50 protein-coding genes and 1 pseudogene (1 of these 51 running past the window's edge) are annotated in these 57,671 nt (G+C 63.5%); 20 read left to right on the top strand and 31 right to left on the bottom strand.

Features of this window, described 5'->3' with window-relative positions; all coding sequences use genetic code 11:
- A protein-coding gene (locus GO615_RS12275; RefSeq protein ID WP_169128368.1) for a DUF6600 domain-containing protein crosses the window boundary here: on the bottom strand, positions 1-1,365 show its 5' portion. 915 nt of this gene lie to the left of the window's left edge; 1,365 of the gene's 2,280 nt are visible here — the first part of the coding sequence; it begins with the start codon at positions 1,363-1,365; its stop codon lies beyond the left edge, outside the window.
- A gap of 735 nt (positions 1,366-2,100) precedes the next feature.
- Between GO615_RS12275 and GO615_RS12270 the strand changes: the two are divergent.
- The 6 genes and pseudogenes from GO615_RS12270 to GO615_RS12245 form a co-directional block, all read left to right on the top strand.
- Positions 2,101-2,280: pseudogene (locus GO615_RS12270) on the top strand (glycine zipper 2TM domain-containing protein); the annotation flags it as partial.
- Positions 2,281-2,407: 127 nt separating this feature from the next.
- Complete coding sequence (locus GO615_RS12265; protein ID WP_169128364.1) at positions 2,408-2,605, top strand: hypothetical protein; 198 nt, start codon at positions 2,408-2,410, stop codon at positions 2,603-2,605.
- Between the two features lie 199 nt (positions 2,606-2,804).
- A complete protein-coding gene (locus tag GO615_RS12260; protein WP_169128362.1) occupies positions 2,805-2,981 on the top strand; it encodes a CsbD family protein in 177 nt (58 codons plus the stop codon).
- A 101-nt stretch (positions 2,982-3,082) separates the two neighbouring features.
- Positions 3,083-3,484 carry a PRC-barrel domain-containing protein gene (locus tag GO615_RS12255; RefSeq protein WP_169128428.1) on the top strand — a complete coding sequence of 134 codons (402 nt, stop codon included), beginning with the start codon at positions 3,083-3,085 and terminating at the stop codon, positions 3,482-3,484.
- Between the two features lie 290 nt (positions 3,485-3,774).
- On the top strand, positions 3,775-4,587 hold the full coding sequence (locus tag GO615_RS12250; protein ID WP_169128360.1) for a transglutaminase-like domain-containing protein: 813 nt from the start codon (positions 3,775-3,777) through the stop codon (positions 4,585-4,587).
- Between the two features lie 98 nt (positions 4,588-4,685).
- Positions 4,686-5,006, top strand: coding sequence for a DUF1840 domain-containing protein (locus GO615_RS12245; protein ID WP_169128358.1), 321 nt, complete (start codon positions 4,686-4,688; stop codon positions 5,004-5,006).
- 51 nt (positions 5,007-5,057) lie between these two features.
- Here GO615_RS12245 and GO615_RS12240 read toward each other — a convergent pair whose 3' ends face one another.
- On the bottom strand, positions 5,058-6,257 hold the full coding sequence (locus tag GO615_RS12240) for a DesA family fatty acid desaturase (RefSeq protein WP_169128356.1): 1,200 nt from the start codon (positions 6,255-6,257) through the stop codon (positions 5,058-5,060).
- Between the two features lie 367 nt (positions 6,258-6,624).
- Between GO615_RS12240 and GO615_RS12235 the strand changes: the two genes are divergently transcribed.
- The 5 genes from GO615_RS12235 to GO615_RS12215 all read left to right on the top strand — a co-directional run bounded on the left by GO615_RS12235 (position 6,625) and on the right by GO615_RS12215 (position 9,018).
- Positions 6,625-6,810: a hypothetical protein gene (locus GO615_RS12235; RefSeq protein WP_169128354.1), complete on the top strand. Its 186-nt coding sequence runs from the start codon at positions 6,625-6,627 to the stop codon at positions 6,808-6,810.
- Positions 6,811-7,550: 740 nt separating this feature from the next.
- Positions 7,551-8,195, top strand: coding sequence for an ABC-type transport auxiliary lipoprotein family protein (locus GO615_RS12230; protein ID WP_339380022.1), 645 nt, complete (start codon positions 7,551-7,553; stop codon positions 8,193-8,195).
- Positions 8,196-8,406: 211 nt separating this feature from the next.
- Positions 8,407-8,631: a hypothetical protein gene (locus tag GO615_RS12225; RefSeq protein ID WP_169128352.1), complete on the top strand. Its 225-nt coding sequence runs from the start codon at positions 8,407-8,409 to the stop codon at positions 8,629-8,631.
- Between the two features lie 21 nt (positions 8,632-8,652).
- The gene (locus GO615_RS12220; RefSeq protein ID WP_169128350.1) at positions 8,653-8,808 is read left to right on the top strand and encodes a DUF3096 domain-containing protein; all 156 of its coding nucleotides are present in this window, start codon (positions 8,653-8,655) and stop codon (positions 8,806-8,808) included.
- Positions 8,809-8,811: 3 nt separating this feature from the next.
- Positions 8,812-9,018, top strand: a complete 207-nt coding sequence (locus GO615_RS12215; RefSeq protein WP_339380021.1) for an AI-2E family transporter — start codon at positions 8,812-8,814, stop codon at positions 9,016-9,018.
- 80 nt (positions 9,019-9,098) lie between these two features.
- Here the strand turns inward: GO615_RS12215 and GO615_RS12210 are convergent, their stop codons facing one another.
- From GO615_RS12210 to GO615_RS12200, 3 genes are all read right to left on the bottom strand, one after another.
- On the bottom strand, positions 9,099-9,587 hold the full coding sequence (locus GO615_RS12210) for a phasin family protein (protein ID WP_169128348.1): 489 nt from the start codon (positions 9,585-9,587) through the stop codon (positions 9,099-9,101).
- Between the two features lie 510 nt (positions 9,588-10,097).
- A complete protein-coding gene (locus GO615_RS12205; protein ID WP_169128346.1) occupies positions 10,098-10,412 on the bottom strand; it encodes a BON domain-containing protein in 315 nt (104 codons plus the stop codon).
- 104 nt (positions 10,413-10,516) lie between these two features.
- Positions 10,517-10,846 carry an ElaB/YgaM/YqjD family protein gene (locus tag GO615_RS12200; protein WP_246262251.1) on the bottom strand — a complete coding sequence of 110 codons (330 nt, stop codon included), beginning with the start codon at positions 10,844-10,846 and terminating at the stop codon, positions 10,517-10,519.
- Between the two features lie 437 nt (positions 10,847-11,283).
- Here GO615_RS12200 and GO615_RS12195 point away from each other — a divergent pair, with 437 nt between their 5' ends.
- Positions 11,284-11,442 carry a DUF3309 family protein gene (locus tag GO615_RS12195; RefSeq protein WP_169128342.1) on the top strand — a complete coding sequence of 53 codons (159 nt, stop codon included), beginning with the start codon at positions 11,284-11,286 and terminating at the stop codon, positions 11,440-11,442.
- 118 nt (positions 11,443-11,560) lie between these two features.
- Positions 11,561-11,725 (top strand): DUF1328 domain-containing protein, encoded by a 165-nt coding sequence (locus GO615_RS12190; RefSeq protein WP_169128340.1) that lies wholly within the window; start codon positions 11,561-11,563, stop codon positions 11,723-11,725.
- A 77-nt stretch (positions 11,726-11,802) separates the two neighbouring features.
- Here the strand turns inward: GO615_RS12190 and GO615_RS12185 are convergent, their stop codons facing one another.
- The 3 genes from GO615_RS12185 to GO615_RS12175 form a co-directional block, all read right to left on the bottom strand.
- The gene (locus GO615_RS12185) at positions 11,803-13,272 is read right to left on the bottom strand and encodes a dihydrolipoyl dehydrogenase (protein ID WP_169128338.1); all 1,470 of its coding nucleotides are present in this window, start codon (positions 13,270-13,272) and stop codon (positions 11,803-11,805) included.
- Positions 13,273-13,355: 83 nt separating this feature from the next.
- Positions 13,356-13,799 carry a hypothetical protein gene (locus tag GO615_RS12180; RefSeq protein WP_169128336.1) on the bottom strand — a complete coding sequence of 148 codons (444 nt, stop codon included), beginning with the start codon at positions 13,797-13,799 and terminating at the stop codon, positions 13,356-13,358.
- Positions 13,800-14,100: 301 nt separating this feature from the next.
- The gene (locus tag GO615_RS12175) at positions 14,101-16,320 is read right to left on the bottom strand and encodes a putative bifunctional diguanylate cyclase/phosphodiesterase (RefSeq protein ID WP_169128334.1); all 2,220 of its coding nucleotides are present in this window, start codon (positions 16,318-16,320) and stop codon (positions 14,101-14,103) included.
- A gap of 507 nt (positions 16,321-16,827) precedes the next feature.
- Between GO615_RS12175 and cls the strand changes: the two genes are divergently transcribed.
- Complete coding sequence (gene cls / locus GO615_RS12170) at positions 16,828-18,207, top strand: cardiolipin synthase (RefSeq protein WP_246262250.1); 1,380 nt, start codon at positions 16,828-16,830, stop codon at positions 18,205-18,207.
- A 169-nt stretch (positions 18,208-18,376) separates the two neighbouring features.
- Here cls and GO615_RS12165 read toward each other — a convergent pair whose 3' ends face one another.
- From GO615_RS12165 to GO615_RS12150, 4 genes are all read right to left on the bottom strand, one after another.
- Positions 18,377-27,184: a glycoside hydrolase family 94 protein gene (locus GO615_RS12165; protein WP_246262249.1), complete on the bottom strand. Its 8,808-nt coding sequence runs from the start codon at positions 27,182-27,184 to the stop codon at positions 18,377-18,379.
- Between the two features lie 64 nt (positions 27,185-27,248).
- A complete protein-coding gene (locus GO615_RS12160; protein WP_339380018.1) occupies positions 27,249-28,316 on the bottom strand; it encodes an AI-2E family transporter in 1,068 nt (355 codons plus the stop codon).
- Between the two features lie 154 nt (positions 28,317-28,470).
- Positions 28,471-28,785 (bottom strand): BON domain-containing protein, encoded by a 315-nt coding sequence (locus GO615_RS12155; protein WP_169128332.1) that lies wholly within the window; start codon positions 28,783-28,785, stop codon positions 28,471-28,473.
- 238 nt (positions 28,786-29,023) lie between these two features.
- Complete coding sequence (locus GO615_RS12150; protein ID WP_169128330.1) at positions 29,024-31,618, bottom strand: chemotaxis protein CheB; 2,595 nt, start codon at positions 31,616-31,618, stop codon at positions 29,024-29,026.
- A gap of 345 nt (positions 31,619-31,963) precedes the next feature.
- Here GO615_RS12150 and GO615_RS12145 point away from each other — a divergent pair, with 345 nt between their 5' ends.
- Positions 31,964-32,701 carry an alpha/beta fold hydrolase gene (locus tag GO615_RS12145; RefSeq protein ID WP_169128328.1) on the top strand — a complete coding sequence of 246 codons (738 nt, stop codon included), beginning with the start codon at positions 31,964-31,966 and terminating at the stop codon, positions 32,699-32,701.
- A 47-nt stretch (positions 32,702-32,748) separates the two neighbouring features.
- Here GO615_RS12145 and GO615_RS12140 read toward each other — a convergent pair whose 3' ends face one another.
- From GO615_RS12140 to GO615_RS12120, 5 genes are all read right to left on the bottom strand, one after another.
- Positions 32,749-33,450 carry a VIT1/CCC1 transporter family protein gene (locus GO615_RS12140; protein ID WP_169128326.1) on the bottom strand — a complete coding sequence of 234 codons (702 nt, stop codon included), beginning with the start codon at positions 33,448-33,450 and terminating at the stop codon, positions 32,749-32,751.
- A gap of 103 nt (positions 33,451-33,553) precedes the next feature.
- On the bottom strand, positions 33,554-34,840 hold the full coding sequence (locus GO615_RS12135; protein WP_169128324.1) for a helix-turn-helix domain-containing protein: 1,287 nt from the start codon (positions 34,838-34,840) through the stop codon (positions 33,554-33,556).
- Positions 34,841-34,959: 119 nt separating this feature from the next.
- Positions 34,960-35,109 (bottom strand): lmo0937 family membrane protein, encoded by a 150-nt coding sequence (locus tag GO615_RS12130; protein ID WP_169128322.1) that lies wholly within the window; start codon positions 35,107-35,109, stop codon positions 34,960-34,962.
- A 1,167-nt stretch (positions 35,110-36,276) separates the two neighbouring features.
- Positions 36,277-36,567, bottom strand: coding sequence for a type II toxin-antitoxin system RelE/ParE family toxin (locus GO615_RS12125; RefSeq protein ID WP_169128320.1), 291 nt, complete (start codon positions 36,565-36,567; stop codon positions 36,277-36,279).
- Complete coding sequence (locus GO615_RS12120) at positions 36,564-36,872, bottom strand: CopG family ribbon-helix-helix protein (protein ID WP_169128318.1); 309 nt, start codon at positions 36,870-36,872, stop codon at positions 36,564-36,566. The genes GO615_RS12125 and GO615_RS12120 overlap by 4 nt, the downstream gene beginning before the upstream one ends.
- Before the next feature lie 164 nt (positions 36,873-37,036).
- Between GO615_RS12120 and GO615_RS12115 the strand changes: the two genes are divergently transcribed.
- The gene (locus GO615_RS12115; RefSeq protein WP_169128316.1) at positions 37,037-38,221 is read left to right on the top strand and encodes a Fic family protein; all 1,185 of its coding nucleotides are present in this window, start codon (positions 37,037-37,039) and stop codon (positions 38,219-38,221) included.
- Positions 38,222-38,767: 546 nt separating this feature from the next.
- On the opposite strand, the gene GO615_RS12110 is transcribed toward GO615_RS12115, so the two are convergent.
- Positions 38,768-39,085: a hypothetical protein gene (locus tag GO615_RS12110; RefSeq protein WP_169128314.1), complete on the bottom strand. Its 318-nt coding sequence runs from the start codon at positions 39,083-39,085 to the stop codon at positions 38,768-38,770.
- 1,025 nt (positions 39,086-40,110) lie between these two features.
- Between GO615_RS12110 and GO615_RS12105 the strand changes: the two genes are divergently transcribed.
- From GO615_RS12105 to GO615_RS12095, 3 genes are all read left to right on the top strand, one after another.
- On the top strand, positions 40,111-41,067 hold the full coding sequence (locus GO615_RS12105; RefSeq protein ID WP_169128312.1) for a universal stress protein: 957 nt from the start codon (positions 40,111-40,113) through the stop codon (positions 41,065-41,067).
- 101 nt (positions 41,068-41,168) lie between these two features.
- Positions 41,169-42,044 carry a hypothetical protein gene (locus GO615_RS12100; RefSeq protein ID WP_169128310.1) on the top strand — a complete coding sequence of 292 codons (876 nt, stop codon included), beginning with the start codon at positions 41,169-41,171 and terminating at the stop codon, positions 42,042-42,044.
- 54 nt (positions 42,045-42,098) lie between these two features.
- Complete coding sequence (locus tag GO615_RS12095) at positions 42,099-43,028, top strand: LysR family transcriptional regulator (RefSeq protein WP_169128308.1); 930 nt, start codon at positions 42,099-42,101, stop codon at positions 43,026-43,028.
- Between the two features lie 31 nt (positions 43,029-43,059).
- Here GO615_RS12095 and GO615_RS12090 read toward each other — a convergent pair whose 3' ends face one another.
- The 11 genes from GO615_RS12090 to GO615_RS12040 all read right to left on the bottom strand — a co-directional run bounded on the left by GO615_RS12090 (position 43,060) and on the right by GO615_RS12040 (position 55,406).
- Positions 43,060-43,395, bottom strand: coding sequence for a cupin domain-containing protein (locus GO615_RS12090; protein WP_169128306.1), 336 nt, complete (start codon positions 43,393-43,395; stop codon positions 43,060-43,062).
- A 107-nt stretch (positions 43,396-43,502) separates the two neighbouring features.
- Positions 43,503-44,822: a ferredoxin reductase family protein gene (locus GO615_RS12085; RefSeq protein ID WP_169128304.1), complete on the bottom strand. Its 1,320-nt coding sequence runs from the start codon at positions 44,820-44,822 to the stop codon at positions 43,503-43,505.
- 68 nt (positions 44,823-44,890) lie between these two features.
- Positions 44,891-45,403: a PepSY domain-containing protein gene (locus GO615_RS12080; RefSeq protein WP_169128302.1), complete on the bottom strand. Its 513-nt coding sequence runs from the start codon at positions 45,401-45,403 to the stop codon at positions 44,891-44,893.
- A 135-nt stretch (positions 45,404-45,538) separates the two neighbouring features.
- Entirely contained in the window at positions 45,539-45,988 is a 450-nt protein-coding gene (mnhG, locus tag GO615_RS12075; protein WP_246262248.1) for a monovalent cation/H(+) antiporter subunit G, read from the bottom strand.
- Positions 45,985-46,269, bottom strand: coding sequence for a K+/H+ antiporter subunit F (locus GO615_RS12070; protein ID WP_169128301.1), 285 nt, complete (start codon positions 46,267-46,269; stop codon positions 45,985-45,987). Before GO615_RS12070 ends, mnhG begins: the two co-directional genes overlap by 4 nt.
- Positions 46,266-46,790 carry a Na+/H+ antiporter subunit E gene (locus GO615_RS12065; protein WP_169128299.1) on the bottom strand — a complete coding sequence of 175 codons (525 nt, stop codon included), beginning with the start codon at positions 46,788-46,790 and terminating at the stop codon, positions 46,266-46,268. Before GO615_RS12065 ends, GO615_RS12070 begins: the two co-directional genes overlap by 4 nt.
- Positions 46,787-48,421, bottom strand: a complete 1,635-nt coding sequence (locus GO615_RS12060; protein WP_169128297.1) for a monovalent cation/H+ antiporter subunit D — start codon at positions 48,419-48,421, stop codon at positions 46,787-46,789. Before GO615_RS12060 ends, GO615_RS12065 begins: the two co-directional genes overlap by 4 nt.
- Positions 48,418-48,759, bottom strand: coding sequence for a Na+/H+ antiporter subunit C (locus GO615_RS12055; RefSeq protein WP_169128295.1), 342 nt, complete (start codon positions 48,757-48,759; stop codon positions 48,418-48,420). The genes GO615_RS12060 and GO615_RS12055 overlap by 4 nt, the downstream gene beginning before the upstream one ends.
- Positions 48,759-51,662 carry a monovalent cation/H+ antiporter subunit A gene (locus GO615_RS12050; protein WP_169128293.1) on the bottom strand — a complete coding sequence of 968 codons (2,904 nt, stop codon included), beginning with the start codon at positions 51,660-51,662 and terminating at the stop codon, positions 48,759-48,761. Before GO615_RS12050 ends, GO615_RS12055 begins: the two co-directional genes overlap by 1 nt.
- A gap of 96 nt (positions 51,663-51,758) precedes the next feature.
- Positions 51,759-52,655, bottom strand: a complete 897-nt coding sequence (locus tag GO615_RS12045) for a universal stress protein (protein ID WP_169128291.1) — start codon at positions 52,653-52,655, stop codon at positions 51,759-51,761.
- Between the two features lie 24 nt (positions 52,656-52,679).
- On the bottom strand, positions 52,680-55,406 hold the full coding sequence (locus GO615_RS12040; protein WP_169128289.1) for a cation-transporting P-type ATPase: 2,727 nt from the start codon (positions 55,404-55,406) through the stop codon (positions 52,680-52,682).
- Between the two features lie 189 nt (positions 55,407-55,595).
- Here GO615_RS12040 and GO615_RS12035 point away from each other — a divergent pair, with 189 nt between their 5' ends.
- Positions 55,596-56,480 (top strand): universal stress protein, encoded by an 885-nt coding sequence (locus tag GO615_RS12035; RefSeq protein ID WP_169128287.1) that lies wholly within the window; start codon positions 55,596-55,598, stop codon positions 56,478-56,480.
- Between the two features lie 60 nt (positions 56,481-56,540).
- On the opposite strand, the gene rnk is transcribed toward GO615_RS12035, so the two are convergent.
- Positions 56,541-56,936 carry a nucleoside diphosphate kinase regulator gene (rnk, locus tag GO615_RS12030; protein WP_169128285.1) on the bottom strand — a complete coding sequence of 132 codons (396 nt, stop codon included), beginning with the start codon at positions 56,934-56,936 and terminating at the stop codon, positions 56,541-56,543.
- A 368-nt stretch (positions 56,937-57,304) separates the two neighbouring features.
- Positions 57,305-57,671 (bottom strand): hypothetical protein (locus GO615_RS28625; protein ID WP_211167067.1); only part of this gene is annotated, 367 nt, incomplete at its 5' end.

Below are 57,671 nucleotides of genomic sequence, written 5' to 3'. Positions count from 1 at the left end.
TTCGAACGCACGCGGAGGCGGCTTCTCGCCTTGGCTGGCCGCACCGCGAACGCTCTTTTCCGTCGGGGCAACGGGCGCGACAAGCACAACGGGCGCACTGCCGACCGCTTCGCGGGAGACCCGCACCGCACTCCTGGATACCGGTTGCGATTGCACGAACGCGGTCGTCGGCACGGCGACGACGGCCCCCTCCACAGTCCGGTTGGCGTAGACAACGTTGGTCACGTTCGTATTGTTGTAGTAGTTGTTGATCACCGTGGTGTTGATGACGGTATTGCTGCGATTGATGTTCTCGAAATAGCTGCGACTGACCTGGTAGACCGGTCGATACACTTCGCGCGGCGCCAACGGGAACCAGGCGACGCCGCCGACAAGGCCGCTCGAGATTGTCAGCTGGAAGTTGCCGCCGCCCACGAACACCACCAGTGCCGGGGCGTAGTAGGCTCGGCTGCGCACGGGGCCGGGGACCCAACCCCACGTTCCACCGACGTATGCCCAGCGGCCGTAGTGGGATACGGCAAAGCCCCAGGGGGCGTCATCCACCCAGGTCCAGCCCCAGGGGTCGATCCATACCCAGTGTCCCTCACGATAGGGTGCCCAGCCGGTGGACACGCGGGTCGGGTACCAGACGCTGCCGTAGGTCGCGTCGTCGCGCCAATCGCCGTACTCATCGAGCTCCTGATAGCCGACCACGTCCTCCGACACGTACCGGACGGAGCGCGAGTCATCATAGCGCCGGTCGCGGCTGCTCGACCAGCGATCGAAGTCGTCTGGTCGCGGCGCGTCGACATACTCGTACTCGCGCAGGTCGGTGCCGGTAAAACGATAGGGTTGTCGCGAATCGATGACGTATGCCGCATCTTCGCCGTACACCTCGCCCTGCCCCCGACGCACGAAGATCGTCGTCGCATCGTCGTCGGGATTCACCTCGATCCGGTACGCACCGGGTTTCCGCAGGGTAAAGGCGAGATTCGGCGTATCCACCTCGAAGACTTCGTTGGGCGCGAGCCGACGCACGCGCACGTTCAATGTGCCCTGCGTCAATTGCAACTGGGTGATTCGGTCGTCGAGATTCAGAACGGAGACGCTGGTACCGGCGTCCATGCGAACCAGTGCTCCTCCGGTCTGGAGTTCGGCGCGCGCACCGTCATCGACCCAGAGGCGGTCCCCGGTGGTCAGGGGTCGATTGACCGTGGCTTGAACCCAATCGTTGTCACCGGCGGGCGACAAACTCACCGCGCCGGTAGTGTAGGCAAGCCGCGCGACGCGCGACGGCGGGTCCGCAACGGCCCAGCCGCTGAAGGCCAAGATTGCGACGCCAGCCAGGAAGGCGACGATCCGTAGACGAAAAGGTCGCGTGTTCATGATGATTCCTTGCGCGGGAATGCGCCGTCAGGATTGACAGATCCCCGTCGACGTCTTGCCGTATGCGCTGTCAGAAGAACAAGAAAATCATACGAACCGCTGCGTGCGCGGTCTGTTCGTTAGCGCACCAAGCCTGACCACCAATCGTGATGGTAGGCGGCGGCAGCGCAGATTCGATCCGGATCCGTCGCGCATGGCTTGCGTACAAGGACAGACGCGCTCGCCATGTAAGCCCTCGCACAGACCCTGGCCTTGTAGTAGCTGGGATGTGGCCTATGCCTTCAGGGGGCAAGCGTATCGCGTACAGACGACCGCCCCGCCCGGACACAACTCGGTGACCGCCAACGAGCGCGGCGAGCCCCGCGAGTGACACTTCGACCCGGCACGTCGAGCAAAGCGGTCCGGCGGGGCCGCTTTGCCTTGTGCGCATGCCCCCCTGCACCCACCGGCAGACCGACTGCCTGCTTTCGGATCACCACGTACGTGCGGCAGCAGACAGACGGCTATGGACAGTGTGCATAAGCTCAAGTTATCGGAGCCAGCAGGCACGCAAGGTCTGCACCGTAACAACACGCAATGCTTGATTCCAGCGCACTCCTGGCGAAGAGAAGTGTGTACTGCGCATCGCATGCCATACATCACTCCGAGGCTCACCCCATGAAGTATCGGAAACACCGTGTTTGAGAAAGAGGTAATTCCATGAAAACGATTCAGAAATTCGCGCTCAGTGCAGTTGCCGCGGCAGCAATGCTCGGTCTGGGCGGTTGTGCCGGCATGTCGGCACAGGACAAGAACACAGCCATCGGCGCCGGAGTCGGTGCGATCGGTGGCTCGGTTCTTACAGGCGGCAGCGCGATCGGAACGGTCGGTGGTGCTGCGGTCGGCGGCGTCATCGGCCACGAAGTCGGCAAATGATGATCGACGCGCGATGCACCTGCCCTACCCGGCCGGTGCGCCGTGTTCACCTTTCGCCTGATCCCGCAGCGAGCGTGACGGACACAGTCACGCGCGATGCGAGCAAGGGACCCATAAGGAGATACGAATGAGGAAAACCGCGAAGACGATCAGCGCTGCCTTGGTCATGAGTGCTTTGCTTGCAGCGCTACCAGGCTGTCAGAAGCAAGAGGGCCCGGCAGAAAAGGCGGGCAAGGAAGTCGACAAGGCGGCAGCGACCGTCGGCGAGAAGATCGAAAAAGCCGGCGAAAACATCCAGGACGCCGCAAAGGGCGACAAGAAGTAGTCGTCGCACCGCTCGCGCTGAATTCTCGACTTTTCAACGTCTGCAAATTGGTGCGGCACTCGCGTCGTTGCGCGCAGATCGTTATGCGCACCACCGTACAGACCGTATCGGGTCACATCCGTAATTTGATTCATGACGAGCCGCGGATGCCGAATGCACCGGTCGGGACATCGCCAATCACCAATACGAGGAGAGCACCATGAACAAGGATCAAGTCAAAGGTCGCATCGAAGAAGCGAAAGGGAAGATGAAGGAAGTGGCCGGCAGAGTGAGCGGCGACAAGAAACTGGAACGGGAAGGCAAGATTCAGAATATCAGCGGCAAAGTCCAGGCTGGAATTGGCGATCTCAAGGAAGACATCAAGGACGCCATCTGAATCGAATGAGCATCGCCCTCGATTGGCCAGCCGGACAGACACGGCCAGCCCGTCGCATGGGGCAACAGGTAATTGCTGAACATTTTCGACAGGAGCATCAAATGGCGTACGCATCTATCGTTCCCATTAGTCCCGCACCGCGGCTGCTTAGTGCCACCTCCCTCATGAGCGACGACATCTACAATCCAAGAGAAGAAAAACTCGGCAGCATCAAGGACCTGATGCTGGACATTCACAGCGGCACGGTGTCTTACGCCGTATTGTCCATCGGCGGCTTCCTCGGAATGGGCGACAAGCTGTTTGCAGTGCCATGGAACGCATTGACGCTCGACACGGTAAACAAGCGCTTCGTGCTCAATGTGGACTCGGATCGACTCGAGAATGCACCGGGATTCGATAAGGACCACTGGCCTGACATGGCCGATACCACATGGGCGCAGACCATCCACACTTATTACGGGACTCAAGCGGATCCCACCAGATCGACTTTCCCGCCTGCGTAGCTGATTTGCACTTACCCACAACCGCCGCGCCAGCCCTTGGTGTAGCTGAGGCCCTCACTACGGTGAGGGCCTCCTGGTAATTGCCTGGGGCATTTCGGCTGTCATCTCATGTACGAATCGCACAAACATCCCCCGCTACCTCGCCTTTACTTCATCCGGCGCCTCGCGCTCCACAGCGCGATCGCGGCGAGTCTGCCCCGCGGCTCCTTTGTGATCGGCTTGGCCATTCAGGACAGCCGGGCGGAGCATGACACTCAGGCAAGCGATCAAGGCAGCCCCGGGAGACCCCGATGAAAATCCGCATTGGCTACGAACTGATCTACGACTGCCCGCAACCGACGCCGATGATCCTGACCCTCAGCGTGCACTACTCGCGGGTGTCCGACATCATCATCCCCGACCACCTGATCGCCGATCCGCCCGTCCCGCTCACCGCCTATCGCGACAGCTTCGGCAACTGGTGCTCGCGCATCGTCGCCCCCAAGGGCCTGCTCCGCCTATTCACCGATGCGCTGGTCAGGGACACGGGGCAGCCGGATATGGTCGTCCCGCAGGCGCGGCAGACGCTGGTGGAAGAACTGCCCGACGAGACCCTGCTGTTCCTGCTGGGGAGCCGGTATTGCGAGACCGATCGCCTGTCGGAGACCGCCTGGAAACTATTCCACGAGGCACCGACCGGATGGGCGCGCGTCCGGGCGATCTGCGACTATGTGCATCGACATCTCACCTTCGGCTATGAGCACGCGCGCTCGAGCAAGACGGCCTGGGAAGCTTTCCACGAGCGCACCGGCGTATGCCGTGACTTTGCGCACCTGGCCATCGCGTTCTGCCGCTGCATGAACATCCCGGCGCGTTATTGCACCGGCTACCTCGGCGACATGGGCACGCCGCCGCCCTATGGGCCGATGGATTTCGCCGGCTGGTTCGAAGCCTATCTCGACGGCCGCTGGTACACCTTCGACGCGCGCAACAATATTCCGCGCATCGGACGCGTATTGATCGCCCGCGGCCGCGACGCCGCCGATGTGGCCATCAGCAACACCTTCGGCCCGAATACCCTGAAGGGTTTCAAGGTGTGGACGGACGAGGTGTATCAGGAGTGACTATGCTGTGATCAGGCGCTATTGAAGCGCACCCCGTACATCCACTCATCCGGACGACGACCAGTACTGAACCGAAGAAGAGGAAAGGAGGCACCATCATGCTGATCACTTTCAAGTCCGCCGCCAGCGGCGATGTCATGATGTTCGGGGAAAACGGCAAGGAGCTGCTGAGCGTGCTGGGCAAGGATCAGGACGCCGACAAGGGCATTGTCACCGTCGAACAGCTGCCCGGCGCGATCGCAGCCCTCCGGACCGCGATCGAGGCGGACAAGTCAACGAAGCGGGAGCAGCCCGACACCGACGAGGATGCCGATCGCCAGCCCGATCACCGTATTCAGCTAGCCCAGCGGGCGCTTCCGCTCCTCGAGCTGCTGGAGCGCTCGCTGCAGGACAAGGTACCCGTCACCTGGGGCGTCTGATTCCGCAGGACAGGGGATGCACGGCTGCCTGCGGCAGAATCGTTTCAAATGTCACTGCATGCCGCGCGATGGTAAATCGTAGCGACGCAGCGTCCGGGAGAACTCCCGCAGGGCGTCGATGCCGCTTTGCTCGGCGCGCCGGCACCAGTCCTCCAGCTGTCTGACCAACTGGTCCTTCGTTGCGGTGGATCGGCCCCACAAGGCGGTGAGGTCCTGTCGCATGGAATCGATGGTGCTCAACACCGGGCTGGAATGCAGGGCCTGTTCCAGGACGGCGCGTTCCTTTTCCGGCAGGGCCTGCGCGTCCCGTTGCAACCAGTGCCTGACCACCTCCAGCGCACCGGAATCCTTGAAGCCGGGGACTGCGCTGTCCCTCAGGCTTCGGATTTCCTCCATGGCGGTCCGCTGCAGGGTTCTGGCGAACCGGGCCAGCACGTCGTAACGGTGGGTGATGACCGCCTGCAGGGTGTCTGCGTCGCAGTGCGTCTTGGACGTGATGTAGCGGATCCGGGGCGCGACCTTGCGCACCTTCGCGAGGTGGACGATCCCCAATGCACGGATGTACATCCAGCCAATGTCGAATTCCCACCACCTGTTCGAGAACCGGGCCGAACTGGCGTAGGCGTGGTGGTTGTTGTGCAGCTCCTCGCCACCGATCAGGACGCCCCACGGCACGATATTGCGGGACGCATCGTACGGTGCGAAATTGCGATAACCCCAGTAGTGGCCGACGCCGTTGATCACGCCCGCGGCGAAAATCGGGATCCACAACATCTGCACCGCCCACATGGTCAGCCCGATCGGGCCGAACAGCACGAGGTCGATGAGCAGCATGATGCCCACACCGACCGCGCTGTGAGGGGTGTACAGCTTACGCTCGATCCAGTCGTCGGGAGTGCCGCGGCCGTATTGGGCGAGGGTCGCGGCGTTCCGACTTTCCAGCCGATACAGCTCGGCGCCCTCCAGCAGGACCTTCAGGATTCCACGGACCTGCGGACTATGCGGATCGTCCGCGGTCTCGGTGGTGGCGTGGTGCTTGCGGTGAATCGCCACCCACTCCCTGGTGACCATCCCGGTGGTCAGCCACAGCCAGAAGCGGAAGAAATGGGCGACGGCGGGATGCAAGGCCAGCGCCCGGTGCGCCTGGTGCCGGTGGAGAAAGATCGTTACCGAAGCAATGGTGACGTGGGTCAGGCCCAGCGTGACCAGCACATAAGCCCACCAGGGCAGATCGAGCAGACCAGTTTGCATCACGGATTCCTTTGCCGGACTGTCAGGCGACCACCGGTTGTTCCGGCAGCCTTCGCCCTGTCCTTGCGTAATCCTACTCGCCGGAGGGAAAGCGTCTGTACGACAACACACATAAAGCGCCTTTTCTTCCAGCGGTGGATGAGAACCCGCCCCCGCGTCCAAAACGTGCCGGATGGTGAGCGTCCTGATACGGGCGCCGTCGCCAGCTCCGAACCTCGCCTTCTGTGCGACAGCGTACCGACTCCACCCGATCTTGCGCCTAGCCTTGCAATTGCATAGGGAGCATCCGTGCAACCGATCCTGCCTGGTCAGTCGGCTCCCGACTGCAAGGACGTCAAAGGCAAAGGATCTTGAGAGGAGTTCATTCATGGCGAGCTATAAACATTTCATCCTGCCGGCCGTGCTGGTCGGGAACGCTGCCGTAGTACCCGTGTTCACCAGGTTCATGGCCGACCGCCTTCGCCACACACGCAAGAGCCGACAGAAGGCCGCACTGGCCAACTGGGAGGACGAAGGTGGAAGCGTGGTGGCGCCCGTGGTCCCTACACCATGATCTTTTCGCCGGCGGATGACGACTCGACTGGAGCCGTCAGCGATCAAGAGCCTGATCGGGGCAAGGTGTCACCATTGCGGCAAGCGCGTGATCGGGAAGCGACGACGACGAACGCGCCGTCCACAGTCGACACACATCACCCGGACGACCTTTACCAGTCAGCACACCGACACACATGCCCGCGCTGCAAGGGCTCCGTGTACCGAGTCCCGCGACGGTTCGTGGACCTGCTCCTGAGCGTTCTTGCGCCGGTCCGCCGCTACCGCTGCGATGAGATGGGTTGCGGATGGGAAGGCAATCTGCGCGCGACGCAACATACCCTTCCGGGCGGAGGCCGCGGCGAGCCGGGCGACGGAGGAAACGGCGCAAGTGCGCCGTCGGCTTGATGTGAGTGAATCGAGAGCTGCGCCAGGCTCCGCCCGCTCACGGCGAGTTGCATGTCCACCGCGGAAAACTTCAGCAGGCTGGTAATGGTCCCCTCGCCTTTCACGACGGTACTGCCCACGGTGAGTTCGCCTTTGAGCGGAAGCGCCTGCTCGGCGAACTCAGTGTCCTGTCGACCTCGCTGCGGCGCCTCAGCGAGCAAACCGAACGCAACCCTGCCGGGCTCCTGTTCGGCCGCAAGCCGGTGCCGGACGGGCCGGGAGAGTCGGTAACGGCCCCCCTCAGGACAACAACGGCCATGAAGAATCCATCTCTCGTACGATTTTTCCCGGCTTTGTGCCACCGCCTTGTTGCTGGTGCTCGCCGCCGGTTGCGGCACACTGCGCCCGGCGGCGACACCGCAGCCGGCTTTCTATTCGCTCGACGACTCAGGGATAGCGGCCCGGGCGGCAACCCGTTCTCCGGCGACCTCGTCGCCCCGAGGTCCCACGCTGATCGTCAATCCACCGCATGCGGTATCGGGTTACGACAGTCAGCGCATCATCTACGTGCGCGAGGCCCACAAACTCGAATACTTTGCGCGCAGCGAATGGGTCGATACACCCGCACGCATGGTCGCGCCGCTCATCGTTGCCGCGCTCGAATCCGGCGGGGCATTCCGCACGGTCATGCTGACGCCGAGCGCGGCGACCGGGGATCTTCGCCTCGACACGGAAATCACCCGCTTGGACCACGATTTCGCCAGCCAGCCGAGTCGCGTGCGTTTCACGCTGCGCGCCTGGCTCGTGGATAACAGGACGCGCCGGATTCTGGCGTCGCGCCAATTCGATGAAACCGTTGCGGCCACGAACGAGACGCCCTATGGCGGAGTCGTTGCGGCCAATCGCGCCGTGCAGACGGTGCTCGAGCATCGCGCGGATTCTTGCGCCGAAGCCGCGGCGAACTGGCATCCGTCAGGAGCGGAAGTCCCGAAGCCTATCGAAGCCCCTTTCGGGCGATGACCCTGCGGCGGCGCGGCGAGGGCCGGCCGCACAGGTCGGGGCGATGGTTGGGGGATTTCAACGCACGAGCGCCGGCTGTGACGGGCTGGCTTACCACCAGCGCGTCGCTCTGTGCGACACCGTACAGAGCTGAAGGAGCTTTCGGCGTAAATATCATCTGCCGGACGGCAACATTCTCATCAACGGGCGCATGTCCAGGGATCGACGCAAGATGAAAGCCCTACTCATTACCGGAGTCGCATTGATTGTCATGGGCGCAGCCGTCCTGGGCTATGACCATTACAGCTACACGACGACCGAGAACATTCTCCAGATCGGGCCGATCACGGCGACCGCCGAACGCACGCATACGGTCTCGATTCCGCCGCTCGTCGGCTGGTTGCTCATCGGTGGCGGCGCGTGCGTGATCGCTTTTGCCGTGCTGTCGAAAAAATGACTGAAAGGAAAAGGTGCCGATATGACCATCAACCTGGGTCTTGCTCCCATGGTGGCACTGATCGCCGGGATTCTCATCCTGGTCGTGCCCCGGCTGCTGAACTATATTGTCGCGATTTATCTGATCCTCATCGGACTGATCGGGCTCTTCGGGGGCGGCAACTTCAACCTTCGCTGAGCCCTGCAGCAGGTATCGGTCTCCGACAACCTGCTGCGGCCATTGCTGATTTCGAGCCAGGCGCCGGTGTCGATGCTCGCCGTGTTCATAGGCGTCATCGGCGGCATTTCGGCCTTCGGCATCATCGGCCTCATCATCGGGCCGGTACTGCTCACAGTCCTTGTTGCCCTTCTGCGCTTCCTCGCCGACCACTTGTCGGACCAGGCGTAAGCGCCGCCGCAGAAAAGAAGAAGCCCCGACTCGCGGGGCTTCTTCCTTACTTACTTACTTACTTACGATTACCCGAGGACTTACGCCGCCTTCTTCGGGTGGGACGTCACCGGGGCCATCATCTTCGTTGTTGCGTCGCCGACCGCTTTGGCGTTGGCCTCGAACATGCTGTTTGTCTCCTTCACGAACTTGGAGAACATGTCGAACCCCGCATTCGTGCCGGCCTTGGCAGCCGCGTCGAAACCGAGCGTCGCAAGGTACGAAGTCATGATCTGGGCGATCTGTTGCTGCGATTCGCCCGCGATCTCCTGCACGCTGCGAAAGTAGGCCGCGCAGTGCTCCGTTGCAGGGGCGCTAATCGAGCCCTGCAGGTCCTTGAGTTCACTGATGTCCTTGACCTGCATCAGCCTGTTCGAGGCGGAAATGCCATCTTCCAGTGCGGCGCGGGCCACGTTCAGGTTCAGTGCGGCCAGTCGTTCGACGCCGGAAAAAGCGACTTGCGACAGCGCCATCAGTGCGTTGGTGTAGGTCTTGGCGGCGCGGATTTGTTCAGGTGTGGTGGTTTGCATTATGTCTTTCCTTCTTGGAATTGCTGCGCAAAGTGGTCTGGAAAGGAATCAGCGGATTTTTGTTCGCTATCGCTATGTGCCAGTTTTTATGTTGCGACGCAGCACGCACACACAGTGTGGCCCCATTGAGCTGAGAGTCAAGCTTTATATTTTGGACCGGCGATGCGGATCGCGATCGCCGGTCCAACGTGAAACGGCGAACCGCGTTTAGGAGGGGGTGATTGTTGCGGCGTAGCGCGTGCCACGCTGCACCGTGCGCGGCATGCCCGGCTTTGCACCCGCCCGGGCGGCCCACAGTCGCGCGGCCTCGGTGCCATTGCCCGGCGCGACGACGTAGTCGGCTGTGCCATGGATTACCAGCAGCGCAGGCGACCGTGTTCCGGCAACGAATGGCGCGAGCGCTGCGCCTGCGACCCGGCGCCGGTGCATGGCCCGCAAAGCGGTGGCGGATGAATGCCGTGCGGCCGCTACCGAACGCAAGATTCCGCCGCGGCCGCGATCAGCCATGTCTCACTTGACAAGCATGTCGTTCTTGACCGATTTCACGCCGCTCACGCCACGTGCGACCTGAACCGCCTTGTCGATGTCCGCCTTCGACTGCACGAAGCCGCTCAATTGCACAACGCCCTTGAAGGTTTCGACATTGATCTCCGCGACTTTCAGCGTGGGCTCGTTGAGGATCGCCGCCTTCACTTTGGTCGTGATGACGGTGTCGTCAATGTATTCACCGGTCCCCGCCTGCTTCGGCGTGGATGAGCAGCCTACCGCGGTCACCAGCGTCAGGGCCAGGAAAAATGCCGAAAGATACTTGCCAAATTGTTTCATGATGAATTCTCCAGAGATGCATACGAATAGGACTTCTCACTTCTTGCGTCCGACACCCTGCCGACAGGCGATACCTGAATCGACGATCCCGGCCAGCCCGTGAATCAACGGCGGCTGACCAGGATGCCGATGATGATTCCGGCCGCCGCCGCAAGCCCGAGGACTTTCCAAGGGTTTTCCGCGACGTACTCATGTGTGGCGTCTGCGGAGCGCCTGGCCATTGCAGCAACCGCAAGTCGCGAGCCGTCGAGTCTGGATTTCGCTTCGCCCAGCTTTCCTTCGATCTTCGTGCGAACCGCGGTGAGTTCATCGGCAGTGGAACTCACCACCTCCTTCAGCAGGCCATCGGCATCGGCGCCAACGCCTTTCAGGTCCCGCACGAGCTTGTCCTTCATTTGTTCGACTGTGCCATGGCCTTCGGTCAGATCGGTCATCGTCATTTCTCCTCGAGTGTGTGAAAGGGGGCGACAGTCGCGGACGGAGTTGCTGCCGCGGCATCGCAATCGACGAGGAACCGATTTACCGCGCTCGATTATGACATTTGCACGCTTGCCGTTGCTTACGGATGGCCGTTCATCCACGCCCAAGTGCTCCTCTGTTACGCATCCTGTTCCTCACCGGACATGCCGTCTGTGCGTTGGCGTACAGACTGGTGCAATCCAGTGAGTAGGATTGCAGACAAGCACATGGCGATGACTACGGAGATCGACGGCGGTCGCTGCACACTCTGGCAGAGGAACGCCGTCTCGAAGGTGCAACTGGCAATGCGGTTGCAGATCCGGTGCGGGCGCGCCGAGAAGAGCCGCATTGGCGCGCCTCGGGAGTCTTCTCGAACGCTACGCTGCTCCGGCTCACTGTCGGGAGAGATGAAATGTCAATCGGAACAATTCTGCTGATCATCCTGGTGTTGATGCTGATCGGCGCGATTCCCACCTGGCCGCACAGTCGGGGTTGGGGATACGGTCCCAGCGGCGGTCTCGGGCTGGTGGTGCTGATCCTGCTCATCCTGCTGCTGTTGGGCAAGATATAGCGCGTTGCGCCGTCCGGACGTGAAGGCGCTCAGGAAGACCACGCTGTTCACAGCTCAGGTCGCAATTCAGGCCCGTCATGTTCGCCGCGTGGGCTTCAATTAACGGGAAGCAACGAAAATGCTTTATTACACCGTGGTGTTCCTGATCATCGCACTGATCGCGGGTCTGCTCGGCTTTACAGGCATCGCAGCCGGCGCTGTGGAGATCGCCAAGATCCTGTTCTTTGTCTTCCTTGTCCTCTTTATCGTCTCGCTTGTCATGGGATTCAGAGGTCGAAAGTGACCGTGTTACCGCGATGGCATCCCACGGCGCTCAGACGACCGCGTGCGGGTGCTTGCGGATTTTTCGATCGCGCAAGTTCACGATTCATTCGAAGTGCAAACGAACTCAGGGGCCACCTTTTCGGCATCTCCCCGCGCAGCACGCAGTTTGAGGTCAAGGTCACGTAGCGCCGTGCGCAATGCCTCTTCGATCACCGGGTGATAGAGCGGCATTTCGAGCATCTGCGCGACCGTCATCTCGTTCTGCAGTGCCCAGGCCAGCAGATGCGCCAGATGCTCGGCCGCGGGGGCCAGCATTTCCGCGCCCACGAAACGGCCGCTCGCGACATCGCCATAGAGGTTCAGCAGGCCCTTGTTTCTGAGCAGGATGCGCGAGCGGCCCTGGTCCTCGAAACTCGCCTGTCCGGTGGCGAAGGTGCCGGGTTTCATCGCGCGCAGGCCGCCCCCCACGATGGCGATCTGCGGATCGGTGAACACCACGCCGATGCGCGCGCGGCGCAGGCCTGGCTGCACCTGCCTGCCCAGCGCGAGGCGAGCAGCATTCTGGCCGGCAATACGCCCCTCGTCGGCTGCCTCGTGAAGCAGCGGGATGAAGTTGCCGGCATCGCCCGCAATGAAAATCGGGCTTTCTCCGTCAGCGCTCACCGTCCGGGTGGTCAATGGATCGAACGCCGGCACGCCTTTCGCGTCGAGCTCGAGCGTGGTCCTGTCGAGCCCGATGTCCGCCACATTGGGCGCTCGGCCGGTCGCCGCCAGAACATAATCGAAATACTCCATGACTTCGGAGCCATTCTGCCCCGTGCGTCGAATCGCGACGCGATCGCCATAACGCTGCATGTCGGCGATGTGTGCATCGGGCGCCAGCGTGAATTCCTCGTTGAAGGTTGCGCAGGCGTACGCTTGGATTTCCGGATCGCTGATCGGGCCGACACGACCGCCCCTGCCCAGCACCGCAACGCGAACACCCAGCCGGTGCAGGGCCTGGCCCAGTTCCAGGCCAATAATCCCCGGGCCGATCACGGCCACGGCCTTGGGCAGATTGCGCCAGTCGAACACGTCGTCACTGGTGATCAGGCAGTCGCCCAGGGACTCGAACGAATCCGGATACGCGGCACGCGAACCGGTTGCGATGACGATGCTCTTGCTCGTGACCCGCGTATGGTCCGCAACCGCCAGCGTATGGTTGTCGACGAAACACGCCTGCCCGTGGATGCGCTCCGCCTCGGGAATGTCCTGAACGTCGCGCAGCACGAAGCTGACGAAACGGTCGCGCTCGCGTCGTACGCGATCCATCACCGCGTAGCCATCGATGCGGATACCCCCTTCGGCATGGACGCCAAACCGCGCGGCCCGCCCGACTGCATGAGCGGCCTCGGCCGCGGCAATCAGGAGCTTGCTCGGCATGCAACCGACACGCGCGCAGGTGGTGCCATGTTCGCCGCCTTCAATGATCACGGTGCTGGCACCGGCTTTCCGGGCTGCGTTGAACGCGGCAAGGCCTGCCGTGCCGGCACCGACCACTGCAACGTCAACCTGCACGGTCTTCATGTCTCATCCTCGTTTCGCCAACGGCCCCCGCAAAGGGTCCGCCTTGTGCCCGACATGCCCCGGGATCGTTATCGATCCGATGCTTAGCGATTGCGGTAGCGATCGTCGCCGTGGCGGTCGTCCCGCTGGTCCCAGCGCGGGTCACCCCTGCGCTCGTCGCGGCGGCCGTCACGGTGATCATCGCTGCGATCACCATGACGTTCGCGGTAACGCGGAACGTATTCGCGGTTGTACCAGTTGTCCCGTACAAAATAGACCCGCTCGCCGCAGGCGTCGTATCGGTGGCAGTGCCTGCGCCAATTCTTTGCATGGCCCGGAGGCACCCGCAGATAGATCGGCGGACGATCAACCACTATCCGCTCGACGATCACCGGCCGGCGGTGGATGACTTGCGGCTGCGGATAATCACCGATATCGAGGCGCCCATAGAAGCCCGGATCGCCGATGCTGATCGATACGCCAACGTCGGCGGCAAATGCCGGGATGGTGGCAGCAGCCAGTGCTGCCGCGAAAATTAACCGTTTCATGTCTGACCTCGTGTTGTCGGAAGTGGCACTTCAAGCGATGCGAACTCACCGCTTGCGCTCTGCGGCAGACGCTGGCGCCTCCTCGTCCCGACGCGAGTGGCAATCCCGAATGCATCAAGAATGGTGCACCAGATTATCCCGGCAACACCGCAGCCACCGCCTGACTTGGCGGCGTAGGTCGCAGCCGAAAATTCAATGCGATAAATCGCATGAATTCGGCGCATCACCGTTAGAGATGAGACTAGCCCAGCGCCGCCATCGACTCTGTACGGAAGCACGCATAGCGGGATTTCAAGCGAATTCAGCTTCCGCTGACGAACGCCTCGAAGGCTTCGACGGGCAAGGGGCGGCTGAACAGATGCCCCTGATACGCATGGCAACCCTGACTATCCAGAAACGTCCGTTGCGCCTCGGTTTCCACCCCTTCGGCGATGATGTTCAAGCCGAGGCTCCGCGCCATCGTGATGATGGCCGTAACAATGGCCGCGTCCGCGCCATTATCCGGAAGATTGACGACAAACGACTTGTCGATCTTGAGCTGATCGAGCGACAGGCGCGTGAGACAGGAAAAGGATGAGAACCCGGTGCCGAAGTCATCGAGCGAAAAATGGATACCCAATTCCTTGAGCGTCGTTATTTTCCGGATCGTATCGGCGACGTCGTCGAGCACCATGCTTTCGGTCAGCTCGAGCGTCAGGCGTTCCGGATTCGCATGGCTGGACTCGAGCACATTGCGCACCTGATCGACGAATTCGGGCTGGTGGAACTGGCGCGCACTGACGTTGACCCCCAGCATCATTCCGCGGGTCCGCTCGCAGCGGGACCACGCAGCGAGTTGCGCACAGGCCGTCTCGAGTACCCAGTTGCCGATCGGCAGAATGAGCGACGACTGCTCCGAGATGGGGATGAACTCCTCGGGTGCGATCAATCCATGTCTCGGGTGCTGCCAGCGCAGCAAGGCTTCGGCACCGAGGAGCCGGTGCGAGTGATCGAACTGCGGCTGGTAATGCAGCGTGAACTCGCCGCGTTTGATCGCGTGGCGCAATTCGTTCTCGAGCGTGCTGCGCCGGTCGAGCGCCGCCTGCATCGACGGGTCGTAGAAGCGCACGGTGTTGCGGCCGGCCGTCTTGGCCTGGTACAGCGCGAGATCGGCATGTTTGAGCAAATCCTCGACGGTATCGTGCGCACTCATCAGGCGCACGCCGATACTGGTCGTGCAGTGGAATTCGGCACCGCCGAGCTCGAATGGTTGTGCAATGGTTTCGGTCAACTTCTCGCCGACCTGTTTGGCCAGCAGTGCGGCCTCCTCCGCTTCCGCACTCAAACCTTCCAGAATCATGATGAACTCGTCGCCACCGAGGCGTGCCACCGTGTCGCCCTCACGCAAGCCGGCGCGCACGCGCTGCGCCACCTCGACCAGCAACAGGTCGCCGACGTCGTGGCCACGGGTGTCGTTGAGCGTCTTGAAGTTGTCCAGATCCAGAAACAGGATCGCGCCATACAGACCATTGCGCGAGCTCGCAGCCAGCGCATGCCCCAGCCGGTCCTGCAGCAGGCGCCGGTTGGGCAGATGGGTGAGCGGATCGAAGAAGGCCAGGCGGTGGATCTCCGCCGCAGCCTGGCTCTTCTCGGTGGTATCGGAAAATGCGCCGACGTAATGGGAGACGCCTCCTTCGGGCGTCATGACGGCGGTGATGGTCAGCCATGCGACGTAGAGTTGTCCGGTCTTGCGCCGATTCCAGACTTCGCCCTGCCAGTAGTGCTTGTCCTTGAGCGACTGCCACATGCTCCGGTAGAACGCCTTATCGTGGCGTCCTGAGCGCAGCAGGGCCGGCGTCTTCCCCACAGCCTCGGCCTCACTGTAGCCGCTCAGTTCCGTAAAGGCGCGATTGACTCGGATGATGACGCCATTGGCGTCGGTCACGATCATCCCCTCCTGCGACTCGAACGCGATGGCGGCAATGCGCCGCTCTTCCTCGGTTTGGCGGCGCTCGGTAATGTCGGAAAATGCGATGCGCAAGACCGGCGTCCTTCCCGCCATGTCCATCACCACGCATTGCAACTGGGCCGGAAAGAGCGAGCCGTCGCTCCTCCTCAGCCGCAGTTCGCAATTCAGCGTCAGGTTGGCCTGCCCCTGCCACGCCGCGGCAATCTCCCGCCGCCAATTGTCCTGATCATGCGGGGCAATGAAGTGTTCGAAGCGGCGCTGATTCAGTTTTGATCGGGGCATGCGCATGAGCGTCGCCGCGACGAGATTGGCCTCGGTGATGACCTCATCCCGGGATAGCGTGAGATAGCCCATCGGTGCAAAATCGAAGAGATTCGCATAGCGATCGCGCGACTCCTCCATCTCGATGCGGGCTTGGCGCAGCGCCTCGTTCTGCATCTCCAGTTCAATCTGATGCACCTGGAGTTCGTGCAGTAAACCATCGTCCGATCGTTGCGGAACATCCCCGCCAGTGCGGAGTTGCGCTTCGGCGGCGATCCGCAGGGGGTCTTTGCTACCCGCGCTCTTGCCCATCGTCCCTGATCCTCATGTGCTCACGTTGGCGGGAGCATCGATGCCGACGATGCATATCTTCCGGGGTGGTGGCACCCTCGGCGGTGAGATAGAGGGCGACGCCGGCGGTTGCAACCCGGACGCCCGTAGCGTTCTTCCTGGCACCTTGCTCGTCGCCACAGGGCCTCCCTGATTGCACCGGACTGCATACCAGAAAAAGGTATGCTACTCCAATCGCGGTTCGGTCCTTGTCATGCTTGACCTTATTCCAATCGGAATGGCCCGGATCGGGCAATGCGCGCTTCCGCGTTACCCGAAACGTGAATTCCCGGGATGACCGCTGGCGTCGGCACTGCTCCACAACGACTTTACGCCGCAGAAGTCATGCTGCTCTGTTCGACAGCGCACGGAACAATGCATGGCCTACACTTAGGCTGTGCTGCGGATCGTGCCCCTGCCTACTGGCGAACGTCTCGTCGCCAGCAGTGCGGCGCTTTTCCTGCCCAGAGGATTCCGGAGGACGGTTCGATGCCGAAATCGATCGCCCCGTTGATGGCTGTGCTGATTCTGACGCTCGCCGGCTGCACGAGCCTGCCGACCATCGTGCCCGACCTGGCCCCGCACCGCGGCCCTGCGGTGCAACTGCAAGGGGCGAGCGGCCCGCTGTCGGCAGAGCAGAGCAAGGCCATCCTCGACCGGCTGGCGAGTCGCGGCCAGAACACGGACATTTTTGCCCGCCACCTGGCGCTCGAAGAGGCCATCGTCGGCAGCCCCCTGACCACCGGCAACCACGTGGTACTGCTCCAGGACGGCCCCGCCACCTATGAGGCGATGCTGGCGGCCATTCTGGGCGCCCGCGATCACATCAACATGGAGACCTACATCTTCGAGGACGACGAGGTCGGCCAGCGCTTCGCGCAGGCACTGATCGACAAGCAGCAGCAAGGCGTGCAGGTCAATCTGATCCGTGACAGCGTAGGCACCATCGGCACGCCGACCGCCTTCTTCCAGCGGCTGAGCGACAGCGGCATCCGGATCCTCGAATTCAACCCCATCAACCCGCTGGTGCGCCGCAAGGAATGGGAGTTGAACCAGCGTGACCACCGCAAATTGTTGATCGTCGACGGACGCACCGCATTCCTGGGCGGCATCAACATCAGCAGCGTCTACTCCGGCAGTTCCACTGGCAAGCGTTCGCGCCCCCGCCCCGACGGCAGCGTAGCGTGGCGCGATACCGACCTGCAGTTGCAGGGTCCGGTGGTTGCAGAGTTCCAGAAGCTGTTCCTCGCGACGTGGGAAACGCAGAAGGGTGAGCCGCTGGCGGCGAAGGACTACTTCCCGCGCCTCGAGAACGCTGGCCGGCTGGTGGTACGGGCAATCGGCAGTTCACCCGACGAACCCTACAGCCTGATCTACGCCACGCTGCTGTCGGCCATCGGCAGCGCCGAGATCAGCGTGCAACTGACCAATGCGTATTTCGTCCCCGACCCGCAGCTGCTCGCGGCACTCGAAGCCGCAGCCGGACGTGGGGTCGACGTGAAGCTGATCCTGCCGAGCCAGACCGACTCCTGGCTGGTGTTCCATGCCGGACGCCGCTACTACGGGCAACTGCTGCGGGCGGGCATCAAGATCTACGAGCGGCGCGGAGCAATCCTGCATTCCAAGACGGCGCTGGTGGACGGCGTGTGGGCCACGGTCGGGTCGACCAACCTCGACTGGCGCAGCTTCCTGCACAACTACGAGTTGAACGCGGTTGTGCTGGGGACGGAGTTTGGCAGCCAGGTGCAGGCGATGTTCAAGAAGGACCTGGCGGAGTCCGATGCGATAACGCTCGAGCAGTGGGAGCGCCGCCCGCTCCACCTGCGCCTCCAGGAGTTGTTCGCGCGCGCCTGGGAGTACTGGCTCTGAACGCCCCATCGGGATTTTCGGGTGCCGCGCTCGCGCGCCAGGCTCCGGTTTTGCTTCGGGTTGTGGATCAGCGACTGCGGTATTGCACGTTCCGGGAGCGCGCCGGCGGCTTGCGACCTACCCGGATCGCGGCACATTCGCCGCGATGCCGCTGCACGCATGGCCCCGTTCAGTTCGCCCCCATGCCCACCTCCACCTTCACCTCGACCAGGTGTTCCTGCCCGTCATCGACAAGGTGAATCACCCTGTCGTCCTGCGCGACGCCATCCACGGTCACGCTCGTCACGCCGCGCGCTCCCGCATCGCCGGTGCGCGTTTGCGCGACGCCGATGTGGTACGTCGTTTCCCGATACTGGTAGTGGATCTTGTAGGCGTGCCACGCCGCAGGCAGGCATGGTGCGAGGTGCAGCGTGTCGCCCGCCAGCCTCAGGCCCAGCAGCGATTCGACGATCAACCTGTACATCCAGCCAGCCGAGCCGGTGTACCAGCTCCAGCCGCCGCGACCGATGTGCGGCGTGAGTGCGTAGACGTCGGCCGCGACGACGTAGGGTTCCGCCTTGTAGGTGGCGATTCCCTGCGCGGAAAGTCCGTGATTGACCGGGTTGATCAGGGTCAGCAACTCCCAGGCGCGCTCACGCTCGCCCAGCGCGGCAAACGCCATCGCCGCCCAGATCGCCCCGTGGGTGTACTGGCCGCCGTTCTCGCGCACGCCCGGCACGTAGCCGCGGATGTAGCCGGGATCGAGGTTCGACTTGTCGAAGGGGGGATCGAGAAGCTGGACGAGCGCGTAGTCGCGGCGCACGAGGCGCTCGTCGACCGCTTGCATGGCCATGCGCGAGCGCGTCTCGTCACCCGCCCCGGACAGCACCGACCAGCTCTGCGAGATCGAATCGATGCGGCATTCCGTGTTGGCTGCCGAACCGAGCGGCGTGCCATCGTCGAACCAGGCGCGGCGGTACCACTGACCGTCCCAGGCGTGCTGTTCAATGTTCCGGCGCAGCTTCCCCGCCTCTTCGACGCACAGATCGGCGAAGGCTGCATCACCGTGCGCCCTCGCCACCCCGGCGAACTGCCCGAGCACGTCGCACAGGAAGAAGCCCAGCCAGACGCTTTCGCCCTTGCCCTTGATCCCCACCAGATTCATGCCGTCGTTCCAGTCGCCCGCGCCGATCAGCGGCAGACCGCGCTCGCCGAAACGCAGACCATGGCGTATGGCGCGCACGCAGTGCTGGTACAGGCTGTCCACGTCGACGGAGCGGCCGGGGAGATCGTAGTAGGAGTCGTCCTCGGGATTGACCGGGCGGCCCTCGAGGAAGTGCACGGCTTCGTCCAGCACCCCGCTGTCGCCGGTACTCGTCACATAGCGGCACACCGCCAGCGGTAGCCACAGGTAGTCGTCCGAACACCGCGTGCGCACGCCCCGACCCGCCGGCGGATGCCACCAGTGCTGCACGTCGCCCTCCTGGAACTGACGGCTCGCGCACAACAGCAGATGCGCACGCACCAGCGCGGGCTCGGCGTGGATCAGCGCCATCACGTCCTGCAGCTGATCACGGAAGCCGAAGGCACCGCCCGACTGGTAGTAGCCGCTGCGCGCCCACACACGGCACGCCAGGGTCTGGTACACCAGCCAGCCGTTGGTCAGAACATTGACCGACGGGTCGGGCGTTTCCACCTGCACCGCGCCAAGCGTGCGGTTCCAGTGCTGCTGCACCGCTTCCAGCGCACCGCGCACGGCCAGGGGGCCGCGGAAGCGCTGCACGAGCCTCCCGGCGTCTTCGACGTTGCGCCCGACGCCGAGGCGGAAGACGATATCGCGCTCCTGGCCGTCAGCGAGGTCGAAGGTCACCTGGATCGCGCCGCACGGATCCAGGGCGGCGCCCACCTTGCCGGACAGGCGCGAGCGGCCCATCGCCGCCGGATTTCGCAGGGTGCCGTTGCGCCCGAGGAATTCCGTGCGGTCGCCGCTCAGGTTACGGGTGGGGTCATCCACGTCGAAGAAGGCAACCCGCTCGGCAAACTCCATGCTGTAGGGGTTGCGCGCGTAGAGCGCACCGCTGCGGGGGTCGATCTCGGTGCTGACATGCATGGCGGATTTCGCACGCAGATCCCCCAGCACCCACTCGACGTAGCCGGTCGCAGAGAGCCGGCGCGCGCGGCCCGATTCGTTTCGCACCTTCAACACCGAGAACTTGACGGCGGCATCCAGCGCCACGAAAACCCGCAGTTCCGACCAGATGCCGCCGGAGCGGGTCTCGAAGACGCTGTAGCCGAATCCGTGGCGGACGACGCAGGACGTCTCGGCGCGCGCAGGCAGCGGCGTGGGCGACCAGAACTGGCCGGTCTCTTCGTCGCGCAGATACAGGGCTTCGCCGCCCGAATCGCTCACCGGGTCGTTGTCCCAGGGGGTGAGACGGAATTCGTGCGCGTTCTCGCTCCAGGTGTAGGCGACGCCGCTCTCCGAGACGATCGTGCCGAACCAGGGGTTCGCCAGGACGTTCACCCACGGCGCCGGGGTCGCCTCACCGGGCGCGAGCGCAATGACGTATTCGCGCCCGTCGGGCGTGAATCCGCCGAGTCCGTTGGAAAGGATCAGATCGCGGCGCGGCGGCTCTCGGGCAGGCGGGCTTTCTGCACGCTGCGCGCGGCTCGGCACAAACCGCGGCGGCCGCGGTTCGGCAGGGGCGCGATGGTCGAGCTGTTCCACCAGCGTTCCCCGGCCATCCGTGATGATGGCGCGTGCGACCGACTGCAGCAGGATGCGATCCTCGGCGGACATCTGCTCCGCGGGCCGCACGAAGATGCCTCCCGGCCGATCGATCACGCTCGCCTCGATCCCCGAGGCGATCAGGCCCATGATCTGTTCCTGCAGTCGTTGCCGGTACCCGGCGTGCTCCTCGTTCCAGATCACCAGGTCCACCGCCAGCCCCTTCAGCCGCCAGTACGCATGGGCCTGCACGAGTTGGCGCACGAGATCAATATTGGCCGAATCACCGATCTGCAGCAGCACGATCGGCAGGTCGCCCGAGATGGCGTATCCCCATAAGCCCGACTGTCCGCGGCGATTCTTGATGAGCACCGCCGGGTCGGCGCGCAGCGAGGCGTTGGCGTGGATGACCGAACCGGCCAGGCGCGCATGCAGTTGCGCGTCGGCCTCGCTGGCGTTGAGCTGCCGCAGCACCACCTGGCTGTGGGTCCACGTCAGGTCGAAGACGCGGTCCGCGAGATGGCGGTCCTGGTATTTCTCGACCAGGCTCACGGCCATGTCGCGGGTGTCGGTGATGCCCGACACGATGTCGATCGTGACCGACTGTTCCGGATCGAGCGTGACGCGATGACGGATGGCGACGATCGGGTCCAGCACCGAGCCGTCGGTGTCCGAGAGCGGTCCCGGGTCGCGCATCGCCAGCGGATCGGCAGCGCTTCTCGTGCGGCCGATGAAGCGCAGGCGATCGGTCTCGTAGGACACGGCGCTGACGTGCGCACCATGCACCGCCATCAGGTGCAGCATCCACGGCGCCTGCTCGCCGGCAGATCGGGGCCTGCGCGTGCACAGGATCGCGCACCGCTCGCGCACGATCTCGGTCTGCACGAAGAGATTGCTGAAGGCCGGATGAAGCGCGTCGGCGGCCGCAGGCGCGATCACCACTTCGGCGTAACTGGTGACCTCGACTTCCCTGCGCCGTTCCGACCGATTCGTGATGCGCACGCGCCTAAGCTCGATATCGTCCTCCGGCGACACGACGATCTCGGTGTAGGTCTCGAAATCGCCATCGGCAGCGCCTTCGCCGGTGCTGACCGGGTCACGGCGGCGAAATTCGGCGCGCCCTTCGGAGAAGATCGCCTCGTAACTCGTCGGTCGCTTGAGCGTCGGCTGATAGCTGTTCGACCAGAAATCACCGTTCGCCCCGCTCGTGACTTCGCGGACGTAGCAGAACGTGCCCCGGTTGTCGCACGTGCCGTCTTCACGCCAGCGCGTGACGGCGAGGTCCTTCCAGCGGCTGTAGCCGCCGCCCGCATTGGTGAGCATCACGTGATAGCGGCCGTTCGACAGCAGCTGCACCTCGGGGATCGGCGTATCGGGCGTCGTGAACACCCGGATCTGCGTTTCCGCGGCGACCGACGTCGCGCGCACGTCGGACAGCTGCGCCGTGTGCGCAAACAAGGCCGCGGCTTTCGGGATGCGCTCCTGCAGTAGCAGCATGACAGCCTGGAACAGGCGGTCCGACTCGAAACGCCGCTGCATCGGGCGATCCTGCAGCAGGTAAGCCAGCGCCAGCAGGCTCATGCCCTGGTGGTGGGCCATGAAGGAGCGCACCACCACGTGCGATTGCCCGCGACGCTGGCGTGCCGGCGTATAGTCGATCGCCTCGAAGAAGCCGAACTTGCCGAGGAAGCCCTCGCCCGCGAGGCGCTGCAGATTCAGGCAGGCCTCCTCGGGCGCCACCATCAGCGCGAGCACCGAGGCATAGGGCGCGATGACCAGATCGTCAGCCAACCCGCGCTTGAGTCCCAGGCCCGGCACGCCGAAGGCGCGGTACTGGTAATTGAGATGCATGTCGACGGTGTTGTAGCCGGACTCCGAAATACCCCACGGGACGCCGCGCTGGAAACCGTACTCGATCTGGCGCGCCACCGCGGCCTTGCAGGTCTGGTCGAGCAGCGTGTTGTCGTACGTGGGCATCACCAGCAGCGGCATCAGGTACTCGAACATCGAGCCGCTCCACGACAGCAGGACCGGCTCGCCACCGGTGCCGGTGAGCAGGCGCCCGAGGGTGAACCAGCTTTCCTGCGACACCTGTCCCTGGGCAATCGCCACGAAACTGCACAGGCGCGCCTCGGACGCCAGCAGGTCGTAGTAACTCGAATCCAGTCGGCGCTCTTCGACGTTGTAACCGATGGTCAGCAGGTGCCGCGTCTTGTCGAACAGGAACTCATAGTCCATCTGGGCCAGTTCGCCGCATTGCAGTGCCAGGCGTTCGATGGCCGCGATCCTGTCCTGTGCACGGACGCTCCCTGCCGTCGCCAGTTCACGCAGGGTCGGGATTCCGCTCAGGTCGACACATTCGGCGACACATTCGGCGACCGGTTCAGCGCCCTGCGCCTCCAGGCCGTCCGGTGGCGCCGGCAGCGCCAGCCACGGGGCGAGAAAACTCAACTCGTCCAGCGCCTCCTGGCATTGCCGCTCGAGCGCCTGCGCCCACTCCTGCGCTTCCATCGTCTTCGCGTCGCGCTCGGGCGCCGAATCGTCCCCGACATCGGGGCTCACGACGACGCGCTTGGCGAGTTCGGCGGCCCCGGTCGCCAAGCGCACGAGCGTCGATCGCGCCGCTGCGAGCGTGCCCGGAGGCGCTGCGGACAACGCTTCGAGGGTGTTCCTGAACTCCGCCACCGATCCGGCTGCCCCCCGGTCCATTGCGTTGGCAAGGTCCGCAAGGATCCTGAACGTGTCGCTCAAGCCGTCGAACAGCCGCCCCGCCAGTACCTTGTCATCGGCCAACGCGAGCAGCCCCGCACGCAAGGTCAGCAGGTGGCCGGCGAGGTTGCCGCTGTCCACCGTCGAGACATACAGTGGCGGCAAGGGCAGCAGCGACTGCGTGTCGTACCAGTTGTAGAAGTGCCCCCGGTGCCGCTCCAGCGCGTCCATCGTGCGCAGGGTATTCGTCGTGCGCTCGATGAGCTGTCCGGCCGGGATGTAGCCGAAGTCGTACGCGGACAGATTCGCCAGCAACGCCATCCCGATATTGGTCGGCGACGTGCGATGGGCGACCGCGGCAACGCGATACTCCTGATAATTGTCAGGCGGCAGCCAATGGTCGTCCGCGCCGACGAAGGTGTCGAAGAACGCCCAGGTGCGGCGCGCGAGCGTGCGCAGGAACATGGTCTGTTCAGCCGTCAGGGCCGCACTGCGACGCGCCAGCGGCCGGCTGACCCACCATGCGATGCCGGGTGACGCGAACCACAACAGCAGAATCGGTCCCGCCACCGCCAGCACCGTCGGCGACTCTGCCGCCAGATAGATCGCCGTCAGCGCCGCCGTGGCGGGACCCGCCCACATCGATCGCCAGCACGCGGCGAGGTCGCCGCTGCCACGCCCGCCCAACTCACGCTCGACTTCGCTCGACGGTTTCCATTCCAGCAACCGGCGGCGAACGACCCGCATCCGCCAGGCCGTGCGCACGATGGCATCCAGGCTGAACCAGGCCTCGTACGGCAGACACGCCAGTTCGAACGCCGCCTGCATCAAGCGTCGCGCGGTCGACTGGGCGACGGCAGCGAGGTGCTGGCGTATCAGCACCTCGTCAGGCTTGCGCAACAGATCGAGCATCGCGGCGCACAAGGATGGAATCAGCAGGACGCCGATCACAGCCAGGGTCCACAGCCACGCCGTCGCCATGAGTGTCCATCCGGACAACAACAGCAGCGTCAGTGCCGCCGGGACGAGGCTGCGCCTCAGGTTGTCGGCGAGTTTCCACTGCGACAGCAGCGACAGCGGGTTCGGCCGTCGGTGCGCACCCTCGTCCGGGACGCGCCGCAACAGCCATCCCGCCAGTTGCCAATCGCCACGAATCCAGCGATGGCGGCGGCTCACATCGGCGCTGTAGCGGGCCGGGTAATCCTCGTACACCTGCACATCGCTCAACAGCCCCGCGCGTGCATAACATCCCTCGAGAAGATCGTGACTGAGGATGCAGTTTTCAGGGAAGCGCCCGTCGAGCGCCTGCTCGAACGCATCGACGTCATAGATCCCCTTGCCGATGAAGGAGCCTTCGCCGAACACGTCCTGATAGACATCCGAGACGGCGCGCGTATACGGGTCGATGCCCGGCTCCCCACCATACAGCCGCGCGTAGCGCGAGCGGTTGGTCCCCGGCAGGCTCACCGACACGCGCGGCTGCAGGATGGCATAGCCATCGCTCATGCGCCGCTTGTCCGTGTCGTAGCAGGCACGATTCAACGGGTGCGCCATGGCACCGACAAATTGCCGCGCCGTATCGCGCGGCAACTGCGTATCCGTATCCAGCGTGATGACGTACTTCACGCCGGACAGGACCGCGGTATTACCGACGATGAGCGCAAAGCGATCCCCGTCGGCACCGCGCACCTTCCCGCGCAGCAGCGCGTTCAGGTCCGCGAGCTTGCCGCGCTTGCGCTCATGCCCCATCCAGACCAGCTCCTGCGGATTCCATCGCCGCGAACGGTGGAAGAGGGAAAAGATATCGCCCCCGGCGCGCGCACCCCCGTATTTCTCGTTCAACTCTTCGATCCGCGTCCGGGCCAACTCCTTCAGCGGGCCATCCTCGGGGAGCGACTCCTGCTGCGCATCAAGGAAATCGGTCAACAGGGCGAAATGCAGGTTCGCATCGCGATTGGCCAGAAACCTGACCTCCAGCGCCTCGACCAGATCCTCGACATTTTGCGCACTCGTGAGCATGGTCGGGACCACCACCAGCGTGCGCGATTGCGGCGGGATGCCTTTCGAGAAATCCATCCGGGGCAGCGGATGCGGCGCCACCAGCAGGGTTGCCAACCAGTTCACCATCGCCACTGCCAACTGACTCACAGCCAGCACCGAGACGATGCCGACCGGCAGCAGCACCCACACCGATAATCCGGCGCCGGATGCGCGCGCCAGCAGCCCGCCGGCAACGACGAGCGTGATCAGCGCGATTGCACCCAGATACGGCAGCAAGGGCAGGCTACCTGCCACCCTGCGCAAGGCATCGAGCCCGGAAAGGCCGACTTCCGCCACCTGCTCGAGCGCCGGCAAGCCCTTGTCGATGAGGTAGAAACCGACATGCGCCGCACGATCGGCACGCCCGCTGTCGGCCTCGACCGCCGCCCCCGCACGGGCCAGTTCGATCGCCTTGCGGGCTACTTCGCCCTCGGTCAAACGGCCTTTTCGCGCTATCCGTTCGGTCGCATGGCGATAATTATCGCGCGTCGCAAAATCCATCCGGCCATAGACGCCGGCCGGGTCCTGCAACAATGTCTGCTCGACGATGCTCATGCTCTCGACGAACTCGCGCCAGTCCATCGCACCCAGAACACGGAGGCTTCCGATGCTGTTGCTGATCGAGACCTGATCGGCAGCCTGCTGCTGGTTCTCCGCCTGCACCAGCTGCTCAATCGTCAGGCCCGACTCGGCAAGACGCTGCTCGATCCAGGTCAAGGGCAAGGCCAGCGCGGGCCCCCTCCCCTGCAGGCGGCGCGCGAGTTCGGCGACGAACGCGCTGACCATTGGCGGATCCGAACGCGCCATGTCCGCGATCACCAGAATCAGGCTCTTCGGATCGCTTTCAGCGGTCGCCGTCATCTGGTCCGCCCAGGAATCGGCCAGGTCTCGCTCCGCCCACCCGGTTGCGATGCGCACGCCGACGCGACGCAGATTCTCGATCACGGCCAGCCGCAACATGATCGGGACGGCCCACAATTCGCCCAGCTTGAGGGCCGTGACACTCTGGTAGGCCGCGACGAAGCGGCTGAGACTTTCGGTATCCACGCGGCCATCGCCATGCGCCACCGCCTCCAGCGCAATGTCATAGACACGCGGACGTGCGGCCAGCGGCCCCGATGCACCGTCGTCCAGCCGTGGCAATTCGCGGCTGTAACCCTTCGGCAGATGCCGCTTGGCGGTGCGGATCTGCTCTTCGATGAGATAGAAATTGTCGAGCAGCCAATCCCCGGCCGGCGTAATCCGGCGGTTCTCCGTCACCGCCGCCGTCAGCAGCGTGCACACTTCGACAAGGGCCGTTTCGTTCGCTGCCAGCCGCCCCAGGAGCTGATCCGGGGCGCGGCCCGGTGCCAGCCGGTGCGAAGCGGCGAGCGCCTTGCCATGCTGCTCCATCTGGTCGGCGCTGAACAACTCCGAGCGCAGCGGCGGTTCCTCGTCAGGCGAAATCCGTGGCCACACGCGTCCCCGGAACCGCGCCTTGAACTGCTGCAAATAGGTGGAGAGCTTCGTGCCAGCGTTCAATTCAAGGGCCTTTTTCCGAAAGATGAAATCTCGTTGAAGCACGTCGCATCGCGCGAAGGCCCACCTACTCCCCAAGCAACTCCGCCACCGACTCGAGTTGCTCCACGTGCTGCGCCACCACTTTCACGATGACGGTGATCGGAATGCTCAACAGCAAGCCCCAGACGCCCCATAGCCACGCCCAGAACAGCAGCGAGACGAAGACCGCGGCCGTGTTCATCCTGGCGATGCGGCCCGTCATCCAGGTGGTCACGAAGGTCCCGACGAAGGTGGCGATCGCCACTGAAGCCCCGGCCACCAGCAAGGCCGTCGACAGAGAGTCGAACTGCATGAAGGCCGCCATGCCGATGCCGGCGGCAGTGACGGCCGGACCGAAGTACGGAATCACGTGCAGCATTCCGGCGGCCACGGCCCAGGCGCCGGCGTTGCCGAGACCGATCCAGCGCAACGCAATCCACGTAAGCAGCCCTAGCAGCACGTTGGTCGCCAGGAGCATGAACATGTAGCGCTGGATGGATGCATTGATGTCGTCGAGGATGTGTATGGTGATCTTCCGGCTCGACAGCGATGGCCCGGTGAGGCGCACCAGCTTTCGCTTGAAGGTGTCCCCGGACAACAGCAGAAAGAAAGTCAGGAACAGCACCATGGACGCCTGGCCGATTACCCCCGCCGCGCCCATGGAACCTGCCCACAGAAAATTGCCGAGCTTGAAACCGGGCGGATCGATGACGACACGCGTCGCCGGCTGTCTGGGCGCGGACGCCGCACTCGTCGCCTTCTCGATCTCGGCTGCGGCAGTCTGGACCTTCTGCATGGTGCTGGCCTCGCCTTTGCGCAGACTGGCGAAACCGGCCGACACGCTGCTCACCGCCTCGGGCACCTGATCGAGGATCGTCTGCATCTGCCCGCGCAACGAATAGGTCCCCAGCACGAGCGCGCATACGACTGCCAGCATCACCACGACGGTCCCGACCACACGCGGGATCCGGATGCACTCGAGCCACACGACGAGAGGGTTCAGCGTGTAGGCGAAAAGGATCCCAAGCAGCATCGATATGATGAAGCCCTGTGCCCACTCCAATGCGAACACCACCGCGATGGTGGTGAGGATGGCCAGCGATACGCCGCGCACGTCGGACGCGCACGTAACCGCGCGGGCAGGCGGAGCGGCATCACCGCTTTCCTCACCGCCCGACGGTTCCGGCTGTACAGGCGCTTCAGTCGGAGCGTCCGCCGCTAGTGGCACGGGCCTCGTACCGTGGCGTTCGGACACGCACGATCACCCTTCATTTCAACCGAAGGTCATTCTTCACCGCCTTCACGCCCCGGACGCCGCGTGCCACCTCGCCCGCCTTGCTAACCGCAGCCTGCGATGCGACGAAACCGCTCAATTGCACCACGCCCTTGAAGGTCTCGACGTTGATCTCGGCGACCTTGAGAGAGGGCTCATCGAGGATGGCCGCCTTCACCTTCGTGGTGATGACGGTGTCGTCGATGTACTCTCCGGTCCCTTCCTGTTTCGGCGTCGACGAGCACCCCACTGCGGTTACCAGCGTCAGCGCCAGGAAAAATGCGGAAAGATACTTGCCGAGTTGTTTCATGATTGATCCTCCGGAAGGCATGAACGTGCACCACTTGCTTCTTGATACCGGCACCGTGACGACAGGATCCTGACCCTCGCCGGACGCGGCGTCTGTGCGCTGGCGTACAGACCGCCGCCGTCCCGCGAGCAGATTTGCAATCAGGGACACGGGGATGACGGTCGGGCGCGACAAGCCGCTTGAAGCGCCGACCGATCAGCCGCGAGCGCTCGGTGCCGGGCAATGTGGTCCCGGTGGTTCAGTGCGCAGTTCCGCCCCCCTCCACCGCCGCCGCGCGCAGCTCGGCCTCCAGGCGCTTGGCCACGCTGATGTCGATGAAGGTGATGACGACACCCTCGATGACGTTGTCCATGGTTCGATACGGCATGATGCGCACGGTGAACCAGCGGCCGTCGCGTGTGGCGATCTGCTTCTCCGAGAACATCAGCGTGCGGAGCACCTCGCGGGCATCATCTTCCAGCGCCGGGTAGTCGAGATCGGTCGCGAGATCCGACAACGGACGCCCGGCATCGGCGGCGATGAGCTTGATGATGCGCGTCGCCAACGGCGTGAAGCGACGGACATTGAGCCGGCTGTCGAGGAAAACGGTGGCGATTTCCGTGCTGTTGAGCAGATTCTGCATGTCGTTGTTGGCGCACGACAGGTCATCGACCTTCGACTGCAGCTCGATGTTCACCGTTTGCAATTCCTCATTGAGCGACTGCATCTCTTCTTTCGAAGTCGTGAGTTCCTCGTTGGTCGACTGCAGCTCCTCGTTGGTCGACTGCAATTCCTCGTTGGCCGACTTGAGTTCTTCCTGCGAGGTCTGCATCTCCTCACGCAGCGTGCGGATTTCATCGCGCGCCTGCTGCAGCTCGCGCTCCAGTTCGGCGTGCCGCGCATTGCGCGGTGTCCGGCGCCCCCCCAATTGGGTTTCGGGCAGCGGCGGCAGCTCTGCGAAAACGATCATCACCATGCCACGCAACGGCTCCGGCTCCTCGACCATCTGCACGACAAGGCCAACCCGGCGCGTCATGCCGTCGTCGCTCACACGTATGTCGGTCCGCTCGATGCGGCCGCGATTGCGCGTGACCTGGTACAGCGCGCTACCGATTTCCGCGCGCAGCCCCTCGCGCGCCATAGCGTAAATGTTCCAGTTGGCCTTGCCGGCGGCGGGCTCCAGGTAGCGTCCGGTGCGGCCGTTGATATAGACGATGTCACCGCGATCATTGACCAGCACCGCCGCAGGCGCGAACTGCCGCAGCAGCAATTGGTCTGCAAGGTCTTGCAGGTTGGCGGGCGGTGGCGGCACCTTGGCCTCACCCTCGGCGACGTAAAAATTGCGGAAACGAGCCGGAAAATCGATCTCGACGGCCTGCGCCGGAATGTCGATGCGCCGAAAGATACGCGCCTTGGCGTCGAGCGGGGCGAACAGATCGGTCGCACTGCCCAGCGCCTCGGAGTTGCCCAGGAACAGCACGCCGCCGGGCGTGAGGCTGTAATGGAACAGCGGCAGCAGCTTCTTTTGCAGTTCGGGGCCGAAGTAGATCAGCACGTTGCGGCAAAGCAGCAGATCGAGCTTGGTGAAGGGCGGATCCTGAATCAGGTTCTGCGGCGCGAACACGACCATCTCGCGGATTTCCTTGCAGACCTGATAGCCGTCGTCGGTGGCGACGAAAAAGCGCGCCAGACGCTCGGCCGAAACGTCGGCCACGATGCTGGCCGGATAGCGGCCCTGACGGGCCCGGTCGATCGCGTCGCTGTCGAGATCGGTGGCGAAGATATGCAGCGAAAAACGGCCGGCGGGCTTGCACTTTTCCATCGCCTCCTTGAAGACGATGGCCAGCGAGTAAGCCTCTTCGCCGGTCGAACAGCCGGGCACCCAGGCACGCAGCACGCTGCCGGCGGATCTACGCCCGAGCAGCGGCGGCAAGGCCGCATCACGCAGGCTGTCCCAAGCCGCCGGGTCGCGGAAGAAGCTGGTTACGCCGATCAGGAATTCCCTGAACAGCAGCTCGAGTTCCTGCGGGTTCTCCTGCAGGAAGCGCACGTAAGTGGCGATGCGGTCGATCTGGTGAATGCCCATGCGCCGCTCGATGCGGCGGTAGAGCGTGGTCTTCTTGTAGAGCGAGAAATCCTGGCCGTTGTGCGCGCGCAGCAGAATCAGCACCTTCTCCAGCCCACTCGGCAACTGGCTGTCGACGACGGGTTCGGCAGCGGCAGCGTGCGCGCCATGCCGAAGGCTGGCGAGGATGCGGGCGGGCAGTTCGGCTGCGGGGGCGACGATGTCGACCAGGCCGGCGTCGATCACGCTGCGCGGCATCGCGGAAAAGGCCGCCGAGGCCGGGTCCTGCGCCACGGCAAGACCGGCGTTCTCCTTGATGGCGCGCATGCCGGCACAGCCGTCCGATCCCATGCCGGAGAGAATCACACCGACGGCCAGCTGGTGACGGTCCTCGGCCAGCGATCGCAGGAAGAAGTCGATGGGCAGGCGCAGGCCGCGCGGGGCGGCAGGCTCGAACAGGTAGAGCGCACCACGCAGCATCGACATGTCCCGATTCGGCGGGATCACATAGACGTGATCCGGTTTGACCTTGAGCCGATTCTTCGCCTGCACTACCGGCATCGTCGTGGTGCGTTGCAGCAGCTCAGGCATCATGCCCTTGTGGGTCGGATCGAGGTGCTGAACGATCACGTAGGCGATGCCGCTGTCTGCCGGCACATTGGCCAGGAACTGTTCCAGCGCTTCAAGGCCGCCGGCCGATGCGCCGATGCCGACGATCGGGAACGCTTCCCCGCGGGTCGCCTTGGGCGACGGGGTGGACACGGGGAGATGGGGTTCCTGCTTGGCCATGGCCAATTCCTTTCAGCGCCGGCAAAGCTCCGGCCACAATGCCTGGACGGCACTATCGTGCCTGAATACCCGGACGTATTTGAAGTCGGAGGCCACACTTTAACAGCCTGCGCGAAGCATCGCGCCCTGTCTCCAGCGCCGCATGCCGAAACGATGCGCGCGGAACAACTCCGGGTCTGTACGGCAGCACACAAGAAACACAAGGCGCAGGGCGATTGTTCGCCGGAAGGCAAGCTGTGTGCGGCACCGTACCGAACCAGCCACCCCATGCGACTAAAGTTTCGATGTTGTCCGGACGTGCGGGCCCACCGATGCCTTGCCGAACGATCGAGGAGATAGACCAGCATGGAAAAGATGAACCTGCTCTTGCTGCCGGGGTTGCTCAACGGAGCGAGCCTGTTCGAACACCAGGCGGAGGCCCTGGCAGACCTGGTCGGCATCACCGTCGCCGACCTGACGGGCTCGGATTCCATTGCCGCGCTTGCCGCGGACGTCCTGCAGCAAGCTCCCTCGGGGCCGTTCATGCTCGCCGGGATGTCGATGGGAGGCTATGTCGCGTTCGAGATCATGCGCCAGGCCGGGGAACGCGTGCGGGCGCTGGCGCTCCTGAGCACCAGTGCACGCCCTGATACCCCCGACGCCACCGCTGCGCGCGAGGAGCTCATCACACTTGCCGAAACCGATTTCCCCGCCGTCATCGACAAACTGCTGGCGCGCATGGCGCATCCCGAGCATGCGAATACGCCCGAGGTGGGCGGCGTGTTCCAGTCGATGGCGACCGGACTGGGGCGCGAGGTGTTCGTGCGGCAGCAGCGCGCCATCATCGGCCGCGCGGACAGCCGCCCTACCCTCGCCAGCATCAGATGCCCGACGCTGGTGTTGTGCGGGCGGGACGATCTGGTCACGCCGCCGGATGTCCACCGCGAACTGGCCGCCGGGATTGCCGGGGCGCAGCTCGAGATCATCGAGGAATGCGGCCACCTCTTGCCGCTGGAGCAGCCCGAACAGGTCACCGGAATCCTGCGCGGCTGGCTGTCGGACCTCGTCCGCCCGCTGAAGCCGTTCAGTCGCGTGCCGGGCTAAGAATCACCGCAGATCAGGTCCGGAATCGGGCCGGGAGCGTTGCCGGCTCAGATCACTGCCCCGAACAGCGCGCCCACCCCCGCGGTGATCGCCATCGCGAGCGCGCCCCAGAAAGTGACGCGCCAGGCACCCGTCGCCACGGCAGCCCCGCCCGCCCGCGCCGCAACGGCGCCCAGCAGGGCGAGGAAGGCGAGCGAAGTTCCCGAGACCCACGGAATCAGGCTCTGCGCGGGCGCCAGCGCCGTGACCGCGAGCGGCAGCGCCGCACCGACCGCGAAGCTCGCGGCCGACGACAGCGCAGCCTGAACCGGTCGCGCGCTGAGTGCTTCGGAGATGCCGAGTTCGTCGCGCGCATGGGCGCCGAGGGCGTCGTGTGCCATCAGTTGCTCGGCAACCTGCTGCGCGAGGCCCGGTTCGAGCCCCCGGGCGACGTAAATCGACGCAAGTTCGCGGTGTTCCGCGACCGGGTATTTTTCGATTTCGGCGCGCTCGCGCGACAAGTCGGCCTTTTCGGTATCGGCCTGCGAATGCACCGAGACGTATTCCCCTGCGGCCATCGACATCGCCCCGGCCACCAGCCCGGCAACGCCGGCCACCAAGGCAGCCCCCTGACCTGACTTGGCAGCCGCGACGCCGACCACGAGACTCGCGGTCGAAACGATGCCGTCGTTGGCGCCTAGCACGGCGGCGCGCATCCAGCCGACCCGGTCGGTGCGGTGACGTTCGGTATGGCGTCGCGTGAATTTCATGCCCGACAATCCTCAGGGGGCGACCCTGACAGCATGGCCACCACATCGGCGCAGTCAAGGCCGGGACGAACCCTCGAATCGCGTGATCCGGGATTGCTCCCCCTCATGCACGGCTTTTTTCGGCCATTCTCTCGGCAGTGATGTCGCTCACCACCATGCGGCATTCACGACCGGTTTCGTCGGCAACGGCCTCGATCCTGACGATCGCTTCGGGACGCTGGCTGCAGGCCATGAGGACGATCTCGCATTTCTTCTTGCATTTTGCGTCAAGTACCTCGTGGAAGAATCGGTTGAACGCCGGCAGGTATTCCGGCTTCACGGACGCGGCGAAACGGTGACGCCCATGCTGTGAGCGCTTGATGCCGAGGAGTATTGCCCCTGCAAGATTGACGCTGAGGATGACCCCGAGCGCGTCCAGCGTGAAGTAGCCGACCGGGGCAAAGTCGTAGATATCGGCATACTGCTTTCGTAATAAATCCGCTTCGTCATAAGCGTGGCGTAGCTCCTCGTTATGCATTTCGAGTTCGATCTGATGCACCTGCAGTTCGTGCAGCAAACGCTCGGTATCCCAGGGTGCGGTCGGCATGCTCGGTTGGGCTTGCCTCAATCGGGCTTCGGCACGCTTGCGCAGGGTTGCCGGATTCGGCCGCGCCCGATGTCTGGCCAGGCTGGCCGGCATCAAGCCGAACAGGCGGTCGTATTCCGCCTTGACCACGCCGTAGCATTCGCACGCCCGCGCTTCCAAGCCGGGACGATCGGTCACCGTGATATGCCCGCGGTGGTAATGAATCAGTCCGGCCGCCTGCAGCTTTCCGGCGGCCTCGGTAACGGCTTCGCGACGCACCCCCAGCATGCGCGCAATCAGTTCCTGGGTCATGTCGAGCTGGTTCCCCGGTAGCAGGTCAAGGCTGAGGAGTAGCCAGCGACACAGCTGCTGATCCACCGCATGGTGTCGATTGCAGACGACGCTCTGCGCCATCTGCGTCATCAGGGCCTGGGCATATGAGAGTGACAGGCGCTGCAGGCTTCCACCCTGATCGAGCTCCCAGCGCATCACTTCCGCGCGCAGGCGGTAGGCACCGCCCCCGTTCTGAACCGCCACCGTGTGCGTCGTGGACTCGCCGCCCAGCACCAGCGGAATGCCCACCAGGCCATCGTTGCCGGTCATCGCCAGTTCGGTCGAAGAGCCGTTTCGGGTCGAAAAGATCATCGAGACGATACAGGTCGTCGGAAAATACACGAACGCCAGGTGGTCACCCGACTCATAGAGCACCTCACCCGGCGGAAAGGTGACCAGCTCCAGGTCGTCCTCCACCCGGGCATACTCCTTCACGGGCAGGGCCGCCAGGATCCGGTTCTGCCTCGGGTTGTGGATCAGCGACTGCGGCATTGCGCCTTCCTCATCCCATCAGCCTGCGGGTTCAACGGGGCGACCCTCGAGTTCGCCAACCGGGCCGCACCACCCGCAGCGGACGAGATACGTGACGTGGTGCGCGAGCCGGCGCACAGCTACAACACACCCCGTCCGCTGATCACTCTGAGCAACACGACCACGATCGCGATCACCAGCAGGACGTGGATGAAACCACCCACGGTGGTCGAAGTGACCAAGCCGAGCAGCCACAGGACCAGCAGTACGACTGCAATGGTATAGAGCATGAACTTCTCCTTGCTTATCCGGCCGGATCCGCGCCACGGCACGTCATCCGGGAGCGCGCCGGCGGCTTGCGATCCACCTGGATCGCGGAAGTGCCGCCGGCCATGTCGGTATCAATATTCCATTTGATCGCGGGCGTCTGTCTGCCACCGCACACAACGGCCAACCGCAAGATCCGGTTCAGCATCAATGGTTCACGCATTCGTCATCGGGCAGAAGGCACGCCCCAATCCGGATCTCCGACATTTCCCAGTCTGGTCAATGACGGAGCGCCGGACAGCGTTGGGTGTCGAACTCGGGATGACAGGTCATTTGACGCGCCCCATTGGGTCGGAGATTCGATCGCACACCCCGGATTGCCCCTGGGCGGGCAACGTCCCGCGCGAATGCATACGCCGTGCGAGCACGGCCATGACGCGGTGCTCGAAGGTGGTCCAGGCATGCGAGAATGGCCGCCAAAGGAGTCTTGGCGTGGCCCTTTTTGGGAGGGCAGTGTGACACTAGAGCCATTCTTGCCTTCGAGATCGGGCTCTCATGTCACAAGTCGGCACCCGGAAAACGCCGTGAATTCAAGGGCGAGACCTTCTAAGCCCATTTTTGCCGCAAGCGATTGCGCTGCACGCCGACCATTTTTTTCAGGCTCATAACCCGTCGCAGGGTCAAATCCTAGCCCCGCAACCAAACAAAGGTCAGTCCGCGGATCTTACGAAACTTGCAGGATGCGAACAGGAGCCGCCGGGATGTGGCATATGCTGCGAAAGTACTCAAGGAGATAGACCGCTCAGAACGCTTGGCCGTTGGTGCCGCAATCGCTTACGGGTAACTGTCAGCGTTGCGAGACTGGAACTGCACCGTTGCGCCCCCTATTTGCAGTACGCGTCCAGTGCTCAAACCAGCCAAAACAAGCACTTGCATCGCTCTTCGTAATATGCCATTGGCTTCAGAAAGAGCTGCAAGTGCTTGAATATATGGGGCGACATACCGGGATCGAACCGGTGACACCTGGAGCCACAATCACCGGTTGTTTTGTTTAAAAACAGTAACTTAGGCCAATTTCTAATCTACAAAACCCCGCCAACTCCCCCCTTGAAAGCCGCATCAGTGCTGATATGGAGGCCGTTTTGTAGAACGGTTTTCGCCGATGCCATCGACCTTGCTCGGGCGAGTCATCAATGATAGTCGTCCTCGCGCTGGTGTCGAATAGCCAGCACGAGCACTGCGTCGTGCTGCTCATCATAGCTATAGAGCGCCAGATAACCGGTTCGGCCGCGCGAGATTACGAGTTCGCGCAATCCATGGGCGATCGGCCGGCCGATATTTGGATGGCGGGACAAAGTATCCAAGGCATCGAGGATCAGATCCACGGTGTCGGCAGCCAGTTCCGGTGCGGAGTCATGAAGAAAGTCCGCCAGTCGCTCAAGCTCTTCCGCGGCCTCTGGCGCCCACCACCAGCGCGTCATGCGTCCGGTTCCTTGGATTCCGGCTTTCCAATGTCTTGCGGGGTCGGCCGTTGCGCAGACGCCCCTCGCACTCGAGCCCGCAGGTAGGCGCCAAAAGCGGGACCGTCAATGGCCATCCCGCTCGCTTCGACCCGCTGACGAGCTTGCAGGGCACGCCTGACAAAGGCGCCTTCCGCCTCGGCGCGATCGAGTTCATGACCGATCGCACGCACCATCAGCGCGTGTGGGGTCACCCCTTCCTGCGCGGCGATCTCATGCAGTCGCTGGCGCATGGCCTCGTCGAGTTTGACGGACAAATTGGGCATCCTGAGCTCCTGTATCGGCGTTGGCGGTATTGATATCCTACTACCCGAGCAATGTACAAACCACCCAGCCCCTGATCGGCGAAGACAAGGTTTAATTGCGCCTACCGCTTTTAAACGTTAACTTAATATCCTTTAATAACGGTTCGCGTCATTAAAGGATCACAATGCGTTCCGCCGACCTCAGCCCCGACCGTCGCGCCTGCCTCGAACCGGTGCCCGAATGGCCCGGCGCGTTTGCTCTCAACCCGCCGGCGGTGCGTTTCGATGCGCTCGCGCCCTTGCGCCCGCTTTTTGAAGCGCAGGCGGCGCTCGAGCGCCTGCGCATGGCGAGCGCCCAGCTTCCCAACCCGGATCTGATCACGCGGACCCTGAGCCGGCGCGAGGCTGTTATGAGCAGCCAGATCGAAGGCGCCCACGCCGGGCTGCAGGACGTTCTCGAATTCGAGGCCACGCAGGATGCCGAGGGCCTGCCGGCCGACGCGCGCACCACGCTCAATTACGTCGAGGCGCTCGAGTTTGGCCTGACAACGGTCCGTACCCATGGGCAGGAGGCATTCTCGATCGCCTTCGTCCAGGCGCTTCACCGCGCCCTCATGCGTCACGACAGCGCGTACCGGGATGTGCCCGGCGAGTTTCGCACCGTCCAGAACTGGATCGGCGGGTTACGGATTCAGGACGCGCGCTTCGTGCCGCCCCGCCCCGAGCGGATTGCCGGCGCGATGGATGACCTGGTCGATCGCGTCTTGCGCTACGAACCGGAGGGCAACGCCTACCTGCACGTGATCGTGCGCGCGGCGCTCGCCCATGCGCAATTCGAGACGATCCACCCTTTCCGCGACGGCAATGGCCGCACCGGACGCCTGCTGATCCCGCTGATGCTCGCCGCGGAGGGATCTCCGCCGCTGTATGTATCCGGCCCCCTGTACCGCAACCGGCACGACTACTTCGATGCCCTGCTGGAAGTCCAGTTGCGCTCGCGCTGGGACAGCTGGATCGAGTTCTTCACGCAGGCGGTGATGATCGCTTGCGACGAGTCGATGGCGCTTGCCGTGCAACTCGTCGCCCTGCGCGAGGACTGGAACCGGCGCGTTGCCGAGCGTCGTGCCGACTCGGCCAGCCGCAAGCTCGTCGCCGTGCTCATCGGCACGCCCGTCGTCACGGTCAACCAGGTCAAACGCCTCCTCGGCGTGTCCTTTCCCGCTGCCAACAATGCCGTCGCCGATCTCGTCTCGCTCGGCATCCTGAAGGGCACCCCGCGGCTACGCAACCGCGTGTTTGTCGCCCACGAGGCAATCGCCGTTCTCGATCAGGCGCCGGAGGAGCTCCGTCGGCCGTCATTGACGCCTTGAACCAGCCCCTGCTTTGGCCGCCCGCGATTTGGCAACAGCGCCGCAATGCCGATCGTCAGCGTCGTTGGCAGCCGCGATGATTGTTGATTCACGAATTGTGCCCTTGCGTCGAGGTGAAGCAGATTGCGAGGGCGAGACTTCCGCTTGCGACCGCAGCTGGTTGCAGCTCTGCGTGATGACTTGAATTTTGAGCGCTCCCCTTCATCGCGACCATCACCCTTCAAGTTCAACGATTCACATCTGCGGTGCAGCTTTCAGTCTTGGCTAGCCGGCAGGTTTCTGCTTGAAGACTCCCCCCAATGACGGCCATGCCGAGGCAGTGAGTGACAGCAATGGGCCGGCACTTCCCGTTCGGCCTACGCCGAGACCTGCCGTTCGTTCACGGGGTCGTTCGAACGGCAGGTCAGACAGTTGGCGACAGCCCGAAACCGACCCAAAACTGTCGTTTGCCTCGGAACCAATCGCATGACAGGTAACGGAGTCTCGCTATCGCTCCAAACAGCCGTATGTCCATTCAGCAAGGCCGTTCGAGGTTCCGAGACGCGTTCACTCCGTTGCCTCATTCATAGAGGCGCCTCGTCGCCCCGCGGCTACCGCCCACCACCACGCCGACCAATACGACAGCCCCGTTCCACTACTTTCGGTAACGAATTCGGACAGGATGTCGTGAAGGAAGTGTTCACGAACGGCTTCCCCCAGAGCAAGGGCGCCTCTCGTTGCATCTCCGCTCAAGTCGGCGAGGCCCTGACAGCATGTCAAACCAAAGTCACAACAACGGCGTGATACATCCAGTTGTGCCTGGTGAGTTTCCTGAATATGGTTCGCAAACACTGCGAAATCCTTGTCCATCAATTTGTTCTCCATATAGTCTCCAACCTTAGGCAGCATTAAGCGGATTTCCGTCCGCAGCCCGGCTCATCCCCGCCTTGTCACGATTCGAATGGTGCGCAAGCGGCTCGCGGGCTGGGTATAGCAACAGCACACTGCCGATGCCTCCGAGTTGATGAAAGCGCGCGCTCGGTCTCACAGCCACCAGGATGACAGGACCGTCGTCCCGGGATACGTGATCCACAACCAACTGTCTCATCACCCGTCTCCTCTGCTTCGCAGTCATTCATCAATCGAATTAAACCGTGGCCGGACGCTTCACCCAGACGTCGGTGCGGCGACTGAGTAGCGCCGCGCGTTCGACGACGGCATGCAAGCTGTTGTCTTCACCAGCATCCCACGCGAACCGCGCGTCAAGAAGCGCAGCGCGTTGTGCAAGGTCACGGGTTCCCGCTGCTGGCGCAATTTGCCTGGTCTCCTCAGTCCCGCTGGGTGCCGCACGACACTTCGCGGACTTCGGAACTTCGCCTGCGTGGCGCAACGGTATGTCCGACATGTAAGCCTCCTTCCTTCCCTCACGACTTCCACCCCGAGAAGAATGTTAGGCGCGTCGAGCCGGGCTGATAAGTCTCTGCGCCTGAGCGTATCTGTTTCCCTTTGCTCTACAACCAATCATCATGATGACGCCTGATGCGGGGCAGCCATGTCCACGGTCTCGGTCACTGTGAAAGGCGGGTGATGTCGACGCGTATCTTCCCTGAGAACCCACCCTGATCCCGAGCATGCCTTTTCTCTGATCGAAGGCGGGATCATCGATTCCGATCCGGCTCCTTGCGTTCACTCCAGGCAGGCACCCGGCAATTGTTGCCCTACAAGCACCAACCTGATTCTTCGCCGAGTGCTTATCGCTCGTCAGTCCGTCGCATAGGATTAGGTCATGTTCGGTGCGTTCCTCGTCGGATGAGCGAGGGCACCATCCGCGACAAGATCATTGAAGCGCAGGCATCAATCGCGTAACGAGGTCTCACCGAACGAATCCCGCCTAAGTGGAATGCATCGTTATGGACGTAAAGGCCGAACAAGAGAAGTGGAATAGCGTCGAGCGAGATCAATTTGGCCGCGCGACGACCCTGACGACGCGATTCGGATCGAAGTCCCGTCGTGGTTCGGCGTATCGCCTCCTTGCGCCGGTGGACGGCTCCTCCGCCTCCCTGGCGGCATTGCGGCTAGCTACGGACATCGCCGACCGCCTGCCGGACTCAAGCCTCCATCTCCTTAACGCGCAGACCATCCTTGGAGCCACAGGCGATGACGACGCGTTGAGATGTGCGGGACTTGCCGATACTGAAGTTGCACGGCAGTTTCTCGCGGGTGCAGACACCTCGTATGAATTAAGGCTAGCAGCCGGCAATCCTGCGGAGACGATCCTTTCCTATATACGCGAGCAGAAGATCACCGAAATTGTCATGGGCGCGGACGGGGCCGGAAGCGTGGGCTGCGCGCTGCTCGGCTCAGTCAGCCAGGATGTGCTGGACCAAGCCGACATTCCGGTAACGTTGGTCAAATCAAGGAACCATTCACCTCGATTCGGCCCCGGGACCGGCGATCTACTGATTGCATATGATGGATCGCCAGGATCGTTGAGGGCTCTGCATTACGGACTCCAATACACCGGCAGGCTGCCAAACGCTCCCAGAATCCATGTTCTCAATGTTCATACGGCAAAGCATGGATTGTTGTCCGGAAAAAATACGGAGGCCCGATTCGACGAGCGCGAGACGGCCCTGGACACTTGCGACGCGGCACTGCGCGCGCTCGAGGCGGCGCGGGCTGACTTTGAATTCCACGTCGCCCACGGGGATCCCGTCGAGAAGATTCTCGAATTCGCGGCGAGCACCGATTGCAGTCGTATCGTGATGTCCTCGCGTGGCCTTGGGTGGTTCGCGGCCCTCATGTCCCGGTCGATTTCCTGGGGCGTCTTGTACCGCACTGCGATCCCCATCACTCTCGTGAAGTAGTGGAACGGGGATGTACCGCCCCGATCACTTTTTACGGCTCGCATATCTCTTCCACAATCGAAAACTCAGCGGGCGCACCCGATGTCGCCCGGATTTGAAACATGGACCTGACCCGAGATTTCCTTCGCGCAAAAAGCCCCTGTGCAGACGGTTTCCGCTGGTTTCTTCGCCATTTCGGAGAAGGCGGTAATTACCAGGAACTACTCGACCAGCTGGTCGCCGATGGTCGTGCTGGCGATGCTTGCTGGCTGATGGACCAGTTCGGCCCGACAAATAAGGTGCTGGTTGTCGACAGCATTGATGCCGACGCCCTTGTCTACGCAGGCACGGTCGAGGTGCGTGGCAATATTGACGTAGAAGCCGTATTGCGAGTTGGGGGCTCGATCAGGACAGGAGGGGGAATTCGCGTTGGGAGGGAAATGAATGTCGGGGGCGATATTCGAATCGAGGGACATCTTCGCTCCGGTGGTGGAGTGAACGTGGGAGGCGACGTGCAGGTGGGCTGGGGCGTGGATGCGACCGGGAAACTGGCATGTGGCGGAAATCTGCATGTGGGCCGGGACTTGGTTTGCAGCGATGGCGTTACTTTCGGGGGCAATGCCTTCGCTGGCGAGAACCTTGCGGTTCATGGGGCAATCTCCTGTGCGAAAACCCTTCGCGCCGGATATGACATTTCCGTAGATGAAGATGTCCGTGCGACTCATGGTATCGAAGCGGGCGGCGCCATTCGATGCGGGAGACACCTCGAAGCCGGCTGGGGGATCCGTGCGGGGGACGGAATCCTTGCGGATGGCTCGATCCGGGCAGGAGAAAGCATTCTTGCCGGCGATGAAATCCGCGCCGGCAAGGGGCACGGAATATTCGCCGGTCTATCTGTTCCCATCGACGCCTGGGAAACCTGCGCCAAGGTGAAGGCGCGAAGGCAGCCCGCAAGTCTGATGAGCGGCTGGTGGGAGGGACTGGCGATATCGCTCTGAGCGATGCGCTTCCTCCCCCGGACATGCCTGTTTCTGCGGCGGTTACAATAGGGGATGCAAGATCTGAATCTGATGGTGACATATGCGCACGTGGTGGACAGCGGCAGCTTCTCCGAGGCTGCCCGTCGCCTTGGCACGTCGCGTTCGGCAGTGAGCAAGGCCGTGGCGAAGCTGGAACACTCGCTCGGCGTGCGCTTGCTTCAGCGCAGCACCCGGCACCTGAGCGTCACCGAGGTCGGTGCTGCCTTTGCCGAGCACTGCAACCGCATCGTCCACGAGATCCAGCAGGCTGAACAGCTTGCGGGCAGTCTGCATGCGCAGCCCCGCGGCACTCTGCGTGTCGCGGCCTCGGTAGCCTTCGGCACACTTCACGTTGCGCCCGCCCTCGCCGACTTCCTCGGCCGTTATCCGGATCTGGATGTCGACATGACGATCTCCGATCGCAGCATTGACCTCGCGGAGGAAGGTTACGACATTGTAGTACGTGTGGCGAACGAGCTGCCTCCGACTCTCGTCGCACGTCAACTCGCTCCGGTGCGACGAAAGTTGTGCGCGACGCCGGACTACTTCGCGCGGCACGGTCTGCCGCAAATTCCGCAGGATTTGTCCCGCCACAACTGTCTCGATTACACCCACTCGGGCGAACAGGGTCTATGGCGCTTCATTGGCCCCAAAGGCGAAATTGCCGTGCCGGTAGCCGGTCGCCTCCGCATCAATGACGACGAAGCCCTGTCCCAGGCAGTACTCGGCGGGCTCGGACTTGCATTGCTTCCGACATTCATAATCGGCAGCGACTTGCGGTCCGGCCGGCTATGCGCTGCACTGTCGGAGTACATCCCGGTCGAGCGCCACGTCTACGCCCTTTATTTGCCGACCAGACACTTGCCGGTCAAAGTCCGTGCCTTCATAGACTTTCTGCTCGAGCGTTTCGGTCCCGAGCCCTATTGGGATGCGGAACGCCTCCCCGCCACAGGCGCCCGATGAATACCTGAGTTGTCAGGTACGGGGCGGGAAATTATTTCGATTCGTCCTTTATCATTATTAAGAGCATCTTGAACCCGTCGATTGGATGGACTGCGTGAGGCACGCCGGCCGGCATGAGCAGGGCATCGCCCTCACCCACAGTATGGATGACTCCGGCGATCGGAATTTGCGCACTGCCTTCAATGCCGATAACCAACGCATCGAACGGTGCCGTATGTTCACTTAGGCCTTCATTGCCGTCGAAGGCAAACAAGGTGACATTGCCCCCTGAGTTCCTGACAAGCATTCGGCTAACGACTGCCTTTTCCTGAAATTGCAGGAGAGTCTTAAGCTTTTGCACTTCAGTTCCAATCTTATTGTTGCTCATCGGGCACCCTTGAAATGTATGTATGAGACGACAAGGTAACAATGGGGAGGCTGGGCCGCGTATCCCTATTTATGAGCGTGACTGCAAAGGATCTGCCCACTTTCCATTTATCGCATCTCGAACGCCTCCCGGCGAAATTTCAGACGCCTGCCCCAGCTTGCGGCAAGCCCGGCCTCCAGTTGGTCACCAAACTGCCTCGGCCCGCAGAACCATACTTCGGTGCGCTGTGCTGGCTGATGTGACGCGGCCAACTGGTCCGACGAGAGGGTTCCGCCGGCCGATGCGTCGTGGATATGGAGCTTAACGGTCGTGAGTCTTGCGCACGTTCTCTGCAAACGTTCGACGAAGGGATCGCCCGAAGCCGTGCGCGTGCTGTAGTGGAGTTCCACCTGCGGTGCCGATTCGGTATTGCCGCGTAAGGCGTCCAGCCACGACAGGAAGGGCGTAATGCCGATACCGCCGGCGACCCAGATCTGCCGCGCCTTGCGATCATGGCGCTCGAGCAGGAAGCGTCCGTATGGCCCCTCCACGGTGACCGGTTGACCGACCGCGATGCGTGTCGCCAAGCGACGCGTGTAGTCGCCCAGCGCCTTGATCTCGAACGTGACAGTTTGGTCGCCGCGGTCGGCGCTGGCGATGGTGAAGGGATGCGCGCCCTCCATGCGATCGAAACCGACGAAGGCGAACTGGCCCGCGCGATGGCCCTTCCATCCGGTGTCGAGGCGACAGGTCACCTCGGTGATGTCGGGAGCCGGGGACGAGACGGACGCAACCACGCCTGTTGCGCGCTTATCCCGGCCGATACGTCCCGTGAGCGAAAAAATCGATGCCGCGGTGCCGATCGCGAGCAGGACAGCCATCAGGCCTCCGATCGCCTTGCCCCAATATTCCGGAGGTGCGAGCACGGCCGCGTGGAACGCGAGCATGAGATACAGCACCGGCATCGCGCGATGAAGATGGCGCCAGAATTTGTACGGGAAACGCTTCAAAAGGCTCAGGGCGATCATTCCCAGCACGAAGTAAATTGCGAATTCGCCCAACTCTTCGCCGGCGTCGCGCAGGTTGTCGAGTAATGCGCCAAAGTGCGCTTCGGGGACCTGACCGGCCTCGCCAAAGACGGATTCGAGCACGTCGTCGGACATCTCGATCAGCCAGTGCAGCGCCGCGAAAACTGTGGCGAGAATGCCGGCCCACTTGTGCAGGCGAAAAATGCGGTCCATCCCGCCGAGCGGGCGCTCGAGGATCGCCGGTCGCGTGGCCAGTGCCATTGCCAGCGACATCATGCCTATCCCCAGCACGCCGCTGAGATAGAGCGCCTGTTCGCGGATCAGCCACGGTAGCGACGCGCTGCCGCTGCCGTCGACACTCGCGGCGAAGCCCCACGCGAGCGTGAGAAGGGCGATGAATGAGGAGAGGATGAAGACCATTGGAAACCCTCTACAGGCAGAATGACGGCTGGGGCGCCGAACTGCGCGGCGCCCCTCGGTGCAGAAGCTCAGTTATTGCGCTTGACCTCGGTCTTGAGGACTTCGCCCGAGAAGGGTGCAATGTCGAGTTCCACCAAGCGTCCGTCCGGATCGGTGGCCGTCACCTCGAACTTGTCGCCGTCACGCTCGATTTCCTTGATATCGCGATACCCCATCGCTTCCACCTTGACCTGCGCCTGGTGCAGCGTCAGCCAGGTGGCCTCCGCTGTGGTGGCAGCCTTGTTCTTGTCACGCTTCACCTCGGTCTTGAGGATGGCGCCGGTAAAGGGATCGACGTCGATCTTCACGAAGCGACCATCCCGATCGGTCGCCTTGATCTCGTACTTGTCGTTCTCGCGCTCCAGTTTCGCGAGATCACGGTAGCCGGAGGCTTCAAGCTTGAGTTGGACTTCGTGTGGTGTCAGCCACTGAGCCTGGCCAGCGCCCGTCCCATTGCTGGCGGCGAGTACAGGCACGATGACCCCGCCTGCAAGCAGGCCGGCGCCGAGGGTGAGGGTAACGATGAGGGTCTTGGTGCGCATGGTGGCTTCTCCTGTTCCTTGGGGCTGCGGCCTTTCTGGTGACCGTGGTGCCATCCTGAACGGAGCGAACTGAATGCGCGCTGAATGCCCCCTCTGCGCCGGCAATGGAAATTCAACGCCAACCAACCACGGCGCTCATGAACGGGGGGAGGTTCGGCCCTCATGCGCGTTGACAGGATCGCCAGCGAAGCTTCGCTCGGGCTGCAGCGCTCCGCGCTCGACAAGCTCCTGTTCAGGATTCGGTACGGAGCGCGCTGACACGACTCTGCTATCGTACTGGTTACGGTATAGCGCAGCGCGCATGATCAGCATCGAGACGACTGGCGCGGTCATCAGCACGAATGCGGCGATCAGGATCTCATGGATCACCAGCCGGGATTGGGTCACGGTGAAATACACCATGGACGCGATCAGGATGCAGCCGGTGCCCAGGGTGATCGTGATCGCAGGTCCGTGTATGCGCTGATAGAAGGTCTTGAGGCGCAGCAGGCCGACGGTGCCGATGAGCGTGATCAACCCGCCGAGCACCAGCAGGAAGGAAGCCGTCAGCGCAGCCCACCAGGGCATTGCGTCGAGTGCAGTCATTCGATCACCTCGCCGCGCATCATGAACTTGGCCAGTGCGATCGTCGAGACAAAGCCGAGCACGGCGATGATCAGGGCGGCCTCGAAGTAGATCTGGCTGCCGAAGCGGATCCCGAGCATCAGCGCGAGCAGCATCGTGCACATCCACAGCGTGTCGAGCGCGAGCACGCGATCGTGTGCCGACGGTCCGATGAGCAGGCGCACCGTGCACAGCATCATGGCCAGTATGACGCAGACAAGCGCAAAACCGATCGCCAGGGACAACAGGGTGCCAACGGTCACGATTGTCCTCCTTGTCCGGGGGGCGCCGGCGCTTCAAAGACTTCGATGATGGGCTGCTCGTAACGCGTCTTGATCGTTTCCACCCACCAGCGCTCGTCATGCAGGTCGAAGACGTGGAGCAGCAGTTCATGACGTTCCGGCAGCAGATCGACCCACACCGTGCCCGGAGTCGTGTTGATCAGGCAGGACAGCAGCGCCAGGCCGTGCGGGCTGCGCAAGTCGAGCGGTATCCGGATGAATTGCGAATTCACGCCTTCGGATCGGCGGAAGAGGATGATCTGGCTGACATTGAAGCTCGAGCGCACGATCTCGACGGTCGCCATTCCCAGCAGGCGGACCAGGGCCGGCAGCCGCGCGATGTACCCGTACCCGTGCGGCTGCAAGGGGCGCGCGAGAAGCGGGCCGACGATGGCCAGCACTCCGCCCAGCAGCCAGTGCGCGGGTTCGAGGCTCTGGTTCAGCACCAGCCACATCAGTAGCAGTGCGACGGACAACTTCGGGGACGGAAGCCAGCGTTTCATCGCGTCCCCTCCCCCGCCGGCGTGCGGAGGACCGGGGGCTGGCCCAGCACGCGTTCGTGGTAATCGCCGACACGCTTCAGGCCGTCCACGGTCCGGTTCAGGTAGTCGAATGCCGTGCCGGCATGGGTCGTCAGCAGCACGCACAGCAGGACCAGGGCGGTCACCGGTGCCGCTTCCGACGCGAGCAGGGTAGGCGGGGTCACGGCCCCCGAGGCCCAGAACGTCCGCACCCCCAGCCGCATCAGCGCAATGATCGCGGCAAGGCCTGCCAGCACGACCAGCGCGATCAGCAGCCAGGTCGCGGGCGTCACGCCGCCTTGTTCCGGCGGAGATGCAGCGAGCAAGGCGTGAAACAGGCTGAATTTGGCAACGAAGCCCGAAAGCGGCGGCATTCCGGCGATGACCAGCGCACAGGCGACGAAACTCAGGCCGAGGAACGCAAGCGTGCCGGGAATCACGACTCCCACCGGATCCACCGGCTTGTCATCGATCGCAAACGCCTCCATCGTCACGGCCAGCAGCGATGCGCCAGGCGGACGTATGCGTTCGGTGAGTTCGAGCAGGAGCATGAAGGCGGACGTCGCCAGCGTCGCACCCACCAGGTAATACAGCCCTGCAGCGAGCACGGCGCCGCCGGACTGCCCGATCACGGCCAGCAGCGTGCCGGACGAGACGATCGCGCCGTAGCCGGCCATGCGCGCGCCGTCCTGGCTGGCGAGCATGCCGATGGTGCCGAACACGAGCGTGGCCATGCCGCCGACGGTCAGCGCCTGAAGACCGAAACCGGCGAGCGCCCCGGCCGAATCGCCGAACACGGCAAGCCAGACACGCAGCACCGCATACACGCCGACCTTCGTCATCACGACCAAGATCGCGGCGACCGGCGGGCACGCCGATGCGTAGGTGCCGGGCAGCCAGAATCCGAGCGGCCACATCGCCCCCTTGGTCAGGAAGGCGAGCGCCAGCACGCTCGCACCGACGCCCAGCAGGTAGGAATCCTCCGGCCTCAGCGCGGGCACCCGGGCGGCCAGGTCGGGGATGTTGAGCGTGCCCGTCGCGGCGTAGATCAGCGCGACGCCGATCAGGAACATGAAGGAGGCGACCAGATTGACGGCGATGTACTGCATGCCGGCCCGGATGCGGTTCAGGTTGTAGCCGTGCAGCACCAGGCCGTAGGAGGCCGCCAGCATCACCTCGAAGAACACGAACAGGTTGAACAGATCGTTGGTCAGGAAGGCGCCGTTGAGGCCCATCAGCAGTAAGAGGAACAGGGAATGGAAATGCACGCCGACCCGGCCCCAGCGCTGCGCGGAAAAGACCAGCACCGCCAGGGCGACGGTCGCCGTCAGCAACAGCATCAGCGCAGCCAGTCGGTCGACCATCAGCGCGATGCCGAAGGGCGCGGCCCAGTTGGCGGCCAGATAGACGCCGATTCCCTTCGGCCAGTGCTCGCCATCGACCAGCACCAGCAGCGCCGCCGCCATCACCCACAGCAGCACGCTGACCACCGCGGCGCAACCGAACTTGAGGCGATGATGCTTCTGGTTGACCGGGATCAGCAGCGCTCCCGCGATCAGGGGGAGCAGGACCGGCAGCACGATCAGGTGCTCCCACCACGGCAGCGTGCTCATTCGCGCGGCTCCTCGCCATCGACGTGGTCACTGCCGGTCAGGCCGCGCGCACCGATCATCATCACCAGATACAGCGCGGTGGTCGCAAAGCCGATCACGATTGCCGTCAGCACCAGCCCTTGCGGCAGCGGGTCGGCAAACTGCGCGGGATCGACCGTCGTGTGCGGCGTGATCGGTGGCCGATCCACCCACAGGCGCCCCATCCCGAAAATGAACAGATTGACCCCGTAGGACATCAGCAACAGACCGGTGATGAGCTGGAACGTCCGCGGTCGCAGGATCAGCCAGATGCCGGAACCGAAGGTCACGCCCACTGCGATGGCGAATACGATCTCCATCAGACATTCCTCCCGTCCGTGAGCCCGGCGTCGGACCCGCCGTCGCCCGGCAGACGGCGTGCGCGCAAGGACTGGTGAGCCAGCGCCACCAGCATCAGCATCGTCGTGCCGACCACGACCGCGAACACGCCCAGGTCGAATACGAAGGCGGTTGGCAGGTGCAGTTCGCCCAGCAAGGGCCAATCGACATGCGCCGTATACGTCGTGAGGAAGGGGTGACCGAAGGCCCATGCGCCCAGGCCGGTCGAACACGCGAGCAGAAGCCCGAACGCCAGCCAGCGGTGCGGCCGTAGTTGAATATGGTTTTCCACCCACACCGTGCCGGCTAGCATGTATTGCACCAGAATCGCCACGGCGAAGATCAGGCCCGCGACGAAGCCGCCACCGGGCAGGTTGTGCCCGCGCATGAAGAAGTACGCCGCAATCACGCCGATGAAGGGCAGCAGCATGCGCAGGTAGATCCCGGCCACCAGCAGGTAACCGCCGCTGGCCTGCTCCGCCGGCGTCTGCCGGCTCGCGGGGTCGGCCGCGTTCTTCTGCTGCGCAGGAACGCTGGCGCTGTCCGCGGCGGGACGGAAGCGTCGCAGCAGGGCGTAGACCGTGAGCGCCACGATCGAGAGCACCGTGACTTCGCCCAGCGTGTCGAAGCTGCGGAAATCGACGAGCAGTACGTTCACGACGTTGCTCCCGCCGCCTTCGCTCAATGCGCGCAGCAGGAAGAAGTCCGCGATCGTCTCCGGGGCCGGGTGCACGAGGACCGCATAGGTCAGCAGCGCCATGCCGAGGCCGCCGGCAACCGCAACAAGCATGTCGCGCGAGCGGCGCATCCATACGCTGCGCGGGATTGTGAGGTGGAGCTCCTTTGGCTCGATGCGCGGCGGCAGCCAGCGCAGGCCGAGCAGGATCAGCACGGTGGTGACCGTTTCCACCATCAGCTGCGTCAGCGCCAGGTCGGGCGCCGACAGCCACAAGAAGGTCGCTGCCGTCACAATTCCCGTTCCGCCGACGAGGATGAGGGCCGCGAGCCGGTGATATTTCGCCATCCAGGCCCCTGCGACCGCGCAGGCGCAGCCGATGACCCAGATGGCGGCGAACAGTGGGTCGGGTTCATGCAGCGGAATTTCCGTCCACGCCCTCGGCATGCCGACGAGCAGCGGGGGAACTGCCAGCATCGCCAGCATCATCATCAGTAGTTGTGGCTGCAGGCGCGCGGTGCCGATGCGTTGCAGCAGCCACTGTGCCGAGCGCGTCAGGACCATCATCGAGGTCTCGTAAGCCTGCGCGCCGCTGAAGCGGTAGATCACCGGAACCTGCTCACGCTCCCGCAGATTGAAGTAGCGGCGCAGCACGACGTAGAGCATCACGCCACCGCTGAAGGCGATCGCACTCAGCAGCAGGGGCAGGTTGAAGCCGTGCCAGGGCGTGAGGTCGTATTCCGGCGTGTTCGGCCCTAATGTTGCGGTTACGGCGAGGTGCAGGATGGGCCCGATGCTCACGCCCGGCACGATGCCGACGATCAGGCACAGGACCACCAGCAACTCCACGGGAAAGCGCATCCAGCGCGGCGGCTCGTGGGGTTCGCGCGGGAAATCCGTCGCGCGTGTGCCGAAGAAGATCGAGATGAAGCGCAGCGAATACGCCACGCTGAACATCCCCATCGCGACGGCTGCGACGGACATCCACCAGTGCTCGTCGCCGCCCACCAGCGCAGTTTCTGCGAAGAACATCTCCTTGGACAGGAAGCCGTTCAGCAGGGGCACGCCAGCCATGGCGGCGCTGGAGACGATGGCCAGGACCGCGGTGACCGGCAGCTGGTGACGCAGTCCGCGCAGGACGCGCAGGTCACGGGTCCCGGTTTCGTGGTCGATGATGCCGGTGGTCATGAACAGCGAAGCCTTGAAGGTCGCGTGGTTGAGGATGTGGAAGATTGCCGCGACGATGGCCAGGGGCGTGCCGATGCCGATCAGCACCGTGATGAGGCCGAGGTGGCTGATCGTCGAGTAGGCGAGCAGGCCCTTGAGGTCGTGCTGGAAGATCGCGATGAAGGCGCCGATCAGCAGCGTGCACACGCCGGCGCCGCCGATGATCCAGTTCCATTCGGCCGTGCCCGCCAGTGCCGGCCACAGCCGCACCAGCAGGAACACGCCCGCCTTCACCATCGTGGCTGAATGCAGATAGGACGATACGGGTGTCGGCGCGGCCATCGCGTGCGGCAGCCAGAAATGAAAGGGGAACTGTGCGCTCTTGGTCAGCGCGCCCAGTGCCACCAGCACCAACGCGACGCGGTACAGCTCGTGCGAACGGATGAGCGGCCCCGCCGCCAGCACCTCGTCCAGGTCGTAGCTGCCGACGATGTGGCCGAGCACGAGCACTCCGGCGAGCAGGCACAATCCGCCGGTCGCCGTAACGGTGAACGCCATCCGCGCGCCCCGTCTGGCGTCGCTCCTGTGATGCCAGTACGCGATCAGCAGGAACGAGGTCAGGCTGGTGAGTTCCCAGAACACGACCAGTTGCACCAGATTGCCGGACAGCACCACTCCCAGCATTGAACCCATGAAGGCCAGCAGGAACGAGAAGAAGCGCGGCACGGGGTCTTTCGGCGACATGTAGTAGCGCGCATACAGCACCACCAGGAGGCCGATGAGGAGAATCAGCAGGGTGAATACCCAGGCTAGGCCATCCATGCGAAGCACGAGCTGAAGACCGTGCGAGGGCAGCCAGGCGATCTCTTCGCGCAGCGCCTTTCCGGCAGCAACCTCAGGGTAGAGCAGGCCCGTGACGAGCAGCCCGGTGGCCGCGATGGCGAGCGCCAGCCATGCCTCTCGGTTGCGGGCATTTTCCGGCATCAGCGCCGCCAACAGACTGCCGGCGAACGGAACAAGGATCAGTGAAGCAAGCAGCATCCGTTATGGCCAAGGTGTGGGGCGGGTCAGTCAGCGCAGGCTGACCGGCGGGCAATACAGGGCGGCCTCCCCCGATGGGTGCGGCGCCGGCTCAATCTACACGGTGAGGTTCCGCGATTGCACCAACAGCGTGTCGCAGGGCAGGTATTCGAGCAACTTCGCGGCGGTGCTGCCCAACAGGGCGCTCATGATGCCGCCGTGGGTATGACCGCCTATCACCACGAGATCAATATCGTTGTCGCGTGCGTAACGCGCCAGCTTGATCGAAATCGTGCCGTATTCGACGACGGAATGCATGATCGTGCCCTCGGGTAGCCGCGTTGCCCGGATGAACTCCGCGCACTCCGTGTGCGCGATCCGTGGGGCGGTTGCGCCGTTCGACGCAGTCGTGCCCCGCCCGGACATCGGCGGTGTGTAGGCGTGGTAAAGCGTCAGTTCGCGACCCGGGAAGAACGCCGCCGCAGTGAGCAAGGCATGGCGCGACATTTCGGAAAAGTCGGTTGCCACGACGATCCGTCGGTAGGGACCCTGTGCACGGCTGTGCACGACCAGCAGGGCTGGCTTCAGGGAGCGAGCGAGGCGCTCGTTGGTTGTTCCGAGCAGGACGCGTCCGAATGTCTCCTGACGAGCGACCCCGGTTACGACGAGGTCGGCGCCTTCCGCGGCGGCTGTCTCGCGGATCGCGGTCTCGGGTTCCCTCCCCTGCACGATCCGAACCCTTACCGGCATCTTCGTCCCGTACAGGTCGCGGCTGAGTTGCCGCTGGGCAACACTCATCAGTTGATCGTCAGTTGCCCCGCTGATCCAGGCGTACGTCTGATCTGCACATACCGACGGATCGAGGACATTCAAGGCAATGAGTTCCGCCTGCCACTCACGGGCGAGCTGGGCACTCCGGTCGAGCGCCCGGTCACAACGCGCGCCGAGATCGGTCGCCAGCAGAAGACGAGCGGGCGGACGGTCGGGGGGATGAATCGCGGTCTCATGCGTCACAGTCGTTTCTCCCTGGATTGATGCTCACGCGCGCGCAAGGCGTGCCGCGAGGCCGGTACTGCGGATGACGAGCTTCTCCAGCTCCGCCACGGCAAACACCAGCAGACCGGCCGCAACGACCTTAGTCCACTCCTGCGGCGTGAGCGCTGTCGAATCGAAGATGCGATGCATGAACGGAGCATGGGTATAGGCGATCTGCAAGGGAATGCAGGCGGCGATCGCGAGCAGCACGTACATATTCCCGGCGAGGGCCTCCCGGTTCGTGATCGGCGCGAGGATATGGCGGCTGTTGATCAGGTAGAACATCTCGGCCACGACCACCGCATTGACGGCCATCGTACGCGCGGTCTCCAGGCTCGTACCGTCAGCCAGTTCCCACAGGAAAAGTCCCAGCGCACCGATCATCATCAGCACCGACACCATCAGCACCCGCCAGACGAAGAAGCCCGACAACAAGGCCTGGCCCGGCGGCCGCGGATGGCGCGTCATGACGTCGCCCTCGGCCGGCTCGAAGGCCAGCGCCAGCCCCAGCGTCGAGGAGGTGACCATGTTGATCCACAGCACCTGCGCCGGCGTCAGCGGCAGCGCCAGCTCGAACAGGATGGCCGCAATCACGACGAGCGCCTCGCCGCCATTGGTGGGCAGCATGAACAGGATGAATTTTTTCAGGTTGTCATAGACCGCACGGCCTTCGCGGACCGCCGTCGCGATCGTCGCGAAATTGTCGTCGGCGAGCACCATGTCGGACGCCTCCTTCGCCGCCTCGGTGCCCTTGCGGCCCATCGCCACGCCGACGTCGGCGCGCTTCAGCGCGGGGGCGTCGTTCACGCCATCACCGGTCATCGCGACCACCTGCCCGTCATCCTGCAAGGCTTGCACGAGGCGCAGCTTGTGCTCGGGGCTGGCCCGTGCGAACACATCGACCTCCATCGCCACCCGCCGCAATGCGGCGTCATCCATCACGGCGACCTCCGCCCCGGTGATGAACGGCTTGCCGACGCCGATCCCCAGTTGCGCGCCGATGGCGCGCGCCGTCTCGCCGTGGTCGCCGGTGATCATCTTGACGCGGATGCCGGCACGGTGGCACTCGCCCACCGCTGCAATGGCTTCCTCGCGCGGGGGGTCGATGATGCCTGCCAGCGCGAGCAGCATATAACCCTCCTCGACGTCGGCAAATGCCAGGCGATCGCCTGCCGGAGCGCTGCGCTTGCACGCCACGGCAATAAGCCGCAAGCCCTGTGCCGCCGTGTCGGTCGCCATCCTTCGCCAGTAATCGACGTCCAGTGGCCTCTCGCCGTCATGGTCGAGCTGCGACGCGCACATGTCGAGAATCCGCTCCGGCGCCCCCTTGACGAAGATCCACGCGTCGCCATCCAGGTCACGATGCCAGGTCGCCATGAAGCGGTGCTGCGACTCGAACGGAATCGAATCGATGCGCGGCCACGCGGTATCTCCGGCATGCTGTGTGAATCCCCCTTTAATTCCCGCGACAAGCAAGGCGCCTTCGGTCGGATCGCCTTCTACCCGCCACAGATCGTCTTCTTCACGCAGACGCGCGTCGTTGCACAACACGCCTACGCGGATCGCCAACGACAGCGCGGGGTAGCGCGCGACATCAATGGGCCGGCCGTCGATGCTGAAGTCCCCCACCGGCGCATAGCCGACGCCTCCCACATCGAACACGTGCCCCGCACAGACCAAGCGCTGCACGGTCATCTCATTGCGCGTCAGCGTGCCGGTCTTGTCGGAACAGATCACGGTCACCGAGCCTAGCGTCTCCACTGCTGGAAGGTGGCGGACGATGGCCTTGCGCCGCGCCATCCGCTGAACGCCGAGCGCGAGGGTTACCGTCATGATCGCCGGCAGGCCCTCCGGAATGGCCGAGGCCGCAAGCGCGACGACCATCATGAACATCTCGGCAGGAGCATGATCGCGCCACAGCGTACCGAGCACGAAAGTCGCTGCAGACGCGCCGAGGATGGCCAAGGCCAACACACGGCCGAAACGGTCGATCTGGCGCAGCAGGGGCGTGGACATCCGCTGGATATCGGCGAGCATCTGATTGATCCGCCCCAACTCCGTGGCGGCGCCGGTCGCGATGACAATGCCGGTGCCCTGGCCGTACACAACGAAGGTTCCCGAATAGGCCATGCAGTAGCGATCGCCGAGCGGAGCGTCGGCACGGACGGTTTCCGCCCCCTTGTCGATCGGCAGGGATTCGCCCGTCAGCGCGGCTTCCTCGATGCGCAGTTCCCTGACCGAAACGAGACGCAGGTCCGCAGGAATGCGATCACCTGAGGTCAAGGCCACCCAGTCGCCGGGCACGAGATCGGTCGCGTCGATTTCGTGACGATCGCCACCGCGTATCACCGTCGCATGCGGGGACAACATCGCGCGGATTGCGTCGAGCGCCGCTTCGGCCTTGCCTTCCTGGATGAACCCGATGATCACGTTGATCACCACCGCGGCGAGCAGCACTCCGGTATCGACCCAGTGACCGAGGGCAGCAGTAATGGCCGCCGCGCCGAGCATCACGTATAGCAATATATTGTGGAACTGCATGGCCAAGCGCAGCAGCGCGCCGCGTCGGGCCGGCGGGGCAAGCAGATTCAAGCCATAGCGCTCGAGTCGGCGCTGCACTTCATCGGCAGTCAGCCCTTCCGGCCCCGTTTGCAGGACCCGTTCGATCTCGCCCTGCGACAGTGCATGCCAGACCGGAGGGTGGGTATGATCCACGCGACGGTCGCCCATCAGTTCGTAGCCTCCAGGTATTCCCCCGCACTGGCTGCTTGCCGCTTACGGGCTCGAAAGGGGAGAACTTTTGTAGCAATATTATGCCAGAGCATGCATAGGCCTCCCAATCGTACGGGATAAGCATCCGACACGGGGCGATGCCACCGTACCAACGCGAACAGCATTGCGATCGAAAGGACGACCACCATGTTGAAACTGAACCACCTGCTTGCGGCGACCGATCTTTCTGCACCGGCTCGCCACGCCGTTGAGCGTGCCGCATTGGTGAGCCGGGAAACGGGGACTCCGCTGGACGTACTGCATGTGGCCGATCTTGCCCCGCTGGATCGGCTCCGCCACCTCATGGGCAACTCGGCAGACGATCTGAAACAACAGGTGCTCAAGAGCGCCCGGGAACGGCTGCATGAGCTCGTGGGCGCACTGCAAAACCACTATGGGATCACGGCGGATGCTCATATCGCGTTTGGCTCCTTGCTTGCGGAGTTGGGAAAGGCGGTCGATGCGTCGGCAGCGGACCTGATCGTTTGCGGCGCGCGGGGCGAGAGCTTCCTGCGGCACGTCCTGTTGGGTTCGACCGCGGAACGGATGCTCAGCCGCGCGACATGTCCGATGCTGGTCGTCAAGCAGGCCGCACATGAACCCTATCGATCGGTCCTGGTGCCGGTGGATTTCTCGGCCTCGTCCCTGCAGGCGATCTGCAATGCCAGGCTCATCGCGCCCCAGGCGCAAATCGTCCTGCTCCACGCATTCGACGTGCCGTTCGAGGGCCACTTGCGATACGCCGGCGTTGAGGATGAAGTCATCAGCGGCTATCGCCTGCAGGCCAAGCAGGAAGCGATTCAGAACCTGAACGACTTGAGCGAGCAAGCCGGATTGCCGCCCTATGAGGCGCGGCTCATCGTGCTGCAAGGCCACCCATCGACGCACATCATCGAGCAGGAGCAGGAAGCCGACTGCGACCTGATCGTGATGGGCAAACACGGCCAAAGCATGCTCGACGAATTTTTCGTCGGCAGCGTCACCAAGCACGTCCTGGCCGAATCCCAATGCGATGTAATGGTGTCAGTGTGATGCGCCTGTAGCGGCCAGCCGGACGACTCCCTGCGACGCGCATGTGGCGCGTCGCCTCGCTCAATGCTGACGTGTTGATCCGGCCGTGCCGGTGTTGCCGGACTGATCGACTGCGATGACGGTCAGGCGGCGCTCGGTGCCATCGGGAAAGTCCCAGTCGATCGCCTGACCGACGCTGAGGCCGATCAGGGCCGCACCGACGGGTGCCAGGACGGAAACCTTCCCCTGGCCGATGTCCGCCTCGTCCGGAAACACGATCTGCACCGCACGATCGAGGCCGGTTTTCTCGTCGCGATAGTGAACCCGTGCGTTCATCGTGACCACATCCGCCTGAATTGATTCCAAGGGGATCACAATTGCCCGCTCCAGCTCCGCGCGCAGGGTGGGTGGCGGCTGCATCGCCATCAGACGCACAAAATCGACCTCGCTAACGACAATGTTAGTTTCTTGCATCATTTTCCACGACTCCAGGGAACACAGCGGCGCCTTTCGCCGATGGTGACATCATGATAGGACTCGAGAGGGGGCTTGATTAGCCGTTTGACAAGCACAATATTGTTTCCAATGGGGAACCGTCAAAATCCATTTGTACGACGTCAACGATATGCTCGTGCTCGCCCACATCGTGAATGCGAAAAGCGTTTCCGAGACGGCAACACGCCGCGGAGTCTCGAAGTCGCAGGTGAGCAATCGGTCGGTCGCCTCGCGACCAGACAGGGCGTACGCCTGCTGCAGCGAAGCACCTGCTGGGCGCTGAGCCCGACCGAGGTCGGGGAAGCGTATATCGACCCACCTAGCTTTCAATCTTGGCGGGGCAGCAGTTTTCAGAGTGAAGTGGCCTCTCCAACGACGGCTATGTCAGAAGCCATGATTGGCAGCAATTGGCCGTTAGTGCCAGTTCGGTCGTGTTGTTCGAAAGGCGCCGTTGCTACGGCAGTTCCGACGAGGAGCAGCCGCCTCCCCTTCGGGAATGCGCTGTTCAGAGTGCCGATGTCGGTGTGGTGGGTGAAATTGTCGGCAGATTGCGCTCCGGCGCCGGCGCGCGTCGATCGAGCGCTAAAACCTGCATGACCGAAGGCCCGCTCAGCGATCGGAACGTTCTCCTCATCGGCGCTGGCCTGCGGCGCCGCCCGCACGACGCCCCCGCCGACAATCCCGCGGCTATCTATCGTCTGTCTCTTACACACATCT

This window comes from Aromatoleum evansii (genome assembly GCF_012910805.1).
In the GTDB taxonomy this organism is placed as follows: Bacteria; Pseudomonadota; Gammaproteobacteria; order Burkholderiales; family Rhodocyclaceae; genus Aromatoleum; species Aromatoleum evansii.
Note: the sequence above shows the minus strand (reverse complement) of the source record. Positions and strands in the feature narration are given on the sequence as shown.

Excerpts from the sequence above, each read along its gene's own strand:
- GO615_RS12130 (WP_169128322.1), bottom strand. The coding sequence starts at position 35,109 with ATGCTCTATACCATTGCAGTCGTACTGCTGGTCCTGTGGCTGCTCGGC.
- GO615_RS12185 (WP_169128338.1), bottom strand. The coding sequence starts at position 13,272 with ATGAAGACCGTGCAGGTTGACGTTGCAGTGGTCGGTGCCGGCACGGCA.
- GO615_RS12255 (WP_169128428.1), top strand. The coding sequence starts at position 3,083 with ATGGCGTACGCATCTATCGTTCCCATTAGTCCCGCACCGCGGCTGCTT.
- mnhG (WP_246262248.1), bottom strand. The coding sequence starts at position 45,988 with ATGACTGCACTCGACGCAATGCCCTGGTGGGCTGCGCTGACGGCTTCC.
- GO615_RS12080 (WP_169128302.1), bottom strand. The coding sequence starts at position 45,403 with ATGCGCACCAAGACCCTCATCGTTACCCTCACCCTCGGCGCCGGCCTG.
- GO615_RS12085 (WP_169128304.1), bottom strand. The coding sequence starts at position 44,822 with ATGGTCTTCATCCTCTCCTCATTCATCGCCCTTCTCACGCTCGCGTGG.
- GO615_RS12210 (WP_169128348.1), bottom strand. The coding sequence starts at position 9,587 with ATGCAAACCACCACACCTGAACAAATCCGCGCCGCCAAGACCTACACC.
- GO615_RS12175 (WP_169128334.1), bottom strand. The coding sequence starts at position 16,320 with ATGGGCAAGAGCGCGGGTAGCAAAGACCCCCTGCGGATCGCCGCCGAA.
- GO615_RS12125 (WP_169128320.1), bottom strand. The coding sequence starts at position 36,567 with ATGACGCGCTGGTGGTGGGCGCCAGAGGCCGCGGAAGAGCTTGAGCGA.
- GO615_RS12260 (WP_169128362.1), top strand. The coding sequence starts at position 2,805 with ATGAACAAGGATCAAGTCAAAGGTCGCATCGAAGAAGCGAAAGGGAAG.
- GO615_RS12205 (WP_169128346.1), bottom strand. The coding sequence starts at position 10,412 with ATGAAACAATTTGGCAAGTATCTTTCGGCATTTTTCCTGGCCCTGACG.
- GO615_RS12035 (WP_169128287.1), top strand. The coding sequence starts at position 55,596 with ATGTTGAAACTGAACCACCTGCTTGCGGCGACCGATCTTTCTGCACCG.
- GO615_RS12115 (WP_169128316.1), top strand. The coding sequence starts at position 37,037 with ATGCGTTCCGCCGACCTCAGCCCCGACCGTCGCGCCTGCCTCGAACCG.
- GO615_RS12220 (WP_169128350.1), top strand. The coding sequence starts at position 8,653 with ATGACCATCAACCTGGGTCTTGCTCCCATGGTGGCACTGATCGCCGGG.
- GO615_RS12245 (WP_169128358.1), top strand. The coding sequence starts at position 4,686 with ATGCTGATCACTTTCAAGTCCGCCGCCAGCGGCGATGTCATGATGTTC.
- GO615_RS12235 (WP_169128354.1), top strand. The coding sequence starts at position 6,625 with ATGGCGAGCTATAAACATTTCATCCTGCCGGCCGTGCTGGTCGGGAAC.
- GO615_RS12150 (WP_169128330.1), bottom strand. The coding sequence starts at position 31,618 with ATGGCCAAGCAGGAACCCCATCTCCCCGTGTCCACCCCGTCGCCCAAG.
- GO615_RS12180 (WP_169128336.1), bottom strand. The coding sequence starts at position 13,799 with ATGAAACGGTTAATTTTCGCGGCAGCACTGGCTGCTGCCACCATCCCG.
- GO615_RS12195 (WP_169128342.1), top strand. The coding sequence starts at position 11,284 with ATGTCAATCGGAACAATTCTGCTGATCATCCTGGTGTTGATGCTGATC.
- cls (WP_246262250.1), top strand. The coding sequence starts at position 16,828 with ATGCCGAAATCGATCGCCCCGTTGATGGCTGTGCTGATTCTGACGCTC.
- GO615_RS12090 (WP_169128306.1), bottom strand. The coding sequence starts at position 43,395 with ATGAGCAACAATAAGATTGGAACTGAAGTGCAAAAGCTTAAGACTCTC.
- GO615_RS12040 (WP_169128289.1), bottom strand. The coding sequence starts at position 55,406 with ATGGGCGACCGTCGCGTGGATCATACCCACCCTCCGGTCTGGCATGCA.
- GO615_RS12200 (WP_246262251.1), bottom strand. The coding sequence starts at position 10,846 with ATGACCGATCTGACCGAAGGCCATGGCACAGTCGAACAAATGAAGGAC.
- GO615_RS12145 (WP_169128328.1), top strand. The coding sequence starts at position 31,964 with ATGGAAAAGATGAACCTGCTCTTGCTGCCGGGGTTGCTCAACGGAGCG.
- GO615_RS12065 (WP_169128299.1), bottom strand. The coding sequence starts at position 46,790 with ATGAAACGCTGGCTTCCGTCCCCGAAGTTGTCCGTCGCACTGCTACTG.
- GO615_RS12100 (WP_169128310.1), top strand. The coding sequence starts at position 41,169 with ATGGACCTGACCCGAGATTTCCTTCGCGCAAAAAGCCCCTGTGCAGAC.
- GO615_RS12120 (WP_169128318.1), bottom strand. The coding sequence starts at position 36,872 with ATGCCCAATTTGTCCGTCAAACTCGACGAGGCCATGCGCCAGCGACTG.
- GO615_RS12250 (WP_169128360.1), top strand. The coding sequence starts at position 3,775 with ATGAAAATCCGCATTGGCTACGAACTGATCTACGACTGCCCGCAACCG.
- GO615_RS12135 (WP_169128324.1), bottom strand. The coding sequence starts at position 34,840 with ATGCCGCAGTCGCTGATCCACAACCCGAGGCAGAACCGGATCCTGGCG.
- GO615_RS12240 (WP_169128356.1), bottom strand. The coding sequence starts at position 6,257 with ATGCAAACTGGTCTGCTCGATCTGCCCTGGTGGGCTTATGTGCTGGTC.
- GO615_RS12110 (WP_169128314.1), bottom strand. The coding sequence starts at position 39,085 with ATGGAGAACAAATTGATGGACAAGGATTTCGCAGTGTTTGCGAACCAT.
- GO615_RS12225 (WP_169128352.1), top strand. The coding sequence starts at position 8,407 with ATGAAAGCCCTACTCATTACCGGAGTCGCATTGATTGTCATGGGCGCA.
- rnk (WP_169128285.1), bottom strand. The coding sequence starts at position 56,936 with ATGATGCAAGAAACTAACATTGTCGTTAGCGAGGTCGATTTTGTGCGT.
- GO615_RS12190 (WP_169128340.1), top strand. The coding sequence starts at position 11,561 with ATGCTTTATTACACCGTGGTGTTCCTGATCATCGCACTGATCGCGGGT.
- GO615_RS12155 (WP_169128332.1), bottom strand. The coding sequence starts at position 28,785 with ATGAAACAACTCGGCAAGTATCTTTCCGCATTTTTCCTGGCGCTGACG.
- GO615_RS12095 (WP_169128308.1), top strand. The coding sequence starts at position 42,099 with ATGCAAGATCTGAATCTGATGGTGACATATGCGCACGTGGTGGACAGC.
- GO615_RS12105 (WP_169128312.1), top strand. The coding sequence starts at position 40,111 with ATGGACGTAAAGGCCGAACAAGAGAAGTGGAATAGCGTCGAGCGAGAT.
- GO615_RS12055 (WP_169128295.1), bottom strand. The coding sequence starts at position 48,759 with ATGGAGATCGTATTCGCCATCGCAGTGGGCGTGACCTTCGGTTCCGGC.
- GO615_RS12265 (WP_169128364.1), top strand. The coding sequence starts at position 2,408 with ATGAGGAAAACCGCGAAGACGATCAGCGCTGCCTTGGTCATGAGTGCT.
- GO615_RS12140 (WP_169128326.1), bottom strand. The coding sequence starts at position 33,450 with ATGAAATTCACGCGACGCCATACCGAACGTCACCGCACCGACCGGGTC.
- GO615_RS12050 (WP_169128293.1), bottom strand. The coding sequence starts at position 51,662 with ATGCTGCTTGCTTCACTGATCCTTGTTCCGTTCGCCGGCAGTCTGTTG.
- GO615_RS12060 (WP_169128297.1), bottom strand. The coding sequence starts at position 48,421 with ATGAGCACGCTGCCGTGGTGGGAGCACCTGATCGTGCTGCCGGTCCTG.